Genomic DNA, 57,671 nt, shown 5'->3' on the forward strand with positions numbered 1-57,671 from the left:
GGCAGTCACTTTAATGTCTTTGAGATCAATCCCATTTACTATGCCTTTATCATCTTTAGCTTGATGACAACGGGGAGTCTGGCTGAAATTCTACGGTCAGCCATTCTGACGGTGGATAAGGGCCAGCTAGAAGCAGCGCAAGCCATTGGTTTGACCAATCGCCAAGCCTATATCCGCATTGTTTTTCCACAAGCGCTTCGTGCGGCCCTGCCCAATCTGTGTAACTTGGTTATCAACTTGGTCAAAGGAACTTCCCTTGTCTTTGTCATGACCATCAAGGATATCACTGCCATTGCCAAAGTCGAAGCCTCTTATGGCTATCAATATTTTGAATCCTATCTAGTGATTTTTATTCTTTATATTGTCATTTGTGGGGTGATTCAATGGGGATTCAATCTCTTAGAAAAACGCCTGACACTCGCATAGAAGAAGGAGAAATAAGAAGATGTTAGAAGTAGAACACGTATCGAAAAAATTTAAGGACCACCAGGTCTTGGTAGATGTTAATCTCAAGGTCAACCAAGGGGATGTGGTCGTTATTTTGGGGCCATCTGGATCAGGAAAAACAACCTTCCTTCGCTGCCTCAATCACTTGGAAAAGGCAGATACAGGTCACCTCACCCTAGGTGGAAAAGAGTATGACCTCTCAAAGCTCAGTAAAAAAGAAATTCTAGAAATCCGCCAAAAGACAGCCTTTGTCTTCCAGCATTACAATCTCTTTGCCAATAAAACAGCCCTTGAAAATATCTTGGAAGGCCTGATTGTAGCCCGCAAGATTCCAAAAGAAGAAGCTCTTCAACGGGCAGAATCCGCCCTTGAAAAGGTCGGTCTCCTCGCTTATAAGGATTACTATCCTTCGCAATTGTCAGGTGGCCAGCAGCAACGGATCGGAATCGCGCGTGCCATCGCAGTGAAACCAGACGTGATTTTGCTAGACGAGCCGACTTCAGCGCTAGACCCAGAGTTGGTCGGGGATGTACTAGCTGTTATGAAGCAACTAGCCCAAGAAGGAGTGACCATGGTTGTAGTGACACATGAGATGAGCTTTGCGCGTGATGTGGCTAATCATGTCATCTTTATGGATGGCGGTCACATCATCGAAGAAAATGAACCGCATGAATTCTTCAATAGTCCAAAGGAAGAGCGAACTAAACAATTCCTTTCACGGATTTTATCCGACGCCACCTACAGTGTCGAATACATGATTTAACAGGAGACACACCCAGTAAGGGTGTGTTTTTTAGAATCTGGAAAAAATTCTTAAAAATTGGGTCATTTTTTAAAAATCATTACGAATAATATAAGTGAGAGGGAACATATGACTGATAAAAAACAACGATTAATGCTACTATTCTTACTGACTTTGTTTCTAGGAGGCTGCAGTCTTTTTACAGATAAAGCTGCTGAGAGAAGGGAAATGATTCAGATAGCAGAAAGCACGAAAATGGAGCGAGCGATAAAACACTTGTTAATCAGTATCGATCCTAAAGCTTTCACTTCAGAAGGAGTCATTCACTCCTATACCTTGATAAAAGGTGAATTGGAATACAATCCAATGGGAGGCATGAATGTATCTCTCGTTATCAATGGCGATAAAAAGTTAACGATCGATACGACTGTTCAAATGGAGGATTCAGGACAGTTCGAAGCAGGTAGTTACGGTATTTCAGCAAGATTAGATGATCTGTTAAGTAAAGCAGAAGAGACTGGGAAATAAACTCATTTAGGTAAATACCCCTAATCTAATATAGTTAAATAGAAACATTTATGGATCAAAACCAATATGTTACATCAATAGCTAGTGCTTGTAACGATTTGGCAACATTTTTTAACAAAAGTAACATTTCAGGTATGAATAGAATTTTGTATAATAAATTCTAAGAAACCTGAAGAAAGAATGGGAAGAAGATGAAAAAAAGTAAATTAATTGTGTTGATAATGGTAGTATTTAGCTTGAGCTTAGGAGGCTGTAGCTTTTTAAATGGACAATCTGCCAAGAAACAAGAAATGATTCAAATCGCAGAGAGTAAGAAGATGAAAGTGGCGATTGAAAATATGTTGAAAAAATTAGACCCTAAAGCTCTTACTCCAGAAGGAAAAATAAAAACATATAAAATTTCTAAAGATGATTTAGATTATAATCCGATGGGAGGGCTTATGATCAAAATCATTATCAATGACAATGAAAATTTATTGTTAAGTACAACTATACAAGAAGATTCAGTTACTGGTAAGTATGAAGAGACATACTACGGTAAAACAAAGGAATTGAACGATCTTCTGAAGGGAAATTGAAATGGCTGAAAATTTAAATTTTAATGATCAACAAAATGTTAAAACTGCATTACTTGAGTATGAAAAGGATATAAAAGTTGGACGGGAATTCGATATTGGTCCCAAGAATGAAGAGTACATTGGTCACGTTTCTCATATATATGACAGTACCAATGGAAATGAAGAACAAGTTTTTGTATTAACAAATAATGGTATGGGAATTAATGAAGATCCAGTCCCCTATACTGCTTCTGATGAAGATCGTGCCCAAATCCATGATGTGACAGTTTTGATGAAGGGATCTGAAACTGAAACAAGTACACAAAAATTACTCCATGATACATATACGGATTGGGTAAAGACGGATTTGCCAGCAGCTTCTAACATTCTTGGTCCCAATGGAGCGGCGAACTATGCGACAGATTATGCGAAAAGATTCACTAGAGATAAGATTAAGGAGAATTTGAAAAAAAGGGATGAAACTGCCGATTATAATATTTCGGAGCTTATTAGTTATCCGTTTGGTTTACTCGATAAAAATGTTGGAAATAATGTAAAAAGCTTTGTCAAGAGTATTAGAAGTAATCCAATAACAAATGCTTATCGTGAGGCGAAAGCAAATCTATATGGTATGGGAACGGATATTCTAATTGATAGTCAAGCAAAGTTTCCAGTATTTATTGGGGCTACCATTTTAAAAGAGTACAACAAAGATAGAGGTACTTTCCCACCTCCGCAGTTTAAAGATGCTGCAGCTCATTTGAAAGAGGTGATCCGAAAATACCCCAATGCCAAGATCGATCTATACGGCCACTCTCTAGGGTCTATGAATATTCAGTATGCGCTTGCCTGTTTGACGGAAGAGGAAGCTTCTCATATTGGGACTGTCCATCTATATAATGGCCCTAATGCCTATCCCATCTTAACACCCGAGCAAAAAGCGCGTATAGATGCGCTGAAGTACAAAATCTACAACCACATTGACCATAAAGATTTGGTTAGCTTGGGCTATCAGGATTCTGGAAGCAAGGAATCCAGTGGGATTGTCAAGCACCTCAAAACTAAGGATTTGAAAAATACCGGCTTGCAGCACATGATGCATGGTTATATCTATGATAAGGATGGGAATTTGGTTCTTGAAAAGGGAACGGAAGCCATCACTCGCAAGGAAATCATTGAAGAGCGGATGAAGGTTTACTATCGCCTAAAAGATAAATTACAAAAAACAGGTGGTGGACTGAGCTCAAGTGAACGGATTTATCTTGATGCTTTGCAGGCGCGCTTGGCTTCTGATGAGCTGATTCGAGTAGTGGATGAAGGGCTGGAGCAAGCTCAGAAATCTAAGGCACAACTGGATACAGATTTAGAAGCTTTGGAGAAAGTATTACAGACCGTTCCGAAAGGCTTCATTCTCAATCTTTCCGAAGTAGAAGAGGCCTATGCACAGGCTGGTGCAACAAGGCAAACAGTTGTCACTGAAGTAAGAGAAAGATTCGACAACCGTTTGGCTGCATATCAGTCCTTATCGAATGAATTTCATGCTTTAAACGAGCAAGTGAATGCAGGAATTGAGCTCTTAAAAGCAAAAGATCAAGAAATAGCCGGAGAAATGAACCAGTGGGAACAACTAGCTTATTAATTTCATCTACTCTTTCAAAAAAGGAAAAGAAACTAGATCACTTGGAAAGAGAGTTCCAAAAAGCGCGCTTGGAGCTAGATGAAAAGCGTTGCCTAGTGGAAAGAAAACAGCAGCTCTTCACCCAGATGCTGGAAGAAGAATATGCGATGGCAGCTTCCTTTTTACAAAAGCAGGAGGTTGATGTCAGTTGTGGATGGGAGTCCCTCCATCGCTGTATCGAAGAGTATGATCTCGAAGCTAGAGAAGCTGCACAAGTAGCCTTAAAACAGATCGAAATCGAGGAAGAGAATTTATGGCAATCCTACCGGAAAGATAGACGCCAACTGGAAGAGGAGTTTGCACAAGATAAAGTTTCATAGTATAGAAGAGGAGGAAGTATGGGTGATAGTCCAGTCAAAGATTTCTTTGATTTAGATATGAAAGATAAGATGAGGATCATCGAAAGCCGAAAGAAACTTGAAAAAGATTTAATCCGGGTTGTCTATGCGCCCGTTTTATTGACCTGCAAGGCAGGAGTTGAGAAACGTTACAATGATGGCTTGACTGCGATTACAACAGTAGCCGAAGAAGACGTCCAGGTCGTTGGAAAGCAACTGGATCAATCCATGGTGGGTCAATTTGCTAAAAATGTACAGACGGTTATTCAAGAAAAAGCTGGTAAATTTAAATCTATCTAGCCAAGAACTTCTATTTAAATATGGAATCTGGAGTGACTCCAGATTTTTTTAATAAATTTAAAAAATTATGTAAAAAAGTGTTGACAAAGAATTCAGTCTGCGCTATAATAATTTATGTAAACAAAAAGAGGTTGAAAAAGCCTACTGGTTTACAAGATCAATAGTGGAAAGGAGATGGTGATATGCTATTTCCAGAATTAAGACAACTAATTGATAAAAGGAAAAATAGAAACTGTTAGCCTGTAGGGCTATTATTAAATAAATGAATTAAAATTATGTAAACAATCAAACAGCAGCCAATTGGTCTGCTAATTTTCAAGAATGAATTAAAATTATGTAAATTAGAGGTATACAATATGAACAACAACTTTAACAATATGGATGATCTTTTCAATCAACTAATGGGAAACATGGGTGGTTTTCGTTCTGAAAGCCGTCGCTACATGATCAACGGTCGTGAAGTGACACCAGAAGAATTCGCTATTTACCGCCAAACTGGTCAACTTCCAAATGAAGGAAGTGAGCAAGTGCAACACCATCAAGGTAAAGGAATGAAACAAGATGGGATCCTTGCAAAACTTGGTCGTAACTTGACCGAAGAAGCTCGTGAAGGAAAATTGGATCCGGTCATCGGACGTAATAAAGAAATTCAAGAAACTGCTGAAATCTTGTCTCGTCGTACCAAGAACAACCCTGTCCTTGTAGGGGATGCCGGTGTTGGTAAAACAGCAGTTGTAGAAGGTTTGGCACAAGCTATTGTGAACGGGGATGTTCCAGCGGCTATCAAAAACAAAGAAATCATCTCGATTGATATTTCTGGTCTAGAAGCTGGTACGCAATACCGTGGTAGCTTTGAAGAAAATATTCAAAATCTGATCCAAGAAGTCAAGGCTATGGGAAATGTCATTCTCTTCTTTGATGAAATCCATCAAATCCTTGGTGCAGGCAGCACAGGTGATGGTCAAGGATCTAAAGGTCTTGCGGATATCATCAAACCTGCTCTTTCACGTGGGGAATTGACTGTCATTGGTGCAACCACTCAAGATGAATATCGTAACACCATCTTGAAGAATGCGGCTCTTGCTCGTCGTTTCAACGAAGTGAAAGTCAATGCTCCATCAGCTGAAGATACTTTCAAGATTCTCCAAGGGATCCGTGATCTTTATGAAAAACACCACAATGTCATCTTGCCAGATGAAGTTTTGAAAGCAGCAGTTGATTATTCGATCCAATACATTCCACAACGTAGCTTGCCTGATAAGGCCATTGACTTGGTCGATGTGACAGCTGCTCACTTGGCAGCCCAACATCCTGTAACAGATGTTCATGCTGTGGAACATGAAATTGAAGAAGAAAAAACCAAACAAGAAGAAGCTGCGGCTAAAGAAGATTACGAAGCAGCTTTGAAAGCAAAAGTTCGTATCGAAGAACTTGAAAAGAAAATTGAAAACCATACGGAAGACCATAAAGTAACAGCAACAATCAACGATGTGGCTGAATCAGTAGAACGGATGACGGGTATTCCAGTGTCTCAAATGGGTGCAACTGATATCGAACGTTTGAAAGATATGGGTCACCGCTTGCAAACTAAGGTTATCGGTCAAGATAAAGCCGTTGAAGCAGTGGCACGTGCTATCCGTCGGAACCGTGCAGGATTTGACGAAGGGAACCGTCCAATCGGTAGCTTCCTCTTTGTAGGTCCTACTGGTGTCGGTAAGACTGAATTGGCTAAACAATTGGCGCTTGATATGTTCGGTACCAAAGATGCCATCATCCGTTTGGATATGTCAGAATACAGCGACCGCACAGCCGTTTCTAAATTGATTGGTACAACAGCTGGTTATGTTGGTTACGATGACAACAGCAATACCTTGACAGAACGTGTTCGCCGTAACCCTTACTCTATCGTCCTTCTTGACGAAATTGAAAAGGCGGATCCTCAAGTGATCACCCTTCTCCTTCAAGTTTTGGATGATGGTCGTTTGACAGATGGTCAAGGGAACACGGTAAACTTCAAGAATACTGTGATTATCGCCACTTCAAACGCTGGATTTGGTTACGAAGCTAACTTGACAGAAGATGCGGATAAACCAGAACTCATGGATCGTTTGAAACCTTACTTCCGTCCAGAATTCCTCAACCGTTTCAACGCTGTCATTGAATTCTCACACTTGAGCAAGGAAGACCTTTCTAAGATTGTTGATTTGATGTTGGTAGATGTCAATAAGACCCTTTCTAAGAAAGAAATCGACTTGGCAGTGAGCGATGCAGCTAAAGAATACATGACTGAAGAAGGTTATGATGAAGTGATGGGTGTTCGTCCACTCCGTCGGGTAGTTGAACAACAAATCCGTGACAAAGTCACAGACTTCCACTTGGATAACTTGGATGCCAAACATCTCGAAGCAGACATGGAAGATGGTGTCCTTGTGATCAGAGAAAAAGACACAAAGAAGGAAGAAAACGCTGATAAACAAGCAGATTAAGGCAAATTAGTTTGTGAAAAATAGAGACTGCTATCATATAGCAGTCTTTATTTTTTCTTCCCACCTGGGGGAAATTATTCGCCGTATAAGGCCAAAATCCTCCTATTTGGGGTAAAAAAACATCAATAATTAGTGAAATTAATCCAATTTGAGCAAAATTATTAATAAATAAAGAAAATAAGTATATAATCTATACAAGAATAAAATTTGAGGAATGGAAGTAAGATGAGCAATACAATTGATATCTACTCAACTCCCGAATACAGAAAAGTGGAAGCCGTTGTTCAACTGATGGTTGACGGTCGCTTGACGAGCTATCGTGTCGCAACTGAAACAAACATCAGCAAAATGAGCCTAGCGACTTTGACGAAGGGAACGAGTAAAATCAAAAATATTACCTATCAAACGGCTTTGGCCTTGATTGATTGGTATGATGAGAATCATGAAAAGTATGGCATTACGATTGACTAGTCAGTAGCCCACTTTTCGTGGTTTTTTTCTTTTTCATCAAAACTTGCCTCTTCTCTGAGACTGGAGTCTGATTTTACTTGAAGAGGATGGGAAAACTTGAAAAGACGGGCGAAATTTGATATAGTATAGCATATATGAAAATTAAAGGAGAAACATATGCAAGGCGGAAGTTTGCTAATTATGCTCGTTCTTATGGTCGGTTTGATGTACTTCATGAGCCGTAGCCAAAAGAAACAGTACCAAAAACGGATGGAAAGTTTGAATAAACTTCAAAAAGGAAATGAAGTCATCACGATTGGTGGCTTGTACGGAACCATCGATGAAGTCGATACAGATCGCAAGACCGTTGTCTTGGATGTTGATGGTGTCTACCTGACCTTTGAATTGGGAGCGATCAAAACAGTTCTTCCTGTATCAGAAGGAATCTCAGCTACTGCTACAGAAGGCGCTAGCTCAGATGCCGATTCAGCCATCGAAGAATAATCATCAAAGAAGAGGCAAAGGCCTCTTTTTTGGTGGGCAAATAGGACGACGTGATGAAGGAAAGTCCTGCTGGTTCAAAAAAGAGGCCAGAGTCCCTATTTTATGGGGATTTATGGTATAATGAAGCGATAAATATTGAAATAGGTAGAAAAACATGTTTCGTTTTAAGAAAAAAGAAAAAATCGAGATACCTTTAGATGTCCCGAAACACATTGGGATCATTATGGATGGTAATGGTCGCTGGGCGAAAAAGCGGATGCAACCGCGCGTCTTTGGTCATAAGGCAGGGATGGAAGCTCTCCAAGAAGTGACGATTGCAGCAAAAAATATGGGGGTTCAGGTCCTGACTGTCTATGCCTTTTCGACCGAAAACTGGACACGCCCTGAAGATGAAGTCAAGTTCATCATGCACTTGCCGGTTGAGTTTTATGGTCGTTTCGTCCCCGAATTGCATCGCAATAATGTCAAGATTCAAATGATCGGTGATACCAAGAAATTACCAAAAGAAACGCTGGAGGCTTTGGAAAGAGCAGAAGCGATGACCCATCTCAATACAGGCTTGATCCTGAATTTCGCGCTCAATTATGGTGGACGTGCTGAGATCACCCAGGCCGTGAAGCAGATCGCCCAAGAAGTCTTGGATGCGAAGTTTAGCCCAGAAGATATCACAGAAGAGATGATCGCTGATTCTCTCTATACCGAGAGTTTGCCACGTGTCCTAAGGGATCCGGATTTGATTATTCGTACCAGCGGAGAGATCCGTTTGAGTAATTTCCTTCCTTGGCAGGCTGCTTACAGTGAGTTGTATTTCACAGATGTGATGTGGCCAGATTTTGGAGAGGAAGCACTACGAAGTGCCATAGTAGAATATAGCCATCGCCATCGGAGATTTGGTGGTGTTTAGGAGAAGATGATGACGAAAGATTTACAAAAACGTGTGATTTTTGGAGGAATTGCCCTGCTCTTTTTCATTCCAACAGTAATGGTTGGAGGGGTGTTCTTCCAGATTGTGATTGGCTTGATCGCCATGCTAGGGGTTCATGAATTGCTCAAGATGAAGGGGCTTGAGACAGCGACCTTTGAAGGAGCGCTGGCCATGTTAGCGGCCTTCGTCCTGACGTTGCCGATCGAGGACTACCTCCCTTACCTTCCAGCAGATGGCAATATGATTGCTTATGGTTTGGTTGTCTTGATTCTCATGGGAACAACTGTTCTTGCTCAGAATTACAATTATGAAGATGTGGTCTATCCCATTGCGTCTAGCTTTTATGTTGGACTTGGTTTCCATTCCTTAGTAGATGCGCGAATCGCTGGTATTGATAAGGTCTTATTGGCCCTCTTTATTGTCTGGGCTACGGATTCAGGTGCTTATCTGGTAGGAAGTCGGTTTGGGAAACGCAAGCTCATGCCTGCGATTTCTCCTAATAAAACGATTGAAGGCAGTCTTGGGGGAATCTTGTCTGCAGTTGCGGTAACTGTGATCTATATGATCGTGGATCGCTCTGTGGCAGGTGGACATGGTTTTCTTGCTATGATCTTCTTTACCATCCTCTTTAGTATTGCAGGTCAGTTTGGAGATCTGGTAGAGAGCGCGATTAAACGCCATTTCGGTGTGAAAGATTCTGGGAAATTTATTCCGGGACATGGTGGTGTTCTAGACCGCTTTGATAGTTTGATTTTTGTCTTTCCCTTGATGCATTTCTTGGGCTTGTTCTAAGACAGAAGAGATAGAAAGGAAACCACGTATAGAACGATGCAATTTATTGCCTTTATTGTTATTTTTGGAGTGATCGTTCTCGTTCACGAGTTTGGTCATTTCTATTTTGCAAAAAAATCGGGCATCCTAGTGCGAGAATTCTCGATCGGGATGGGGCCAAAGATCTTTGCCCATATTGGTCAAGATGGAACAGCTTATACCATTCGCATTTTACCTTTAGGTGGTTATGTTCGTATGGCTGGCTGGGGTGAGGACACAACTGAGATTAAAACTGGAACGCCTGTCAGCTTGACGCTAAATGAGGCTGGTAAGGTCGTCCGGATCAATCTTTCAGGAAAGAATCTGGATCAGACAGCCCTTCCCATGAATGTTACCCAGTTTGACTTTGAAGATAAATTAGAAATCACGGGCTTGGTTCTCGATGAGACCAAGACTTATGATGTCGATCATGATGCGACCATTGTTGAGGAAGATGGGACAGAAGTGCGGATTGCGCCGAGAGATGTTCAGTATCAGAATGCCAGCATTTGGGGACGGTTGATCACCAACTTTGCGGGTCCTATGAACAACTTTATCCTCAGTATTGTCGTCTACTCACTTCTAGCCTTTATGCGTGGTGGTGCGATTGACTACTACAGCAACAATGTTCAGGTGGCACCCGATGGGGCGCTGGCTAAGGTCGGTGTCAAAAGCACTGTTCAGATCCTTCAAGTCAACAACGATACCGTTAGCAACTGGGATGAGCTGACAGATGCTGTCGAGAAGGCAACCAAAGACAGCAAGACGGCTCCTGAATTGACCCTGAAAGTCAAAACAGACGGCCAAGAAAAAGAAGTCAAAGTGAAGCCAACCAAGTCAGGGAATCGTTACTATTTGGGTGTGACAAATGGCCTCAAGACAGGATTTGTAGATAAACTCTTGTCTGGTTTTACAGATACCTGGAATACAGCGACACGGATTTTGGGAGCTTTGAAAGATATCATTTTCCACTTTAGTCTCAATAAACTGGGTGGTCCGGTTGCCATCTACAATGCCAGCTCACAAGCTGCTCAATTAGGAATTCCAGCAGTCTTGTCTCTTATGGCCATGCTCTCTATTAATATTGGGATCTTCAATCTAATCCCGATTCCCGCTTTGGATGGTGGGAAAATCTTGATCAATTTGATCGAGGTCGTCCGGAGAAAGCCACTGAAACAAGAAGTAGAAACCTATATGACGCTTGCAGGTGTAGCTGTAATGGTTATTTTGATGATTGCTGTCACCTGGAATGATATTATGAAATTATTTTTGAAATAGAAAAGGATATTGTCCATGAAACAAAGTAAAATGTTGATTCCAACGCTTCGCGAAATGCCAAGCGATGCCCAAGTCATTAGCCATGCTTTGATGTTGCGTGCAGGTTATGTTCGCCAAGTATCAGCTGGTGTCTATTCTTATCTGCCCTTAGCAAATCGAGTAATTGAAAAAGCAAAAGGCATCATGCGCCAAGAATTCGAAAAAATTGGAGCAGTTGAAATGCTTGCTCCAGCCCTTTTGAGTGCGGATCTCTGGCGTGAATCTGGTCGTTACGAAACTTACGGGGAAGACCTCTATAAGTTGAAAAACCGTGAAGGCTCTGACTTTATCTTAGGTCCAACTCACGAAGAAACCTTTACCGCTATTGTGCGCGACTCAGTAAAATCTTACAAACAATTGCCGTTGAATCTCTACCAAATTCAACCAAAATACCGCGATGAAAAACGCCCACGGAACGGTCTTCTGCGGACCCGTGAGTTCATCATGAAAGACGGTTATAGCTTCCATGCTAACTACGATAGCTTGGATGTCACTTATGATGAATACAAGGCAGCTTATGAGCGGATCTTCACCCGCAGTGGCATCGACTACAAAGCCATCATCGGTGATGGTGGTGCCATGGGCGGAAAAGATAGCCAAGAGTTTATGGCTGTTACACCTGCTCGTACAGACTTGGATCGTTGGGTTGTTTTAGATAAATCGGTTGCTTCCTTTGATGAAATTCCAGCAGAAGTCCAAGAAGAAATCAAAGCAGAATTGCTCAAATGGATGGTCTCTGGTGAAGATACCATTGCCTATTCAAGTGAATCCACCTATGCTGCGAATTTGGAAATGGCTACTAACGAATACAAGCCAAGTAACCGTGTCGTAGCGGAAGAAGAAGTGAAGCGCGTGGAAACACCAGGTGTCAAATCGATTGATGAAGTAGCTGCATTCTTGAATGTTCCAGAAGAAGCGACTATCAAGACTTTGGTTTACATTGCAGATGGTGAGCCTGTTGTTGCCCTTCTTGTAGGTAATGATCAGCTCAATGAAGTGAAGTTGAAAAACCATCTCGGCGCAGATTTCTTTGAACCTGCAACCGAAGTGGAAGTGAAAGAATTATTGGGAGCTGATTTTGGCTCTCTCGGTCCAGTTGATCTTCCTGAAAATGTTAAGATTATCGCAGACCGCAAGGTCCAAGATAGTCGCAATGCAGTCGTAGGTGCCAATGAAACAGGCTACCACTTGACTGGTGTCAACCCAGGCCGTGACTTTACCGCAGAATACGTCGATATCCGTGAAGTTCGGGAAGGCGAGATTTCACCAGATGGGAAAGGGGTCTTGAACTTTGCACGTGGGATCGAAATCGGTCATATTTTCAAACTCGGCACACGCTACTCAGCTAGCATGGGAGCAGATGTCTTGGACGAAAACGGTCGTGCGGTTCCAATCATCATGGGCTGCTACGGGATCGGTGTGAGCCGTCTTCTTTCAGCCGTTATGGAGCAACATGCACGCCTCTTTGTCAATAAGACTCCAAAAGGGGAATACCGTTACGCTTGGGGAATTAACTTCCCTAAAGAATTGGCGCCATTTGATGTGCATTTGATTCCAGTCAATGTCAAGGATGAAGCGAGTCTTGCTTTGACCAATCGGATCGAAGAAGCCTTGGTGAATAAAGGCTACGAAGTCTTGGTGGATGACCGAAATGAACGCGCTGGTGTCAAATTCAGCGATAGTGATTTGATTGGACTTCCAATCCGCGTAACAGTTGGTAAGAAAGCAGCTGAAGGCATCGTAGAAGTGAAAATCAAAGCAACAGGAGATACCATCGAAGTTCATGCGGACAATCTCCTTGAAACCCTTTCAATCTTGAACAAATAAGAAAAAGCTTTCTGAGCTCTCACCAGTGTGGTGATGAAACTCAGGAAGCTCTTTTTATTTTTCTTCTTTGAGGCCTTGATCTTTGAAATAGGTAAAGAGATCTTGAGGTTTGCCATTGAGGTATTTCTTGAACTCAGCTGTTTCTTCCTCCCCTTGATCCCCGTAGATGGAAGCAAACTCATCTTTCTTGATTTTTGAGAAGTCAGCTTGTAAGACCTTGGCATAGGATTGTTTATCTTTCGAAATTTGAATGCGGAAGCTAAGTCCAGGCTTACCATTTAAGGTTCTATAGATATCGCTATGTTCTAATTCTTCTTGGTAGATTTCCTTTAATTCAGGAAGATCCATGTCTTGCAAATCTGAGGAAATGGGTTCAAAACTAAGGAAAGTAAAAGAGACAATTTCCTCATTCTTGTAGCCAATTTGAATTTTGTTTTGGTGGTGATCGCCGAGGTCACTAACAAAGGTCTTGGTTTGGACTTGCTCCTTTTTGGTTTGAGTGGCTTCTTGCTTGGAAGAAGCGGCAGTAGTTCCTTTACCTTGTTGGCCTTGGCTACAAGCGGTAAGAGCTAGCAGACAGACAGAGGCAAGTAGAAATTTTTTCATATATACTCCTTATAGGTTAATGGTGTTCGATCTTGTATGAAACAAGCTTTGAACAGGTTTCATTATACCATAAAAGTTTTAAAAATGAAAAAATATACAAAAATCTTCAAAATTTGCTTTTAAAAACACCTAAAATCAACAATTTTTATCTATGTGTTGAGTTAATATAAAAGGACAGAGTGTCTTCTTTTCTTCTCAGAAATAATACTAGTTGGAGACTACTGGGGCAAGGAATTCAGAAAATATATTACAGATTTATGACAAAATGTTACACAATTGTAACAAAGTTACAATGTTTTATCAGTTAGCCCTCTAAACTTGACATTCTGGCAATATTTCATTAAGATATTTTTAAGTAAATAATACAAACAGGGAGCAAAAGGTAAAATATACAGTTATCTGGCATTTTACTAATTCGTACTAAAATGTATTGTTTATGAAAAAAATATAAGGGTATCAGCCCAAAAGGAGAAACATATGGCTCAAATTAAATTAACTCCAGAAGAACTACGTCAATCAGCACAACGCTATGCACAAGGTTCTCAAGAAATCGATCAAATCCTTAACACTTTGACTCATGAACAACAAGTCATCGACGCAAACTGGGATGGATCTGCATTTGATAGCTTTGAAGCACAATTCAACGAATTGTCTCCAAAAATCAAACAATTCGCTCAATTGTTGGAAGACATCAACGCTCAATTGATCAAAGTTGCTGATATCGTTGAACAAACTGACCAAGATATCGCTGCACAAATCCACTAAGATAGTCTTGGAGGTGATCTTACTTCTTGTAGGTAGATCACCCTTTTGTCTTTTGATATATAGAAAATAGGGGTTAGATTCTTAATTCCTAACCCCTATTTTGTATCTATGAATTAGAAAAAGGAAAAGGTATGGAAGTTAAAAATAAAAAATGGTTAAAATACATCGGTCAGAGTGCGGTTGTGCTCCTTTTGATGGGATCTGTCGTAGGTCTTTATACGACGGTTCAAAAGGACCAAAAGCAAAACGAAGCCAAGACCGTGCAAACGACAGAAAACACCAAGCTCAACATTGCGGTTGTCAATGAAGACAAGGCGGTCAAGCTGAATGATAAAGAATACAACCTTGGGGCTAGCTATGTAAAGAATATCGAGCGGGATAATTCGCAAAACTGGTCTGTACTCCCTCGTGGAGCTGCTGAGTCAGGGCTTGCAGATGGCAAGTACCAGTTGATGATTGTCATTCCAAGTGACTTCTCAGAAAAGGTCTTGGAAGTGAACGCGGTTAATGCAGAGAAGACCACGGTGACATATAAGGTCAATGCAGCTGGGAATTCTCAGGTTGAAAACGAGGCCAATAAAGTCGCTAAAGATATCGTTTCAGACTTGAATAGCCAATTGGTTGATATGTATATGGTCAGCATTTTGAGCAATCTTTATACAGCTCAGAAGAACGTGGAGACAAGTAATAAAATCCAATCGACCAACATTGGTTCATACCGAAGCAACTTGCTGGATTCGGCCTTGGATTCCAAGAATATCTTCCCAAGTCTCTATAGCTTGTCTACGTCTTCTGTCGAGTCGAACAATGCTTTGAAGACAGTCCTTGAGTCTTATACACAGGCTTTTGATCAATTGACCCAATCTCAGGATCAGTACGGTCAAAACTTCGACACATTGATCAAACAACGCTCTGAGGATAAAATTAGCCATGAAGAGTTCATGAATCAGCTGATGTCCATGAACCAGTCTGTTGTCAGTGAAAAGACCCAAGAGTTGTATAAGAATCTACAACAAAACCAAGAAGCAATTACCAAACAATTGAGTCAACCAACTGAAACAGAAGGAGATGCTTCAGGTACCAAGACCTATGCAGGCTTGACAAAAGATGTGAATGATCGTGTGGCAGACCTCGAAAAAGGGATCAAGGCAGAACGCGACAAATTAGATGAGCACGAAAAGAACATCGAGTCTTCTGTAAAAGAGAAGATCCTTGACTACTATGGTCTAAAAGAAGGAGACAAAGTTACTCTTCATACCTTGCTTGGAAAGCCAAAAATCGAAACTATCAGCAAGGCTCGAGATAAAGCGGATGATGACATTCGTCAAGCAATTGAAAAACTTCCGTCTTTAGATCCTGCTAGTCTGAATTTGAATAAGTATGGAAATCTCAACGCAGCGATTGATTTTGATAGTGCTTTTGCTGGAACGAAGGCGCAAGCAAAAGGAAATGCCGATGAATTAAAACGATTGGCTGCAGAAGTGGATGCCAAATTAACGGCAGTTGCGGATGTCCTTAATGCTAAATCTGGGAAACAGAAAGTTAGTATTCATGTCCCTGCAGGGGTCAAGGTTGATACTTGGACCTATGATGGACAGACTTATGCAGGCAGTGGTGAGCAGGAAGTCGAACTGAAAGATGGCAAACAAATTCAAATTCACCTTGTTGAAGATGGAGGAGCTATGCCAAGCGCGATTGATGTTGAAGTCCTTGTGAATGGGGTTTCTTCAACCAGTGTGACCGTATCTGCAGAAGATTTGAAAACAGCGGTTGCTAACTATGCATCGAAAGCTAGTGAAATCGCCTTGGATTATCAACGCGCAGGAGCATTGATCAATGCCTACTACCCAGAAGATGACAACCATGTTCGTCATTCACTCTATGATCCAATCGAAGATATGGATTTGACAAACGCTTTGGTCGACATCGTGAAGGCTGCTGTTTCAAGTAACATGAAGGACTACCGTAAGAGCATTGAAACGGATGAATCTGGGGATGCAACGAAGAGTGTGAAAGCCCAGTTAGATGGTACCCTTAAACAGTTGCAAGACTTGGGACCACAATTGCAGGCCAATCTTCAAGCAATCGAAAACACTAACAAAGATCTAACCCAAAATATCAATGATCAATTGACGCAATATGCAGATCTTCAAAAACGTTTAGAAGAGATCTCAAAAGCGCAAGAAACAGTGACACAGGCTCAAACCAAGACCGATGCAGATTTGTCAGCTCTTGGTTCTGAATACACGTCATTATTGAGCTCGACAGAAGGCGTTAAGAGCTCATCTCGTAGCAATGTAGAAGCTGCTAACTCTACCAATGAAATCTTTGGCCAATTGAACAAAGAATTGGAAAAAGCCCAAGGCAATACAGAGAAATTGTCTAGCAATGCAGAGAGCTTGATGGGTGAATTCGACAAGGAATTGTCTGAAAATGGGAACTTCGTCGAAGCCTTCCGTAAGGTCTTCAACAATGCCTATGAAAACGGAGTACCGAATGAAGTCTTGCTCGACTTCTTGTCAAATCCAGTTGCAGAGAAATCGTCTTCTGTGAAAGCGACCATCAACGTCTACCGTCCATTTATCTGGATCTTTATGTTGGAAGTCTTGAGCCTCTTTACAGCTTATCTCTTTGCGACGCAACCAATCATCCGTAAGGTTAAGGATCGTTTCAAACTCGATCGTTTGCAAGAATCAGATCTCTTGTCTGTCGGTGTTCTTGTGGGACTTTCTCTCATCCTTGGACTAGTGATTGGAATGATTTCAAGTATTCAACTCTCTGTTGGTCGTGAATATGTACCTTCATGGGTATTCTTAGCGGTTCTAGCAAGCTTTGTCTTGGTACAACTGCAATACCTCCTCTTGAAACACTTCCGTGTGATTGGAATGGGACTGGCCTTCTTCATGTTGATCAGCTATGTCTACCTATCAAGCGCGATCGGAACGACCGCGACCTTGTCAGGCCTTCCAGCACTGGTGAAAAATGTCAACCTCCTTTCTATTTTAGAAGGACAGTTTGCGGGTTACTTTGATGGACAAACAGCCGGTATCGGCGTCTTCTTCGGATTGTTGGTCTTCTTCGGACTTTTGGCGGTTGCCAATATCTTCATTCCTAAGAAGTTTACTCAAACAAAGGAAATTGAATCAAGCTTATGAAAAAAATGATGTATCTTCTCTTTGTCTTAAGTCTCTTGCCAGCGGTTGTTGTTTCTGCAGATGATTTTATTGATAATCGTCTGCAGGTCAACAACTCACGTCTTGAGACAGAGCAGGAAAAGACACTTGGGGGCCAATTGGATGCGACTGAGTCTCTTTTCAATGAGAAGGATCAGAAAAAATTAGCAGATGAAAAACGCAAGCAAGAGAAACAATTGACCGATTCTGACGGCCAGTTGTTTTCTGCTATAAAGGGAAAGAAAAAAACGGGGCCTGAAGCGGACCTGTTCCAGCCTGAAAATCAAAAATTATCTAAATTCGAGTCCAATGTGGAGGACAATTCGGCCAGCTTGTCGGATTTTATTCCAGCCTTGCAAATGCTGGCTTGGAGTGCCCTTCTCTTTGGGATTGCTGGCTATATTTCCTATCGAATCTATAGAAAAGAGGCCTAAATGGACCAACATATCAATGTCACCTTCCGTATGAATGGTGCAAGCCATGACCTCCGAATCCCAACGCGGATGGAGGTGCGACGCTTGATTCGGGAATTGGATCAGATCTTTGGGTCTGCCATGGAGCCTAGAAGCAAGTATCAGTTGCGCGTGGTAAATAAAGGCATCTTGCTAGATGAAGGCAAGGTGGTACAGGAGTATCCGATCACGAGTGGTGATCTGATCGAGATTGAGGAGTGGTAAGGTGAAAGAAGAACAATTTACACTGGAAGAACAAGTCTTCCGTTTTGAAAAAGAAGAAACGAGCTGGCGGCTGGACCTCAAGCGTTCAGAAGTGGATAGCCAGGATTTACGCAATTTATGGATTTTGGATCTCCATCATCCCTTGTTTTTAGAGCAAAGCATGACAGCGGATCAAGACCAGATTCATCTGACCTATCAGACAGATGCGCTAGGATTGAGTGCTGAAGAAATTCAAGAATTACCGGTTTCAGACCGTCTGCGTCTAGCTATCAATGTCTTAGATTTGGCGCCAGCCTTGGAGCTTCCGGTGACCTTTATGTTGCATCCCATCAATTTGTTTGTGACCAAGGATGCGCAGGTCAAGATCGCTTACCGCGGGGTTCCGGGAATGATGGTGCCACGCAAATGGGATCAGGTTGAATTCTTGCGTCAGGCCAAGTGCTATGCGGTCACTCTTTTTGGGGACTGGGATTTCATGGAGCTCTATCAAGGCACGCTCGAATTAGAAGATCTACCAGATTTCTTGGTGGAAATCCGTGATGCCGCTAGCTTAGAAGAGATGAAAGCTCTCTTAGAGAAAGCCTACCAAGAACGCAAGGAAGAGGAAGAAAAGACCTTGACCTTGGTTTCAAGTCGTCAACACCGAATCTTTAAGTTGGCAACAGTGTGGCTTTCAGCTGTAGTGGCCCTTTTACTCTTGCCTTTGATCTATTTAGTCTTTTTCCAAGCACCCTTTAAAGAAAAGTTGCTTCAAGCGGATACAGCCTATCTCAAGGTAGACTACACCGGTGTGATCGATGAGTTGGAAGGAGTGGCTCCAAGCAGTCTTCCAACGACACAGAAATATGAGTTGGCGACGTCTTACTTGCAAGGCTTGAATTTCTCAGAGGACCAAAAGAAGGTCATCCTCAATAACGTCACGCTCAAGTCAGACAGCCTCTATCTCCACTACTGGATCTATATCGGTCGTCATGACTTTACCCAAGCGCTGGATACAGCCAAGCGGATCGACGATTCAGACTTGATTATCTATGCCCTTCGTAAAGAAATCAAGGCGACACGTGATAGCGAAAAACTCTCTGGTGAACAGCGCGAGAAGAAACTCTCTGAGCTTGAGGGTGAATACAAGAAATACTGGGATGCCCGCTCTAAACTCTTGGAAGCAGAGACAGATGAAACCAAATCTTCCACTAGCAGCTCAACAACAGCTTCATCTACAGAAGGCTCCTCAACAGAAAGTTCGTCTTCTACAACTGCAAGCTCGACTGAGTCTAGCGACCACAAGGAGTAGTCTATGAAAAAACGTATCATACTCTATAAAAAAGGTTTTCGCTATGAGCTAGCGCTAGAAGAGGGAAAAACAGCGACCGTATCGAATCAAGAAACAGCTCAGTTGACCCTGGCTTCGCAAGAAAACCCCCTTCATTTCCAATGGAGTCAAGGAGAAATCTTCTACCAGTATGGTGAAGACAAGGGTGTGCTTGAAAATAGCAAGATTCTTGGAGATGTGGTCTGCTACTTGGCGACAGGAGAAGTCCATACCTATGAACTGTTAGACAAGGAAGAAATTCTCGTAGCAGATGAAAAGGGTGCAGATGTGCGCTTGCACTATCCAGTGCGCTTTCTCCTTGTAAAAAAAGAGCAGACATGGACTTGCCAGCTCTTATCTGGAAAACTCTACCATAACCACAAACTCGTCAGTGAAGCGACTTTTCCACTGGCCTTTGGGGATGAACTGGCTATTGGAGATGTGACCTTTAAGCTCTATCCGGAAGAATTTGGCGTGGAAGGGACAGTCGAAGTGAGTCCTTATCTAGTGCCGCGTTTGCGTTCACGCTATGACTTTTACAAGGACTATCCAGAGTACCACCGGTCTCCGCGGATCATCTACCGGAGTTCGGAAGACAAGATCTTGATCAATCCTCCGGGAGCGGAGCCTCAAAAGCCAACGGATGAACTCTTGAAGTTGATCATGCCACCCCTCATCATGGTTGGGGTGACCCTCTTGATCACCATTTTCCAACCGCGGGGGCTCTACATCATCGCGACAGTATCCATGTCTGTGGTCAGTGTGATCTTTTCGGTCCAAGGATTCTTCAAGAATCGTAAGAAATACAAAGAAGACAAGAAAGAGCGCGTGGAGCTCTACCATCTCTATCTCAAGGACAAGGCCAAGGACTTGGAACAGCTATCTCGGAAGCAACGAGAAGGCATGTTTTACCATTTCCCAGCGATTGAAGACTTGACCAAGATGGTTAAACGCTATGACTCACGGATCTACGAAAAAACACCGCTTCATTTTGACTTTTTGGCCTATCGCTTGGGCTTGGGCAAGGTTCCAACCAGCTATGAGCTCAAATATGGTCAGGAAGAGCGCAGTGGGAAGAAAGATGCCTTGGAAGAAGAAGGCTATGCCCTTTTCCAAGCTCACCAAAAGATCGACAATCTTCCGATTGTAGCCAGCCTTAATCGTGGTCCCGTAGGGTATGTCGGCCCTCGTCCTATTGTGCTCGAGCAGTTACAACTCCTCGTTGCCCAATTAGCTGTCTTTCACTCTTACCATGATCTGACTATTATTCCGATCATTCCAGAAGAGGAAAAAGAAAGCTGGGATTGGATGCGCTGGTTGCCTCATGCGACTCTGCAAGACATGAATGTCCGTAGCTTTGTCTACAATCAGCGGACACGCGATCAGGTCTTGAACAGTCTCAACCAAATCCTCAAGCTTCGCAAGGCGCAAAAAGAGGAAGAAAAAGCCAATGACACCAAGATCTTCCACCCTCACTATGTGGTGCTCATCACCGATGAAACCTTGATTTTAGATCATGTCATCATGGAATTCTTCCGTGAGGATCCGACAGAGCTCGGCTGCTCTATCATCTATGTGGCAGACGTGCTCTCATCTCTTTCTGAAAATATCCAAACGGTTATCTCTATCAAGGACCGCAACCAAGGGCAATTGCTCTTGCAAGAAGGGGTTCTTCGCGAGCTCGACTTCCAATTGGATCACTTTCCTGAAGGCTATGATAAGGAAGCTATCTCGCGTGGCCTTGCCCCTCTGAAGCATATCCAACAGCTTAAGAGCTCAATTCCAGACTCGGTGACCTTCCTTGAAATGTACCAGGCGGAAACTTTCAATGACCTCAAGGTTTTGGGCCGTTGGGAGAGCCATGCTCCTTACCAAAGTTTGGCTGTACCGATCGGTCTGCGCGGGAAGGACGATTTGGTTTACCTCAATCTCCATGAAAAAGCTCATGGACCACATGGTTTGATCGCAGGGACAACTGGTTCTGGTAAGTCTGAAACCATTCAGTCTTATATCCTGAGCCTTGCCGTCAACTTCCACCCACACGATGTGGCTTTCCTCCTCATCGACTACAAGGGTGGGGGAATGGCCAACCTCTTCAAGGATCTGCCTCACTTGCTTGGGACCATCACCAACTTGGATGGTGCCCAGTCTATGCGGGCCCTAGCCTCTATCAATGCGGAGATCCATCGTCGGGAGCGCCTCTTTGGTCAATATGGGGTCAACCATATCAACCAATACCAAAAGAAATTTAAACTCGGTGAAGCGACAGAACCGCTTCCTCACCTCTTCTTGATTAGTGATGAGTTCGCCGAACTCAAGGTCAACCAACCAGACTTCATCAAGGAGTTGGTCTCTATCGCGCGTGTCGGGCGTTCCCTCGGGGTGCACTTGATCCTTGCGACGCAAAAACCTTCTGGGGTCGTGGACGACCAGATCTGGTCTAACTCCCGCTTCAAGCTAGCCCTCAAGGTGGCAGACCGTGGAGACTCCATGGAGATGCTGCGGACGGCAGATGCGGCTGAAATCACCCAGACCGGTCGTGCCTACCTCCAAGTCGGAAATAACGAAGTCTATGAACTCTTCCAAACCGCTTGGTCAGGAGCAGACTACCAGCCTGAGAAGGACCAGCTAGGAATCGAAGACCATACCATCTACTTGATCAATGAACTGGGCCAATACGAAGTCCTCAACCAAGACCTATCCGGTCTGGATATGGCAGAAGAAATCAAGGAAGTGCCAACAGAGCTAGATGTCATCGTGCAAGAAATCAACCACTTGCATCAACAAGAAGGCATCGCAGCTGTGGCCCAACCATGGTTGCCACCGCTCAAAGAGCGGATCACGCTGGATGAACTGGACAAGGTCGTGCCGATCGAGGCTTGGCAAAAACGGACAGCTCCAAGCGTCCTAATCGGGGTCGCCGATATCCCGCAAGCGCAAAAACAAGAAGCTGTCGCTATCGATCTGTCAAAAGATGGGAATATCCTCCTTTACGGAAGTCCAGGTACAGGAAAGACGACTTTCCTTCAGACAGTCGCAATGGATCTGGCCCGCAAGCAGAGCCCAGAAAATCTGACCATGTACCTGCTGGATTTCGGAACCAATGGTCTGGCGCCCTTGACGCAACTGCCACATGTGGCAGATAGCCTCTTGCTCGATCAGACGGAGAAAATCCAGAAATTTATCCGGATCATCAACCGCGAGTTGGATCGTAGGAAGAAACTCCTTTCTGAGCATGGAGTCGGCACTATCGCTCTCTACCGTGAAGTGACAGGTAAGCAAGAGCCAACCATGGTCATTCTCATGGATAGCTATGAGTCCATGAAGGACGAGCCCTATGAGACAGACCTCTTCAAGCTCTTCATGCGGATCTCCCGTGAAGGTCTCAGCATTGGTGTGCACCTAATCATCACAGCTAGCCGTCAGAACAACCTACGGGCTCAGCTCTATTCCAACTTCAAGCACCAGCTGACCTTGCCACAAAATGATATCTCTGAAGTCCGCGGTATCGTGGGAGCAACCCCACTAGCATCTACCATGGAAGACATCAAGGGGCGGGCGCTCATGAAGCGTGACGAAGTCGATGTCGTCCAGTTCGCCCTACCAGTAGCAGGGGATAATGATATCCAAATCATCAACAACCTCCGCGACCAAGTGCAAAGCCTCAAAGAGATGTGGACAGGCCGCACCCCAGCAGGTATCCCAATGGTGCCAGATGAGTTGACAGAAGCAGCCTTCTATGGACGTGAGGATGTAGCAGCCTTGCTGGATGAAGGAAAAGTGCCACTCGGATTGGATCTGGAAACAGTTGAGCCTGTGACATGGGATCTCAAGAAAGGCAACCTTCTCTATCTGACAGACAAAGAAGAGCAAATGACACAATTCGTCAAACAAATCGCTCGTAGTAAGCAGAAGGTGATTGTGTTGGCGCCACAATTTTCTAAACTAAACTTAGAAGGATTTGAGCAGAAAGTTATCTGTGAGAATGTAATACAAGATATAGAAAATAGGTTGGAATTTCTTGAAAATGAGATAAATAAACGTATCCAAGAAGAATTGACGGAACAAGTAGCTACTATTGTTCTTTATAATGTAACGGAGATCATTGGAAATCTAACACCTATTGCACAGAAGAGACTAGAGTTTATCTTTAAACAAGGTCTATTTGCTGGCTATAAATCAATTGTAATAACGAACCAAAGTATTTCTCGTAATATCGAGGCACCGTTGCGCTTAGCAAAAGGTTTCAAACAAGCCTTGGTAAGCATGAGGCTTAATGATCAAACTGTTGTACCTGTTGCAAAGAAACCTCTACGAGAGTCTATATTAGAAAAACAAGTTCATTATTTTGTTTGTGAGAGTACATACATTAAGATCAAGTCATTGATGCGCTAAATGCTTGATTAAAGACGCAATCACAAATCAATAGTGAACATTATAATTGCGGAGTAAAGAAATATGAAAAAAATAAAAATAATTTTATGGTTACTGATAGGAGGAGCTATACTTATGACAGCAACAACATTGACTGGATGTAGTTTTGGGGGAGAAACTATTCCCAAAAACAGAACAAAGGAACAGTACGAATTTGAAAAAACGTTTGAACCTTTGTTTAAATTTTTGGAGCAAGATAAGAAGGAGTTTACAGGATTAAAGGCATACACTAGTAGAGTTTATATAAAAAATCAAGATGAAGTAAAAAAATACGAAGTAGATTTAGATATCACTCAATCTGATATTAAAGGTGATTATACAATAACACTTGGCGAGGATAACAAAACTGTTCCGGTTACATATTCTAATGGGAAGTTAAATTATGGGTCGGAGGTAACTCCTTTATATGATGAAGAAATTCTTAATTTAGTGGTACAAAGAGATTTCTTTACTTCTTTAGATGTAAAGGAGACCTTTAAGAGTGCAGAAACAGAACTTCGTGAGATTGTATATCAGCCAGAAAATAACTCTGACCTCTATAAACATCTAAAAAGCAAATATGATTTACCAGAGGAAACAACATGTATAGTATTAGTAAATCATTCTAGCTCAACTATATATAGAGTAACTATTCAACTAAAATCTAATCAAAAGATTGTGCAAATTAGTAGTGTTATTTTTGAAAAAGAATGAGGTTTCCATGAACGAAATTGAAAAGAGTAATCGCCGAGTTGAAATGTCAGCTGTTTTATCGGATGCAGTATATAATTATGAAAAAGCATATACCGGAGCAATTGAGGGCGATCCTGAAACAGTAACAAAAGATGTTTTGCGTGATGCTGGTATCAATACAAAGAGTTATGAAATCGTCGACTCCATGTACGATAAAGATTCTGGTGTTGCCGCAATTGCGGTTAAAGACAAACTGACTGAGGAAACCTATATTTCCTACGCAGGAACCAACTATAAAGCTGACGGTCATAAAGATATTATTGTAGATGCTGCAATTGGTATCAATGATTCATTATATCTTAAAAAAAAGAACAAACCTGCACTTGATTTTTATGATAGAGTAGAAGCAAAAGGAAACTATATCACAACAACAACAGGACATTCTTATGGAGAATTTCAGGCTGGAAGAGTAGCGTTAGAAAGACAAGTACCATACAATTACGGGTATCAGGGGGCTCCTCAGTCAGTAAATGGGAAAACAGCTCAGCAGATGATTAAGGACGGAGATTCTAAATTATTTAATGAGATTCTAGTAAATAAAGATTTTGATCATTTCAAAACCATGGTTGAAGTGAAAACTAATCAAACAGGGCTGAGTATGCCAAGTGATAAAGTGCTTAAGCAATACTGGACCTACTTTTCATCTTTAAAGAATATTTCTCCTGAAACGTTAAAATCCTCGGAAAAAGAAGCTAAGCGGATAGAAGAATTAAGGAAAAATTACAAGGGACAATCAATTACTTTTTCCTCAACTCGTGATGTATTGACTAATTTAGTATGGAATCAAAATAAATTAGAAATTCAATTTGAAGGACAGGCACTAGATGGAGCATTTTTGCAATGGTTGTTAGATGCTAATACTCCAGGAATACTAGATTTTGCTGGAATAAGCATGGAAACAAAATATCCAGGGAGAGTTGTTGCAATTGATTTACCAATTTACCATAATATGACAGCATATAGAAAAAGTGAAGAAGCTATGCAATATACAAAGCAAATAGTTCTAGAACAATTATTTACTGTTGATATAGAAGGAGATGGTATTCTTGATTTTGCGGTCACTCCTGAAAATACAACTACCAGAGATTTATTACCAAAAAGTGGAGATTCACTACAAGTTAAAATAGATACTACATCTATGACAATTTTGATTACTAATTTAAAAGTATGTTTAAAGCAGGCACAAAATTTAGCATCAGTTACTCAACAAACTCTTCAAGCAAATGAAAATGTTATGAATAATTTATCGAGTCGCACAAATAATCTTAAGGAGGTGGTCTTCCAACATTTACAATCGATAAGTTTAATTGAAGCTATCCAAAAGATAGACAAGGCTTATAGTCACTATAATAGTATTACAGGAACTTTTGATACACTTAGTAACTATGATTCATACGAGTTTTCAAGAAAATTTGATTGGAGAGGTTCCAGTATATTTTATGATTATTTAGATAGTGCTGGAAATGTATTTAATCATGGAGCAATTACTTCTAAGCTGAATGGCATGAATTCAAATGCTTTAAATATAGAGGCAGATATCAATATGCATAAAATAGCTTCTGAAGGAAAATACGGGAATATATGGCCTCAAGCAAACATGTATACGAAGTTTGGAACCAAAGGTGCAGAACTTGTGAATTCATTTGAAGATATGATTGAAAAAAGTACAAATGGATTGGCAAATCGCTCTCATTTTGGTGATGGAATTCCACAAGCTGTTGATGAAATTTTAAAAGTGTTAGCACAAAATATTCAAACAATTATCTCTTGCATTTCATATACTATTTCAGTAGCTGAGCTTATTAAATCAGCTTTAGAAGAAACTGATAGAGGATTGGCCAGAAATATTGACACTTTAAATTTCAGTTCGATTCCAGATGTAAATATTAGTGTTTCACAGGATTATAATGCTTACTTAGAGGAGAGTGGTATATTCGATGATCGTGATGTAATTAGTGCTTTTGACGATCAAATAGATGTTAAATCTGAGGCTTTAGCCAATCAAATGTCTCCAGCATTTAGTGATTATCTTGATAGTGTAAAAGCTGCTGTTGAACATACAAACAAGGTGATGACCACTGCTAAATATGATCTCCAAACAATTGTTAATGAATTTCCAACTAAAATATACTACAAGTTAAAATCTGATGATAAAAATAAGAAAAAACTTTATAGTACTGTAGAGCCACTTATTTCGGTATCAGGTGTAATTCGAACTGCTATTTCAGATATTGATTCTGTAGATTTAGATTTGACCACAGCATCGACAACAATTAATACGGTATTTACTATGTTAGGAGGTTTCAAACCAGTATTTAGAAATGGGATGGAGGATGCTTTTTATGGAGCTGCTCATTTACAAGGTATTGTTCGTGCTCAAAAAGCAGTTGCGACGGTTATTAAATCATTACAAATTCGCTTTGTTAACTTGAAAGGAGATTTGGAAAGTTTATCTTCAGGTGCCGCATCAGGTGCGCTAGGATACAAACTAGGAGATATGACGAATCTGATGGGGAATGTATCTCACGTTATTGACGATTGTTTTGGAAATTGATAATGATTAATATTTTTTAGAGAGAGCCCCTTTGAACTGTACCTCAAAAGTTAGATTTTTCTGTCTAACTTTTGAGGTGTTTTTATTATGTGACTTTCAGTCCGTCTCGCTCCGTTAGGTGCGAGACAAAAAAACCACCCGCTATGCGGGTGCGCATCGAAGGTTATACCAAAAAAACTCTAAACGCGATACAATTAAGGTGTTCAAGCCAATTGTAAAGCGAAAGGAGAAAAATATGGCTCAAAAAGCACATAGTTTATCACACACAAAATGGATGTGTAAATATCACATTGTGTTCACCCCTAAGTATAGACGAAAAGTGATCTATAATCAATATCGAAGTAGTTTGGGAGAAATATTCCATAAATTATGTAGTTATAAAGGTGTTGAGATTATCGAAGGTCATTTAATGCCAGATCATGTTCATATGTTGGTAAGCATTCCACCTAGAATTAGTGTTGCAAGTTTCATGGGTTATCTAAAAGGTAAAAGTGCTCTAATGATGTTCGATAAACACGCCAATCTGAAATATAAGTTTGGGAATCGACATTTTTGGGCAGAGGGATATTATGTAAGTACAGTTGGCCTCAATGAAGCCACAATAAAGAAATACATTCAGGAACAAGAGCGAAAAGATATTGCTTTAGATAAGTTGAGTGTAAAAGAATATGAAGATCCCTTTAGGGATAGTGGCAAGTAGTACATATGCCTCTTTGAGAGGCTTGTGACGAGTCAAATGCAATAAGGCTTGAACAAAGTGAAAGCCAGCGGCTTTAGGCGCTGGCTAGTTATCTGGGCTTATAGCCCTGGTACAAACCACCCGTTTGACGGGTGGTCATGATTATGACATTGATATTGAGAATAAAGTTCAGAACCTTGAACTTAGAAAACAAGAGGCCTTTAATTCTTACAGTACTTTTAACCACTACTGAAAGGAAAAACATCGGATTTGATGGAACTGGGGAAAAAGTTAGTTAAAGAACATCCGGAAGTTGGCGATCAAGGGGAGATCACTGTGTATTATACAGGGAACACCTATACTTTGAACCAACAAGAATATGTTGTATTTATGTTGGTCAACAAAACGACAACGAATATTGATCGTGATGCGACCTTTCAAATTAGCTGGAGTTATGATGGCCACTCGATTTATCAAGATCAAGTGGTCCAGTATAGTCTATCGAACAACCCTAAGTTACCAACCCAATCAGCGACTCTCTTGTTGCTTCCTTTGACAAGTGAACAAAGCTCGATCGTAGAGAAGATATCAGATGAAACGAAGATGAGTCTGAGTATCACAGATATCATGATGAAGTAGGTGATGAGTATGCCCGATATCAGAATACTTCTAGTCATTGCTGTGGCTGTTATTGGATTTCCTTTGTTTCCGTACTCTTTTTTGGACATTTTTATAGAAGAGAAGTTAGGATTAAGACCCTCTCGTCAAAGAGCGTTGAGGGAGTGGTAGTTGGCTATAAGAGGATACAGATTGTAGTGGCTCCTATTGTAGAATATAGAGTGGATAGTCAGACCTAGCGTAATAGCCTGAAATATTATCGGGTAGTGCGGGTAACCCTCCCTTGGAAAACGAATCAAGCGGCTAGTGACATTGATTTGATGGCGCAAAGGATAACTATCTACACCAATTCTACAGTCTCAAAGGGCAATCTTTTTCAAGATGCTTTTCCACTGGGATCGAGCATGACGGTTTGGTATAATCCAGCCTGTCCAAAAGAATCATACGTTGAACGCTATAGTGGGCTAGATAAATCTTATAAGAGGGAAATGTGGATTGGAATCTGGATGTTAATTTTATTTCCTATTTTAGCAGTTGTAGCCATCATCATGGGGATGAAGTATAAATGATGGATCAGCCCTAACTGAATATATGAAACATGAAAAGAAATCACCGTCCTATCGGTGATTTTTTTGTCTTCACTTCCCCCTCGAATTAATCCTTAAATTGTGATAAAATAAGGGTTACGAATGTTTTTGAATGGTCTGTTTTTGCTTAGAAAGTAGGCCACTCAAAAGCGAGCAAAAGAATCAAGATCAAGGGAGAAACAATGTCCAACACCTTTGAAATTTTAATGGATCAGCTGGATATGCCGCTGGAGATGCGATCTTCCAGTGCCTTTTTGCATGCGGAGATTCAAGAAGTCGTGGTGCATAAGGTTAGTCGGGTATGGGAGTTCCGCTTTGCCTTTGCGGAAGTCTTGCCGATTGCTTTGTTTAAGGAATTGCGCCAGCGCTTGAAGGAAGAATTTTCAAAGACGGGAAACCAGGCAACCTTTAGTATTCAAGTGGCCAATCAGGATTTTTCTGCTGATTTGTTGCAGGCCTACTATCGGGAGGTCTTTGAGGAAGGCCCTTGCGCTAGTCAAGGCTTTAAGGGGCTGTACCAAGACTTGCAGGTGCGCGCGGAAGGGCAGGAATTGATCATCTCAGGGCCTTCTTCGGTCGATACAGAGCATTTCCGTAAGAACCATTTGCCCAATCTTGCCAAGCAGTTGGAAGCCTTTGGTTTTCCGCATTTCACCTGTCGGGTGGAGTCTGATGATGCGCTGACAGAGCAAGAAGTGGCGCGTTTTGAGCAGGAAAATGAAAAGATCTTCCAAGTAGCCAATGAAGAGACCTTGCGAGCTATGGAATCCTTGGCCCAGATGGCTCCGCCACCTGCGATTGAAGAAAAGCCGGCCTTTGATTTCAAAGCTAAGAAGGCTGCGGCTAAACCTAAGCTAGACAAGGCCGAGATCACTCCGATGATCGAGATCACAACGGAAGAGAACCGGATTGTCTTTGAGGGTGTGGTATTTGACGTGGAGCACAAGGTAACACGGACCGGTCGGGTCTTGATCAGCTTTAAGATGACCGACTATACTTCTAGTTTTTCCCTTCAGAAATGGGTCAAAAATGAGGAAGAAGCCCAGAAGTTTGACATGATCAAGAAGAACAGCTGGCTACGGGTGCGGGGAAATATCGAAATGAACAATTTCACGCGCGATTTGACCATGAATGTCCAAGACATCCAGGAAGTCGTCCATTATGCCCGCAAGGACCTGATGCCAGAGGGCGAGCGCCGGGTAGAATTTCACGCGCATACCAATATGTCGACTATGGATGCCCTGCCGGAAGTCGAAGAGCTGATCGCCAAGGCAGCTGAGTGGGGGCATAAGGCGGTGGCTATCACTGACCATGGCAATGTGCAGAGTTTCCCGCATGGCTTTAAAGCAGCCAAGAAGGCTGGGATCCAGCTGATCTATGGGATGGAAGCCAATATCGTAGAAGATAAGGTGCCCATCACCTATAACGAGGTGGATCTGGACCTCAATGAAGCGACTTATGTGGTCTTTGACGTGGAAACGACGGGACTTTCAGCCATTTACAATGACTTGATCCAGGTCGCCGCTTCTAAGATGTACAAGGGCAATGTCATTGAGGAGTTTGATGAGTTTATCGATCCGGGGCATCCTCTGTCGGCCTATACGACCCAATTGACAGGGATCACCAACGAGCATGTCCGTGGGGCCAAACCCTTGGTGCAGGTCTTGGAGGAGTTTCAGGAATTCTGCAAGGATGCGGTTTTGGTTGCCCACAATGCCACTTTTGACATGGGCTTCATGAATGTCAACTACGAGCGTCATGGTCTTCCCAAGATCACCCAGCCGGTCATCGATACCCTGGAATTTGCCCGCAACCTCTATCCAGATTTTAAACGGCATGGTTTGGGGCCATTGACCAAGCGCTTTGGGGTCGCCTTGGAACATCACCATATGGCCAACTATGATGCGGAAGCGACGGGGCGCTTGCTTTTCATCTTTATCAAGGATGTAGCAGAAAAGCATGGCGTGACCAATCTAGCCAAGCTGAATTTGGATTTGATTAGTCCAGATTCCTACAAAAAGGCTCGGGTCAAACACGCAACCATCTATGTCAAGAACCAAACTGGCTTGAAAAACATGTTCAAACTGGTCTCCCTTTCCAATACTCAATATTTTGAGGGAGTTCCTCGGATTCCTCGGACCGTTTTAGATGCCCATCGGGAAGGCTTGATCCTTGGATCAGCTTGTTCTGAAGGAGAAGTCTTCGATGCGGTCGTCTCTCAAGGAGTTGACGTGGCAGTGAAAGTGGCCAAGTACTATGACTTTATCGAGGTCATGCCACCGGCTATCTATGCGCCCCTCATTGCTAAGGAGCAGGTCAAGGACATGGACGAGCTCCAGACCATTATCAAGAGCTTGATCGAAGTGGGAGATCGCCTTGGCAAGCCTGTTCTTGCGACAGGAAATGTCCACTATCTGGAACCGGAAGATGAGATCTATCGGGAGATCATTGTCCGTAGTCTCGGTCAAGGGGCTATGATTAACCGGACCATCGGGCACGGAGAAGATGCCCAGCCAGCGCCACTGCCAAAAGCGCATTTTAGAACTACCAATGAAATGCTGGATGAATTTGCCTTTTTGGGAGAAGACTTGGCGCGCAAGATTGTCATTGAAAACACCAATGCACTCGCAGAGACCTTTGAGCCGGTCGAAGTAGTCAAGGGTGACCTCTATACGCCATTTATCGACAAGGCCGAAGAAACAGTTGCAGAATTGACCTATCAGCGGGCCTTTGAGATCTATGGTAATCCGCTCCCTGATATTGTCGATTTGCGGATTGAAAAAGAATTGACCTCCATCTTGGGGAATGGCTTTGCCGTGATTTATCTGGCATCGCAAATGCTGGTGCACCGTTCCAATGAGCGGGGCTACCTGGTTGGATCGCGTGGATCCGTTGGATCCAGCTTTGTCGCGACCATGATTGGGATCACCGAGGTTAATCCGCTTTCGCCTCACTATGTTTGTAGCCAGTGCCAGTACAGTGAGTTCATCACAGACGGTTCTTATGGATCTGGTTTTGATATGCCAGACAAGGATTGTCCAAACTGTGGCCACAAGCTCAGCAAAAATGGGCAGGACATTCCCTTTGAAACCTTCCTTGGTTTCGATGGGGACAAGGTACCCGATATCGATTTGAACTTCTCTGGGGAAGACCAGCCGAGTGCCCACTTGGATGTCCGCGATATCTTTGGGGAAGAATATGCCTTTCGGGCAGGAACGGTAGGTACGGTCGCAGCTAAGACTGCCTACGGCTTTGTCAAGGGCTATGAGCGTGATTTTGGCAAGTACTACCGAGATGCCGAGGTCGAGCGCTTAGCTCTTGGTGCCGCTGGGGTCAAACGGACGACCGGTCAGCACCCGGGGGGAATCGTTGTTATTCCAAACTATATGGATGTCTATGACTTTACTCCGGTCCAATATCCGGCAGATGATGTGACAGCTGAATGGCAGACCACCCACTTTAACTTCCACGATATCGATGAGAACGTCCTCAAGCTCGATGTCCTGGGACATGATGATCCGACCATGATTCGGAAACTCCAAGACTTGTCAGGTATTGATCCGAACGATATCCCTATGGATGATCCAGGGGTCATGGCCCTCTTTTCTGGGACAGAAGTGCTAGGGGTGACAGCCGAGCAGATCGGAACGCCGACAGGGATGTTGGGGATTCCAGAGTTTGGGACCAACTTTGTTCGGGGCATGGTCGAAGAGACCCATCCGACGACCTTCGCGGAGTTACTTCAGCTCTCTGGTCTGTCTCACGGTACCGACGTGTGGTTGGGAAATGCCCAAGACTTGATCAAGGCGGGCATTGCCGATCTATCAACCGTTATCGGGTGTCGGGACGACATCATGGTTTACCTTATGCACGCGGGTCTCAAGCCTAAGATGGCCTTTACCATCATGGAGCGCGTGCGGAAAGGCATGTGGCTCAAAATCTCAGAAGAAGAGCGCAATGGCTACATCCAAGCCATGAAGGAAAACAATGTTCCTGAATGGTACATCGAGTCCTGTGGTAAGATCAAGTACATGTTCCCTAAAGCCCATGCGGCGGCCTATGTTATGATGGCCCTTCGTGTGGCCTACTTTAAGGTGCATCATCCACTTTATTACTACTGTGCTTACTTCTCGATTCGGGCCAAGGCCTTTGACGTCAAGACCATGGGGGCCGGCCTTGAGGCCGTGAAAGCGCGGATGAAGGAAATCGCTGAGAAACGCAAGAATAATGAAGCTTCCAACGTCGAGATCGATCTCTACACCACCCTTGAGATTGTCAATGAGATGTGGGAGCGGGGCTTCAAGTTTGGCAAGCTAGACCTCTATCGCAGTCAGGCGACAGAATTCTTGATCGATGGGGATACGCTGATTCCACCATTTGTCGCTATGGATGGTCTGGGAGAGAACGTTGCCAAGCAAATCGTGCGGGCGCGTGAAGAAGGAGAATTCCTCTCTAAGACCGAGCTCCGGAAACGAGGCGGTGTTTCGTCTACACTGGTTGAAAAGATGGATGAAATGGGCATTCTGGGCAATATGCCAGAGGATAATCAGTTGAGTTTGTTTGATGATTTGTTTTGATGGATTCAACGATCCTCGCTCGGTTTGAGGTTGGCTAATGATAGAAAAGAAAAAAAGAGCAATACCCTGGAAGTCAGGGAAAGTCATTTCCATTCGCCTACGAAACGGCGTCTATGTTTTAGCACAAATGGTGCGAGAGCCCTATCTGGTGTTTTTTAACCATTTCAAGCAGGAAAATAGCTGGAAGGGAGTGACCTTGCAAGAGGAGAATATTCTCTTTTGTAAAGCAGTCACTCGTCAGTTTCTACGCTCTAGTCCTGTAACGATTGTCAAAGACCTTGAGCCCCTGTTAGATTATCGGTTACCCAAAGAATGGATTTATAGCCATATGGGTGGGCACCCGATTACGGTTTCGGTGAAGGGACGGGAGCGCCAAGTAGCTGGTTTTGGCCAACGGCTTTCCTTGGTTCAGGCGGACAAGGAAAGTGGTCAACCAGAGGATAATCCTCTGCTGGGACTCTTCCAAGCCTATATCCTACCAGATATACAAGAACAGGATTGGGAGCGGGTAGGGCAGGCTGAGCTCATGTCTCTCGAAGTTTTTCCAACGCTCAATGAACGTCTCTATCTCTGCTTTCTTTTTGGGAAAAATGTGAATCCAGAGCTAGATATCTCATTAGGAAAGCCCCTGCCCGATGAGTATGAAACCTATCTCGATATTCTTAGCAACAGCCCAGAGGCGCGACGCCTCTATCTGGGTAAGGAGGATAACTAAGAAAGGAATGGAACATGAAGGTAGAAATTTTTGCAGAAGACAAACCAGCTGAAAAAGTCTTTGAGTACAAGCTAGAAGTGGCAGACAATGTGCTGCTCCTTTCCACTGCCATGCTCTCAGGAGCGATTGCTCTAGCCAGCTTATTTTCAGCCTTGAAAGATTAACTGACAGCCTCTATTTTCCTTTTGAAAATAGAGGTTTTTCAGTCCTTTCAGATCTGATAAGTGTTTTCTTTGGCACTGGATTGTGTTACAATTTTTAGTAACAAGTGTTTATAACAAGGAAACAGAAAAGATGAAACAGAGGAAAAGCGCGTGGCAAGATATTTAGTAGGGCCTTACAATAATAGTTGGAACTTTATGGATGCGCTTGAAAAAGCGCAGGATGGTGATACCATCGAGTTTGAAAATGGGTATGTCTTTCAATGGCCGACAAATAAAGTGATCGAGATCGACAAGAACCTTCATTTTGTGGGGCATGTGGTCCCAAATCCAAATGGCAATGGGCGCATGTTTAACAACACGATTGAGGCTTCCTTCCGATTTGTAGAGGGAGCTCAGGTGACATTTGAAGATCTGTGGTTTAAAGTTGGTGGGAATTACACTACCTTGCTCTTATGGAATAGCTCAGATATCACCTGTAAACAGGTCTATTTTGAAGCAACCACTCCAACAAATAATGAATTTTTTATCTATATGGATACGCATTCGAAGTTGACACTGGAAGGAGTCGGGATGAAGGTTCCGGAAAAACACCAAAGTGCCATCGGTATGTCCGCTTCGGAATTGACTATTCGCAATTCAACGATTTTTTCTAAGATTGATCTGTCAGAAGGATCTAAATTGGCCTTAGAAAATGTCCATATTGAAATATTTGGGAATAATACGATCCATGCCAAGGACTCAGAAGTGATCGCAAAAAATTCAACGATTACAGGCGGGGATCTGGAAAAGGACTTTCCACCAGTTTGGTTGAGGAATGTCATCTGGGAGTCTGAAAACTGTAAAATTGAGTTGCCTACTGGTACTGGGGTCTGTCTTGATAATAATGTTCAATTCAATTCGGATTCGGATCATATGACCTCCATCAATTCATACAATAGTATGATCCGAGCTCATCAAGCTACATTTTCAGAATTTTTATGCGTCTATGAAGAATCCTTTGCTTCCCTGACTGGAGAAACAACCTTCTTGAATGAGAATGCCGAAACCATTTCATTTGGAGTTTTTGATGATGGTGTGCTGATGGCTGAGCATATGATTTGTCATAAGATTGCGGATCCCAATATACGGCTTCAAGGTGGAGCCTTTGCGAAGGTGGGCACCATGACCTATAAGCAAGGGGATGCGCGTGATCTGACCAAGGAAATTGAGGATGACTGTGATTATCTTGTTGGTAGAGAAGTGGCCAAGGGCAATGCGCAAGTCGTTCCTACGGGACAAGCGACGGATGCAACGGTGGCTCCAACTACCGCAAGAGACTCTGGACCAGAGAAGAAACAAGATGCTCTTCAAGAACTCAATAGCCTGATTGGTCTTGAAAAAGTCAAACATGAGATCAAGAAAATGATCAACATGGTGGAATTTAACAAGAAACGAATCGCCAGTGGCAAGGCTCCTGAAAAACAAACCCTTCATGCTGCCTTTATGGGAAATCCTGGTACAGGGAAAACCACTGTGGCCCGTCTATTGGGACAAGTGCTCTTTGATGCAGGTGTCCTCTCAGGGGAAGAATTCCGTTTCGTGGAAGCAACGGAGTCCGATCTGATCTCTTCGAATATTGGAGGAACAGCTGAACAGACCCAAGCCCTGCTTGAAAAAGCGCGAGGAGGCATCCTCTTTATTGATGAAGCCTATAGCTTGGATAAAAAGGACAGCGGTGCGGACTTTGGGATCGAGGCGATCAATACCATCCTCAAATTTATGGAGGACAATCGTGACGACATCATGATTATCTTTGCCGGCTATACCAAGGAAATGGAGGAGTTCTTAAAAACCAATCCAGGCCTTCGTTCTCGGGTGCCAAATAATTTCATCTTTGAAGATTTCACAGGAGATGAGATTGTCCAACTAGGTGAAATGATCCTAAGCAAAGGAGACTACAAACTAGAAGACCGGGATTACTATGCGCGGCATGTTAAGCGGGCTTATGATGGCTCACTAGATAAGAGCAATGGTCGCTGGATCCGTAACTTGGATGAGCAATTGACCAAGACCATGGCGGATCGGGTGGTGGCCCAAGGTTCTGACGATATTGAGACCATCCTCAATAGCGATATCGATGTTGTCCTTAACCAAGGTAAGTATCAAGCAGGAGCCGACAAGGAAGAAGATGGGATGGCTGCCCTCAACCGATTGGTTGGAATTGCTAAGGTGAAAGAGCAAGTTGAACAATTCGTGGCCATGGCTGAGTTCAACCAAAAACGGGCTGAACAAGGTGGCATCGTTGAAGATACGACCTTGCACTCCCTCTTTCTTGGAAATCCCGGTACAGGGAAAACGACTGTGGCCCGCATTTTGGGTAATATCCTCTTCCAAAAGGGGGTTATCAAGCAGAAGAAGTTCATCGAAGTATCCCGGAGCAATCTGGTTGGAGGCTACCAAGGTCAAACAGCCTTGAAGACGCGCGAAGTCCTAGAAAGTGCACTGGGTGGGGTCCTCTTTATCGATGAGGCCTATACCCTCTTTACCGGTTCAAATGATGATTTTGGGAAGGAAGCTTTGGATGAAGTCCTCAAATTTATGGAGGACCACCGTCGCGATATCGTTATAATCTTTGCCGGTTACACGAAAGAGATGCACGACTTCTTGCAGGTCAATTCAGGTCTGCAAAGCCGGATCCCGACTACATTTGATTTTGAAGACTACAGCCCAGATGAGATCGTGGAGATCGGTCTGTTAGGTTTGCGTAAGCAAGGTTACCAGGTCAATGAAGCCCTTTATGGAGAGATTGTGAAAGGGAATTATATGCGTGCCAATGACCATAGTAATGGTCGCTGGGTTCGCAATCTCAATGAAAAACTCTTGCGCCAAGTATCAACTCGGGTAACCCGTGAAGGTAGTACAGACTACAATTCCATTTTGGATCAAGATTTGGAAGCTTTGAGAGAGAATAGCAGTTCTGAACAACCCCATACCGTGGATGATCAAGGTTATGTTCTTCCTTAAGTTAGAAGGATCAATAAAAAGGAGGCTGGGACAAAAGTCCTAGCCTCTCAATTATTTTTGGATTGTCGAGCAAGACGCAGTGGTTGAGTGGGCTCTACTACGCTGATTTCATCAGCTTTTACAGCCCTACTCAACTGTGCGGAGGTGGGACGACGAAATCGAATTCTAACGAATTACCGATTTCTGTCCCACTCTCTTTTTGAATGGACTTATGGTATACTAGGAGGAGATCATTCACTTATGAAGGAGAAAACAATGGTTTTACCAAATTTTAAAGAAAACCTCGAAAAATACGCTAAATTGTTAGTGGCGAACGGCATCAACGTGCAACCTGGCCATACCTTGGTCTTGAACATCGATGTGGAGCAAAGAGAATTGGCTCACTTGATTGTGAAGGAAGCCTATGCTTTGGGTGCGCACGAAGTTATTGTCCAATGGGCAGATGATTTCACTACCCGGGAGAAATTCCTCCATGCACCGATGGATCGCTTGGACAATGTACCGGACTACAAGATTGCGGAAATGAACTACCTCTTGGAACACAAGGCCAGTCGCTTGGGTGTGCGTTCATCTGATCCAGGTGCCTTAAATGGTGTCGATGCAGAGAAGCTTTCTGCCTCTGCCAAGGCTTTGGGCATTGCCATGAAACCAATGCGCATCGCCACTCAGTCTAACAAGGTCAGCTGGACTGTTGCTGCAGCAGCAGGTTTAGAATGGGCGAAAAAAGTCTTCCCAAATGCGGCGAGCGATGAAGAAGCAGTGGATCTCCTGTGGGATCAAATCTTCAAGACTTGCCGAGTCTATGAGGAAGATCCAGTCAAGGCTTGGGAAGAGCATGCTGCTATTCTCAAGAGCAAGGCAGATACACTGAATAAGGAACAATTCTCAGCCCTTCACTACACTGCGCCAGGAACTGACTTGACTCTTGGCTTGCCGAAAAACCACGTCTGGGAATCTGCCGGAGCCATCAATGCCCAAGGCGAAAGCTTCTTGCCAAACATGCCGACAGAAGAGGTCTTCACAGCTCCTGACTTCCGTCGCGCAGAAGGCTATGTAACGTCTACAAAACCGCTTAGCTACAATGGAAACATCATCGAAGGCATCAAAGTGACCTTTGAAAATGGAGAAATCGTAGATATCACCGCAGAAAAAGGCGATCAAGTCATGAAAGATTTGGTCTTCAAAAACAAGGGAGCGCGTGCCTTAGGTGAATGTGCTCTCGTACCAGATCCAAGCCCAATTTCCCAATCAGGCATTACCTTCTTCAATACGCTCTTCGATGAAAATGCCTCTAACCACTTGGCCATCGGAGCAGCCTATGCAACCAGTGTAGAAGGTGGCGCAGAGTTCACAGAAGAAGAACTCGAAGCAGCCGGCCTCAACCGCTCAGACGTCCACGTTGACTTCATGATCGGCTCAAGCCAAATGGATATCGACGGTATCCGTGAGGATGGAACACGCGTACCACTCTTCCGTAATGGAGATTGGGCAATTTAAGGAGAAACTATGATTGGAAGTATGTTTGTCGGTCTTTTGATCGGACTTCTAGCTGGAGCTATCACCAATCGTGGCGAACGCATGGGATGTTTTGGGAAAATGTTCCTGGGCTGGATTGGTGCCTTTTTAGGACAATTACTCTTTGGTGCTTGGGGACCAAACCTAAACGGTACAGCGATTATCCCATCGATTCTTGGTGCCATGATTTTATTAGCCATCTTCTGGGAAAGAGGAAGCTAGGTTTAACTTGCTAAAACAGATAGAGTGGTTGGAAATCTTCCAACCTCTTTTTTGGTCAAAACTTGATCATCAAAGTAAAATCAGGTATGATGGATGGTATGTTCTTTCGTGAATAAGTAAGATAATTTTGACTGTATAAGAATAAAATAGTATAGAAAGTAAGATCAATCTATGTTTAAACCCGCAAAAATCGAGTATTTACCGAAAATGAATTTTCGCTATCGTTTGTTAAAAGTAGAGAATAAGTGGTATTTAATGGAAGTCGATCGGCCAATTATAACAAGTTATTTTCTCTCATGGTTTACCTATTTTGTCCCTCATAAAGCTTATCAGCTGACAGAGGATGAAGTAGAAGCAATTGCTCCGAAAGTGCTTGAAAGAGATAAGAACATATTTTCTACTCAGACTAAAGCAGGGATTTCAGCTCTTGGTGCTGGTTCCTTAGCAGTTTTACTAGGCAGAGCTTTTCCGATAGAGGATTATTTATATTTTAGTTCCCATCTACTCAATCTAGTGTTAATGATCCTTGTTCTATGTATTGTTATTGGGCTTCGTATTTGGCTGAGTACTAGGAAAATAGAGACGGTGATGATAGCTTCTAAGAAAGCTAAAAGAATCTATTGTCGCCCAGTAAAATTTAGGATAGTACTAAGAAATCTTTTATTTTTGATAGTTCCTTTGTTTTTGTCAAGTGCAATGATTTACTCAGTTTTGAGTAAAATTAAACCAAATCTAATTGTTCATATGGGCCTATTTGTTACTTCATTTATGTATTTAGCATCAGCTATTTTAGGCTTATATGCTCCAGGCGATGATTTCAAAGCTAAAGTCAAGTAGATCCAGTCGAGTGAAACTCAGAAGTAAGATCAGCCTCTATCTGCTTTTGGATCTTAAAACAATTTTTTAGAAAGGAGCATGTCATGAAAAACGAAAAGAAAGTCGATATTGGGCAGGCGAACAAAGTCTATTTTAAAAGTTTAGCCAATACACGCGCTTCATCGGCTATGATGATCAATTCGTGGACAGGCGTATTTCTGTTCGCATTTGAAATCCTTTGTTTTTATTCGTATGATGTATCGAAAGGTATAAAACCATTTAGTCATTGGTTTTTTGATATCCTCGTCATCTATTGTCTTTACCATATTATTGCATTTTTCTTGCCGTTAATGGGGGCATTTATATATAGAAGACAAGTATTGTCAACGACTCTACTCTTATTCACCTATGCAGGAATGTTTTTATCGCTCCAAGTCATGGGCTTGCTCATCATTGTTTCTGCTCTTGCAAATAAGGAATTTGAAGTAGGTTTCCCGAAATATGGCTTCCTCGTCATTCCTTTTCTTGTGATTTGTACCTTATTGGGCTTTATTTATCATTATTTTTGGCTTAAGAAGCAGTTAAAGATTGGCTTTTCGCCAACTAGAACCCTGGGAAATTATTTCGCAAAATCAAGTAGTTACAGTAGCAATGCCCTAACGATCATCTTCGTCTGCTCCATGATAGGAGCGGTCCTTACTGGCTATTTTGGAGTGGTGCTAGGAGTATCCGTAAGCATATTATTCAGTTACGCCTTTACTCAGTTGCTGACAGAAGTGGGTTACCTCTTGTATTTGAAAACAAAAAGCAAGGAATACTGGGAGGATGAACCTGAGGATAATCCGACGTTGTGGGATTTACTATGGGATTGGTTGAAAGGCTTCAGTTTGAAGAAAGCCAAAATTCGCATACCACTAGAAATATTATTTTTTGTATTAATAATTGAATTACTTGATCATTTAGGATATAATGGCTCGAGTCTAGCACGACCAATTTTATTAGTGTGGATTGTCAGAATGCTTACCTTGGGGCTCGTCTTGGATTTCTTCATTAGCGTAGCACGTGCCATCATGCGCAAATTTTCAAAGAAAAGGCAAGGCAAAAAATAACAAAAAATACCTAACCGAGAGCTTTCTCAGTTAGGTATTTTTGACAGTTACGCTATTCTAAAATCAAAAGGCCTTCCTTGATTTCAAATGGGTTGTTTGGATTGATGCGGTCATAGAACATGATGCCGTTGGTGTGGTCGATTTCATGTTGGACGACGATGGAGTTGTAGCCTTTGAGTTTGATGCGTTTCTTTTCACCGTCTTTTGTGAAATACTCCACCGTCACGCGCGCGTGGCGGACCACATAGCCTGGGACATTGCGGTCTACTGAGAGACAGCCTTCCCCATCTCCAAGAGCCGCGTCTTGCACAGAATGGGCGACAACCTTTGGATTGTACATGACTTCTTGAAGGCTATAAGCTTCTTTTGGTGGGTTGCCATCGGCATCTTCTGGATTGGGCACCAAAACAGCGATAATGCGTTTCGAGATGTCCAGCTGAGGAGCAGCGAGTCCCACTCCTCCACGGAGTCCAAGTTTTTCAGCCATAACAGGGTCTTGAGAATGGTGCAAGAATTGCATCATTTTTTCACCCAGGATAATTTCCTGGTCAGACAAAGGGAAGGTCACATCTTCCGCAACAGCTCGAAGTGTTGGATTTCCTTCGCGGATAATGTCATCCATATCAATCAAATGGGACGCTCTTGTAACTTTTTCAATTGCTTTCATCGTTTTACTCTCACTTTCTTTCTACCCTCCATGATAACACAAAAGAGCCTAAAATTAAAGTTATCTGTCGATGGTTTCCGCATGTTTGATGGACAAATCACTCATCATTTTGGGATCTAAAATCGTATAGACTCGCCCTTCTCTTTGGACTAACCCCTCTTCGATCATCTGCTTGATGACGCGGTTAAGGTGGCGGTAGCTGATCCCAAAACGCAGGGCCAGCTGATTCATCTTGGGTTTGAGGGTCCCATTTTCATCGCAATGTTCCAGAAAATGCGTAGCGAGGCGTTCCTTGACCGAATAATGAAAGTTGGCAGGAGCCAAATAGTTGATCTGGTGCAATTTCTCAGCAAGGTCTTGGCCGTAGAGCGCAAAAAGGTTGGATCAAGCAGGAGGCGTTTCTTAAAGTGCTGGGCTGGGAGCTGGACGACTAGCGAGTCCTGGTCTGCAATGACCGATGTAATACAGACCCGATCGAGCAGGAGCTCAATCTCTCCTAAGAGTCCAGGTTTTTCTTGGATTTCAAGGATGGTGTCACTGCCGTTTTCAAGACTGTGAACGATCTTGAGCCGGCCTTTGAGAAAATAAGGAATGACATCTTGCTCAGAACCCTGGCGGCAGATATAATCTCCAGCCTGGTAGAGAACGAGGTCCAGCTGGCTGAGGCAGTCGCCCGGAAAGATCTGGTCCAATTGGTAGTCTGTGATGATTTCCTTGAGTCTGGTAGATGGGGAAATTTTTTTCATCTCAATCTCCTAAAATAGGACAAATGTCCTGTTTTTCTATTTCTAAATTGATTATACTAGGATTCTATTAAAAATACTAGTTTGAATCTTTTCTGAAAAAACCAGTAAAATCAAATGTTACCAGTAAAGTGTAGGAAATAAACAATGAAAAAAACAATGGAAAGAATCAGTCTCTTGAGCTTGTCGCTCATGTTGATCTCATCTTTTTCAATAACAGCCGGTTTGCCGGCTATGAAGGCCTATTTTAGCCACTTCGGCTATTCAGCAGGCCAGGTAGAACTCTTGGTTTCCCTGCCAGCCTTTGCGGTCGTGGCCATGCTCTTTTTAAATAGCGTGATCGAGCGGTGGATGAGTGAGCGTCAGATGATTGTCGCAGGGCTTTTACTCTTTTCAACTAGCGGGCTCTTGCCTTTGGTCGTACAGGACTATCCTCTCATCTTTCTAAGTCGTTTGCTCTTTGGTTTGGGGACAGGAATGATCAATGCCAAGGCTATTTCGATTATCAGTGAGCGCTACTCGGGCAATGACAAGACTCGGATGCTGGGCTATCGGGGATCTGCTGAAGTGGTGGGCTCTGCCATCTTGACCTTTATGGTGGGACAACTCTTACCCCTAGGCTGGCCAGCGATCTTTGCCGTATATGGTGGTGGTTACTTGATTTTACTCCTCTATATCCTTTTTGTCCCTTATCCTAAGGAGAAAAAACAGGCTAGCTTGAAGGTGAAAAAGTCAGGATCCGTCCGCCTTCGCTCTCCTCAATGGCGTTTTAGTCTAATGCTAGCCGTGATTGCTGGTATCATCATTTGCTTCAATTCCATCATTAGCCTGCGCGTGCCGGATATCATTGTTGACGCTCGTATGGGAACGGCGACAACAGCTGGAACGGTCCTAAGTCTGATGCAATTGACAGGGATTGTAGCAGGAGTGGGATTTGCTAGTTTGACACATGTTTTCAAAAAGAACTTGCTCATGATCATGTGCTTTGGTTTCGGTCTAGCGTTAGCCTTGATTGGCTTGTCCGGACAGCTGTGGAGCCTGGTTCTAGGAACCCTCTTGGCAGGATTTACCTACAGTACGGGGGTCACCAGTATCTTTTATCACTTATCTGAAAAAATCCCGACCAATCTCCTGAACCTTGCGACCTCGCTTGTCTTGATTGGCTGCAATCTTGGATCAGCCGTCTCTTCTTTCTTCATCCAGTTGGTGACGCCACTAGCTCCTTCCAATCATCTGCTCTTTGTCTTGATTGGTGTTTTGATGGTTGGAACAGGAGTCTTCGCCTCACAATTACTAGCACGAACGAAATGATTGAGAAATCATTTCGTTTTTTTAATTCAATCTATTGCGTCCTGTCACTAGCTCGTGTTATTATAGGAGGAGTGTGAAAAAAAGATTAGTTTAAAGGAAAAAATAATGAAAAGAATCATGGAGAAAGTGAGTATTCTCGCGCTTTCATTTATATTGACGACTTCGTTTTCGATTTCGAGTGCGCAGTCGGCCATGTTTGCCTATTACAAGGGAATTCCTCACAGCATGATTGAGCTCTTGGTCTCGCTTCCTTCTGCAGGGATCATGGTTTCACTCATCTTCAATAAATGGATTGGGCGACTATTTTCAGAGCGTCAGATGATTGTGACAGGCCTAGTCGCTTACGCTCTATGTGGCTTTATTCCCTTAATCAGTCCAGCCTATCCAGTTGTCTTTTTGTCTCGGATTATTTTCGGGATGGCGGTTGGCTTGCTCAATGTTTCTGCCATTGCCATTATCAGTGAGCGCTATAAAGGAAAAGAACGTGTCCAAACCCTTGGCATTCGGGGTTCTGCAGAGGTTGTTGGGACAGCTGTTTTGACCTTTGGAGTGAGTCTCTTGATTCGCTTTGGCTGGCAGGCTGCCTTTCTCGTCTACGGTATCAGTATTCCAATCTTACTTTTATATCTCTTATTTGTGCCATATGGATCTATGACGGAAGCAGTGGAGGAAAAACACCGGGATGTCAAGATGACGGGGGAACAATGGCGGACAGCGCTCGGCTTAGCAGTCGTTGCGGCGTCGATCGTCTTGTCCAATGTCATGATCACCGTTCGGATTCCAAGTGTGGTCGAGCAAGTAGGGCATGGTACTGCCCAAACTGCTGGGATTATTTTAGCAGCCATGCAATTTGTTGGGATCTTGGCAGGTTTGGCCTTCTCGCCCTTGACCCAGCTGTTTCGCGATCGCTTGTTGGTAGTTTCGGGAGTGGCCTATGGTTTGACCCAACTGTTGATCGGGGTTTCTACCAATCTCTGGATGCTCGCCATTGTGACCATCCTTGCAGGTTTTGCCTACAGTGTAGCTCTTACAACAGTTTACAATGTCTTGTCAGATAAGATGCCAGCAGGGGTCTTGAGCCAGGCAACGTCCATGGCGGTTTTGGGATGTAGTACAGGTTCGATCGCAACGACCTTTGTCCTTAGTCTATTAGGGACGATCTCATCTACTCCAGCCTTCATTTTTGGATTTTCTGGTATCCTCATGATCCTGATTTCCTTTTTTGGCCTTTGGATTGTGCGAAAGAGCGGGAAGTAATCATGCGGCTAGATAAATTTTTAGTGGATTGTGGCGTGGGGAGTAGGACCGAGGCCAAGCAGCTTCTCAAGCAAAAGAAAATCACAGTGAATGGGAAAAAAGAGACAGCAGGGAAGCTACAGATTGATCCAGACAAGGATCAGGTGACCTTTATGGGGGAAAATCTGGTCCATGAAACCTTTGTGTATTATCTGCTCAATAAACCAGCTGGGGTCATCTCCGCTACAGAGGATGACCATCACCTAACTGTGCTGGATCTATTGGATGAGACAGCTCGTCATAAGGAAGTCTTTCCTGTCGGACGGCTAGATATCGATACCCGTGGCTTGCTACTTTTGACCAACAATGGGAAGTTGGCTCATGCTATGCTTTCACCGAAGAAGCATGTGTCGAAGGTCTACCGTGCCCAGGTGGCTGGGATCATGGCTGAGGCAGATGTGGCCCGTTTTGAATCAGGCATTGCCCTCAAAGACTTCACGACTTTGCCTGCGAGATTGCAGATCTTAGAGGTGGATGAGGCAAGCGCCAGTTCCTATGTCGAAATTGAAATTGCAGAAGGAAAATTCCATCAGGTCAAGCGCATGGTCGCTGCCTGTGGCAAGGAAGTAGTGGATTTAGAGCGGATCTCTATGGGTCCTCTAACACTAGATCCCACTCTTCAATTGGGAGAATGGCGGAGACTCCAACCTTCTGAACTCAAGTCCCTAGAGGTGTTTGGAGTTCCCTTATAAGCAAAAAACCAAGAGGCTGGGACAAAAGTCCTAGCCTCTCAATTGTCTTTGGATTGTCGAGCAAGACGCAGTGGTTGAGTGGCCTCTACTACGCTGATTTCATCAGCTTTTATAGCCCTACTCAACTGTGCGGAGGTGGGACGACGAAATCGAATTCTAACGAATGACCGATTTCTGTCCCACTCTCTATTTTTCTTTGTATCAAAAAAATGTACTTAAAATACAAAAAAGCATATATAATAGCTTGTCTTCTCAAAGTAAATCGATTATAATGAAAAAAGATGGGTTGTGTATAAAATCACAATATGTAGTGATAATTTTTCGACTCACATACCTTATCTAGTAAACGTAGAAAAAGGAGAAAAATCGTTTATGAAAAAGAGGCTTTATTCTGTTGTGATAGCAGTTGCCCTATTTTTACTAGCGGCTTTAGGATTTGCCAAACCCAATAGTCCAGCTAAAGTCCATGCAGATACGATCAATGATGTTGTGACATCTGTAAACATATCGAAATCAACTGGTGGAGCGATTACAGATCCACTCGGTGTTTGGGAGAGTTTTCAAGTTGAAGCAAACTTTGTGTTGCCGAATGGACGTGTAAAAAAGGGAGATCAGACCGTTATCCAACTTGGAGATGACTTTAAGGTCTTTGAAACGGACACCATCGATCTGCTGGATCCAAGTGGTCAAAAAGTTGCGACAGCAACGGTAGATGATCAAAGAAAAGTCATCACTGTAACCTATACGGATTATCCTGAAAGAATGGCCAATGTGACAGGAAAACTGCGTTTCTTTGCGCGTGTAGACCACCAAGTCGTCAAAGGTCAAAAGACACTTGATTTTACTCTCACGATCGATAAGAAAGTGATTTCAGGTGGGAATATCGATTACAAAGGGGTGAATCCGGGTGAAAATCCTCCTACTCCAGAAGTCTTTAGCAAATGGGGTTGGACCAACTCAGATAATAAATTAAAATTGACCTATACCTTGAACATCAATCAAGGTCACACTGCCCTTCATAATATTGATATTAAGGACCAATTGGCCTTTACAGATGGAAAAATCAAAGCAGATTCTGTCAACATCCATACAGGAACTTGGCAGGTCGATAACGAAGATGGTGCCTATCATCTGCGGAATACTACAAATGTAACCAAGAATTATTCCCCTGTTGTCAGTGCTGACGGTCGTTCTCTGACGGTTCATATCGGAGATCTAGCTCCAGAACAAGGGATGACTGTTCGCTATGATGTTTATTTGGACAAGGTCCCAGCCATCAATACATCCTACAAAAACAATGCGACGATGACCGCGACAGAAATCAAGGAGCAAAATAAGGTTGCAGATATTCTGTATCAATTCCTTGATGGAGACTTCAATGGTGAGAAATACTCCTTCACCATTCATAAAAAAGGTGAAAATGGTCAGGCTCTTGCAGGTGCTGTTTTTGCTGTGACAGCAGATGATACTGGTGAGCAAGTTGGAACCATTACGACAGATGAGAATGGTGTTGGCACCATTACTGGTTTGATCAAACAAGCTTATACGGTTCAAGAAATTCAAGCTCCAACAGGCTATGTTCTCTCGAAAGAACCTATCAAGATCAGCAAGGATGATTTTGGAAATGACCTTGCGATTACTCGTGATGTTGTGAACCAAAAAGAAAAAACAAGCGTTGCTGGCCAAAAGACATGGAATGATAATGACAACCAAGATGGCAAGCGTCCATCAAAAATCACCGTCAACCTCCTAGCAAATGGTGTCAAAGTCGCTTCTAAAGAAGTGAAACCAGATGCTACAGGAACTTGGGCTTATCATTTTGATAATCTCGATGTGGTCGATGATGCTGGCAATGTCATTGCCTACACTGTTTCAGAAGAACCTGTTGAAGGCTATGAAGCGACTATTGAAGGAACCAATATTACCAACAGTCGGACACCAGAAGTTGTTGAGATTCCAGTAACGAAAGTTTGGAAAGACAATGATAACCAAGATGGCGTTCGTCCTGACAAGGTCACTGTTCGTCTCCTTGCAGATGGTACAGAAGTAGCTAGCCAAGAGCTAAGTGCAGCGACTGATTGGAAGACAGTCTTTACCAATCTTCCAAAATACAATCACGGCAAACAAATTGTCTACACAGTCACAGAAGACACAGTAGCCAATTACTCTGCTGCGATTGATGGAACAACCATTACCAATAGCTACAAGCCAGGTAAAACCAGCGTTACTGTTACAAAACGTTGGGAAGACAACAATGACCAAGATGGCAAACGTCCAAGCGCCATTAAGGTACAGCTCTATGCAGATGGCAAAGCTCAAGGAAAAGAAGTGGAACTTTCTGCTAAAAATAACTGGACCCATACCTTTAGCAATTTGCCTCTAAAAGCGAAAGGCAAAGAGATTCAGTACCAAGTGAAAGAAGTTGGGACAGTCAAAGGCTATACTAGTACGGTCGATGACAGTAACAAGGGAAATGTAGTGATCACCAATAGCCGCACACCAGAAGTAACAGAAGTAGCGGTCAAGAAGATCTGGGATGATGCAGACAATAAAGATGATCTTCGTCCTGAAAAAATCACAGTTCGTCTCCTTGCGGATGGTCAAGAAGTAGCTGTAAAAGAAATCACAGCTACTGATAATTGGCAGGCAAGCTTCACGGATCTACCCGTATACAAGGAAGGTAAGAAGATTGCCTACACGATTACAGAGGATCCAGTAGCAGGTTATACAAGCAACATTGATGGTTTCACGGTAACCAACCGTCATACGCCACCAACAACACCTCCTACCACACCACCAAGCACACCGCCAACGACACCGCCTACAACCCCACCAACGACACCGCCAACGACACCGCCAACGACACCGCCTACAACCCCACCAACGACACCGCCAACAACACCTCCTACAACGCCACCGACGACACCACCAACAACGCCGCCAAGCACACCGGAAAAACCAGAAACTCCAACCACACCAAAAGAAGGAAAGAAAAAAATTCTTCCATCAACTGGTGAAGTTGTTGCTTACGGGTTGACCATACTCGGTGCACTCTTAGCAATTTTTGCTTTGGCTTTGCTCTTGCGTGGTAAACGGAAAGAGAAATAAGCTTCATACCGATAAAAGGCAAATATCCCAAAAGATATTTGTCTTTTTGAATAAGTTGCTTGAAGAATGATCCATCAAACTGTCCAAATTCCCAAGGTTCTTTTTAGAAAAGTGAAAAGCTCCTCTCAAAGGAAACATAAGTGTTTGACAGAAAGATGAAATCTTGATAGAATAAGAAGGTCGAATAGACAACTAACTCTTTCTTGGTAGCAGGATATGCCAAACCTGCCACTCGGATAGAGCATAAAGAAAAGGAGCTTATCATGGCAATCTCAAAAGAGAAAAAAAATGAAATCATTGCACAATACGCACGTCACGAAGGTGACACTGGTTCAGTAGAAGTACAAGTTGCTGTCCTTACTTGGGAAATCAACCACTTGAACGAACACATCAAACAACACAAAAAAGACCACGCTACTTACCGTGGTTTGATGAAGAAAATCGGTCGCCGTCGTAACTTGTTGGCTTACCTTCGTACAAACGACGTTAACCGTTACCGTGAGTTGATCAACTCTCTTGGACTTCGTCGTTAATCTGCTCTATTTTCCACTTACGCTGCGTTGTCACCTTGCCTCGATATACTCGAGTATAATCTTCGGCTACGGTTCCTAGCATCGTAAGGTAAAATAGACCAGATCTATCTCCCTTCGGGGAGATTTTTTGTTTTCACCAAGATTTTAGCCCGAGCTCAAAACAGCTCTCTGGATTCAGAGGGCTTTTTTGTTATCTTTTTTCGGACAAGATTCATGATTCTGAGTAAGTCGTTTTATTTGACAGATGTAATTGACAGAGTTACAATAGACACATCTTAAGAAATAGAGGTTATCGATATGATTGATATTACATATCTAGATGGTGCAAAACAAGAAAGAGTCATGCATTTTGATTCCTACGATGAGTTTGAACGCTCCCAACAAGCTTGCTTGATTGGGGTAGCAGATTTTTATCCTGTTGTGAAACTGACCTATAATGGGCATGAATTGGATTACCAAGGGACTTACGGAGATGTCTTCTTCTATTTGATGAAGCAAGATTTGACGCAGTACCAAAACTAAAGGAGAAAGAAAATGGCAAAAGCAATTACAGACGCAACATTTGAAGCAGAAACAAAAGAAGGCTTGGTCTTGGTAGACTTTTGGGCAACCTGGTGTGGTCCATGTCGCATGCAAGCTCCTATTTTAGAAAAATTATCGGAAGAACTTTCGGAAGATGAGTTAAAAATCCTAAAAATGGATGTGGATGAAAATCCAGAAACAGCGCGTGCTTTCGGCATTATGTCCATTCCAACCTTGCTCTTTAAAAAAGATGGGCAGGTTGTTAAACAAGTAGCAGGAGTGCATACCGCAGCACAAATTAAGGCCATTGTGGCAGAGTTGAGTTAAAAAGCAAAAAAGCTAAAGAGGAATGAACCTTCTTTAGCTTTTTTTGAATCTTATTCTCCCAATTCTGCACTGTAAGCAATAATTTGATCGACAGTGTCTGAAAGGAATTGGATGGTATCACGAAGTGGTTTGTCAGTTGAGATATCTGCTCCGATAATCATGGCTGACTCAAGTGGTGTCTTGCTACCGCCTGATTTGAGGAGGTCCAGCCAATCTTTAGCTCCGTTTTCAGAGTTTTTCAAATGCAAGTAACCCGCTGTTGAGATTACTAATCCAGCTGAGTAGGTGTAGCTGTAAAGTCCCATGTAGTAGTGGCTTTGGCGCATCCAGGTCAAAGCCGCATCGTCATCTGTTTCAACAGCGTCTCCCCAGAATTCGGTCAAGACTTCCTTCATGATGCTATTGAGCTTGCTAGCGCCGAAGGTTCCACCTTCTTCAATCAGGGTGTAGACCTTGCGTTGGAAGGCTGCTTCCAGCAAGTGGGTGATGAAGTTGTGGAAGTAGGTGTCTGTCAAACGGTGAGCTAGGGCAAAGCGTTTTTGACGAGGATCGTCAAACTGGTGTTCCAAGTAGTCGCTGAGGAGGAGCTCGTTAAAAGTAGAAGGAGCTTCCACATAGTAGGTCGACATGTGGGCGTTGAAGTAGCTTTGGTTGTTGTCTGAGAAGATGAATTGACCAGAATGTCCGATCTCATGGATCAGGGTATAAACATCGCTCATCCGTCCTGTCCAACTCATCAGGACATAAGGATGGACACGGTATGGATCGGCTGCATAACCACCGGAATCCTTGCCTTCATTGGCAGCAAAGTCGACCCAACGTTCGGTTTGGTAGCGGGCAATTTCGCGGGAATATTCTTCGCCAAGAGGTTCCACAGATTTCATGACCAAATCATAAGCATCATCAATGGTAACATCTGGGTTGAGCGCACTGTCCAAGTCCAACTTCCAATCAGCAAAGGTCATTTTCTCAAGGCCGTTGACCTTGGCCACGTGTTTGAGGAATTTTTGAGCTACTGGAGCGAAGTCCTTCATGATCAGGTCAATCTGACGATCAAACATGGCACGATCCACTTCCTGCTCAGCTAAGAGATAGTCAAATACGGAATCGTAGCCTCGCATATCTGCGATTAGTTTTTCAGATTTGACTTGGGCTAGATAGGTAGCAGCAGCCGTGTTTTGGTGCTTGCGGAGACCTTCTGAGAAGGAACGAAAGGCTTTTTCACGGACTTCCGCATTCTCATGGTTTTGGTAGAAGTTTTCATAGGTGACAAAGCTATTCTTGTAAACTTCTCCATCTACTTCAAAATCAGCCATTTCAAAGTCACCTGCCCGCATCTTGGTATAGATGTCTTGCGGTCCGTAGAAGACTTCACCAAGGTTGGTCAGAGTTTTTTCCACATCAGCTCCCAAGTAGTGAGCTTTTTTGATTTTAGCCTGACGAATGGCAAAAGTGAGGTGAGGGAGTTGTCCCAGACGTTCAAGGACTTCTTCATCCGCTTCTACCAAAGCATCATCAAAGAAGGAAAGTTCAACGCTGGCCCAAGTTTCGAAATCCATCCCTGCTTGGGCAATTTCCGCAAAAGCTTCATCGCTAAAGTCCGTCGTTTGGGGCATAAAGCTGTAGTTGCCAATGTGGCTGAGTTGGATCTGAATTTGTTCAAAGACTGCAAAGGCAGCTTCAAAGTCTTCAAAGGTGTGGAGGTTGCCTTTGTAGTTACGGACAAATTCATTGATTTCTTCACGTGTTTTTTCAATGGCACGCAAGAAGTCTTCCTGGTCTTGGTAGAGGGCTGTGAGGTCCCAGAGTTCGTTCTCAGGAAATTCAGAACGTTTTTTTAATTCCATAGTGTTCTCCTTTTGATCAAATAACTATACTAAGTATAGCAGAAAAAAGGGCAGAAACATAGAGGAAGAGGGGAAAATGCTTGTGTAAAAATCTTGAAAAGAGGTGGAAAAATCAACCATTTTTGATATACTAGGATAGATATGAGGAGGTTTTTATGAAAAAGGTTATGATTTCACTACTGGCGGGTGCGTCCGTTTTATCTTTGGTGGCTTGCACGCCTAAACGCTACGAGCGCCAAAGTAAACCAAAGACAGCAACGTCATCAACTGTTAAAAAAGAAAAGAAGGATACCGGTCAAAAGAACTATCAAGAAGTATTAGATCGCTACAAGGCTTATGCAACCGCAATTAATGCCAAAGACCAAACGGCTTTACAAAATGAACTGAAGAAGATTGAAGCAACTTCAGAAGAATATGCGTATGTCTTTAACCTTCAAACACTTGGAAGCACCAATGAGTGGCACTATGCTTTTGAGGATCTTAATCGTGATGGTAATGATGAACTGCTGATTGGGGATGGCAAAACGATTGCTGCTGTGTATTATTTGAAAGATAAGCAGCCAACCTTGCTCCATGTAGCCTATGTGGCTTCTGCAGGTGGCTATCGCTCCAGTTTAGATCTTTTCGATAATGGACAAATCGTCTACGCCACTTGGCAATCCCTTAATCCAGAAATGGAATTGACCCTTTATTCGCTAGGAAAAGGGGAGGCCAAGGAAGAAAAGAAAGCAACCATTCAAATTGGTGGCAAGGAAACGGCAGAGCAAGCTCTTGGGATTTCAGCCAAGAAGTTAGACCTCACTAAGCTCGATTGGAAAAATTTTGACGGTACAGGGGATTCCAAATCAACAGCGAAAGCAGAAGAGAAAAAATCGGGAAGCTTCCAAGTACAAGTCAGTGTAGCCGATCTTCGTATTCGGAAAGAACCGTCTACCTCCGCCCCATCTGCAGGGATGATCTCAAAAGGAACTCACACCATTACGGAAACCGTAGATGCCGATGGTCATACCTGGGGCAAGCTTGAATCTGGACAAGGCTGGATCGCCCTTGACTTCACAACGCGTGTGGATGGTTCTAAATCAGCAAGCACAAGTAAGAAAAGCAGTGGAATGAATATTCAAGAAATTCAGAACGGTGATTTTTCAAGTATTGCAGGGACCTGGAGAAATGGGAAAGGAATGAGTGTAACATTTGATGATAACGGTATATCAAAGATAAATGGTGCACCAACAGATCAGGTTGTAGACCGCTTTAATCATGAATTTGGATACTTAAGTAGTAGTGTTCATTCAACTGCCCCAGCTGGTGCTTCAGCAATGAGTTTTTTCCCAGCAGGTCAAGAGTTTCCTGCATCATTAAAATATGGAAATTTTTCTGTTGATAATAGTAAGGATATTATTTATTGGGGTCAGAATGTTATTTCAGATCAAAGCGACTTGTTCTATAAGGAAGACTAAAAAAGGTTAGAAAAACAAAAAATTATATTTGCTAGTGGTCTCTTCATTGATACTGAGTAAATAGATTTCCTTTGATAGACTAGGATAAAAAAATAGGAGATATTGTGAAAAAATTTATTATTTTATTCTTAACAGTTGGTTCGGTAATTTCCCTAGCAGCCTGCGCCCCAAAACGCTATGAGCGTAAGCACAGTCCAGTAGGAGCTTCATCGGTCAAAAAATCATCTGACAAGGCGCAAGAAAAAGAACAGTCAGAAGAAGCTAAGTCAGATGAGCATGATAAAGAAGCCATTGGGACCTTGTCAAAAGCGGACCAAGCGGATATCTACTCGATCATTGAAAACAGTGCGTCTTTGACCTATTCACTTCAGGTGCAACCGACTCGCTTGCTAGAGTTGAACAATGATCACGGTGCGGTTGATGGTTACCCGCAAGACATGTTCATTGATTACTACAATACCTACACGCCGGGAACCTATAATCTGCAAGATGTCATTGATAAATTGAATGCAGAAGAGACATCGGACTCTATCCGCAGTCTGTCACAAGACAAGCTGATCCAACTGACAAACGAAAAGAAGGACGGCTGGCTCTATTCGACAAAAGACAAGGCCTTCTACGAAATTGTACCTGGTGGTCGTGGAGGAGCGATGCCACCGATGGAAATCCCTTCGCCTGATGAATGGGTGGTCAATGAAGATTCAGTTGAAGTGACAACGACTATCCAAGGTACTTCCGATCCATACAGACGTTTTGTCTTGAAACGTAACAATAAGAACTACAAGGGTGGAAGCCATAAAACACGCTTTTATGTCGACAGTACAGAATTCGCGAAATCTTAAAAATAAATAGAAGCTATACCTGGATCTAAAATTTTTATATAGGTCTCTTAGAAGATTCGCAGAAAAAGGCCCTTAAAGCCTTTTTCTTTTGGGCTTGAATATGTTAAAATAAAAGGTATACGTGCTTGGATACAAAGATGAGGATATAACAAATAGATGGGCTCTTGAAATTCCTATCTCGTTGAGTTGGGTAGCCTTAGTATCTTGAGTAATTGAATTTTGGCCTCATTTCTTAGGAAAAAAGATAAGCTTCCTAGCACTCATCGAGTGCGGCGTCACCTTCCTATTTTTCTACAGAAATGTTCGGCAAGCCGAACCGTCCAAAATATCTTGATAGTTGAACACGGGCTAAATCCCTAGTGAAAAAGATAGATTTCCTAGTGTGCGTGGCACACTGCGTCAATCTCCTATTTTCATACGGGATTCTTCACGCCCTTTGTATCCTGATTTTTGTAGGCAAGTCGTATAATTTTATCAATCCAAAGGGGATTACAATGACAAAACAAGTGTTTCAAACGACTTTTGCGGGTCGTGAGTTAATCGTAGAAACTGGTCAGGTTGCCAAGCAAGCAAATGGCTCTGTTGTCGTGCGTTATGGGGAGTCGACTGTCTTGACGGCAGCTGTCATGTCTAAGAAGATGGCAACTGGGGATTTCTTCCCACTTCAAGTCAACTACGAAGAAAAAATGTATGCGGCTGGGAAATTTCCTGGTGGCTTTATGAAACGGGAAGGTCGTCCTTCTACAGATGCGACTCTGACAGCGCGTTTGATTGACCGTCCAATCCGTCCAATGTTTGCGGAAGGTTTCCGTAACGAAGTGCAAGTTATCAACACAGTCCTTTCTTACGATGAAAATGCATCTGCCCCAATGGCAGCTATGTTTGGTTCATCCTTGGCTCTTTCTATCTCAGATATTCCGTTTGACGGACCTATCGCTGGGGTCCAAGTAGGCTATGTTGACGGGGAAATCATCATCAACCCAACGCAAGAACAAGCTGAGCGCTCTCTTCTTGAATTGACAGTAGCTGGTACCAAACACGCTATCAACATGGTAGAGTCTGGTGCCAAAGAATTGTCAGAAGAAATCATGTTGGAAGCTCTTCTCAAAGGGCACGAAGCCGTTAAAGAATTGATTGCCTTCCAAGAAGAAATCGTTGCGGCAGTTGGGAAAGAAAAAGCAGAAGTGGAATTGCTTCGTGTGGATGCTGACTTGCAGGCTGAAATCATCACAGCCTACAACAGCGACCTTCAAAAAGCGGTCCAAGTAGAAGAAAAATTGGCGCGTGAAGCTGCGACTCAAGCAGTCAAAGATCAAGTCACAGCAGTTTACGAAGAAAAATATGCCGACCACGAAGAGTTTGATCGCATCATGCGGGACGTGGCTGAAATCTTGGAACAAATGGAACATGCAGAAGTGCGCCGTCTAATTACAGAAGACAAGGTTCGTCCGGATGGTCGTAAGGTCGATGAAATCCGTCCTTTGGATGCACAAGTCGACTACCTTCCTCGTGTGCACGGTTCAGGTCTCTTTACTCGTGGACAAACGCAAGCCCTTTCTGTCTTGACATTGGCACCAATGGGTGAAACGCAAATCATCGATGGTTTGGATCCAGAGTACAAGAAACGCTTTATGCACCACTATAACTTCCCACAATACTCGGTTGGTGAAACAGGTCGTTACGGTGCGCCTGGTCGTCGTGAAATTGGTCACGGTGCTCTTGGTGAGCGTGCCCTTGCTCAAGTATTGCCAAGCTTGGAAGAATTCCCATATGCCATCCGTTTGGTAGCAGAAGTATTGGAATCAAATGGTTCTTCATCTCAAGCCTCTATCTGTGCGGGAACACTTGCCCTTATGGCTGGTGGTGTGCCAATCAAGGCCCCAGTAGCTGGTATTGCCATGGGTCTCATTTCAGATGGAAACAACTACACCGTATTGACAGATATCCAAGGTTTGGAAGACCACTTTGGAGACATGGACTTCAAGGTAGCTGGTACGCGTGACGGAATTACTGCCCTTCAAATGGATATCAAGATCCAAGGGATTACTGCAGAAATCTTGACAGAAGCGCTTGCTCAAGCCAAGAAAGCTCGTTTTGAAATCCTTGATGTGATTGAAGCAACGATTCCAGAAGTGCGTCCAGAATTGGCACCAACTGCTCCGAAAATTGATACCATCAAGATTGATGTGGACAAAATCAAGATTGTCATCGGTAAGGGTGGAGAAACCATCGATAAGATCATCGCAGAAACAGGCGTTAAGATTGATATCGACGAAGAAGGTAACGTATCGATCTACTCGAGCGACCAAGATGCGATTAACCGTGCCAAAGAGATCATTGCTGGTTTGGTGCGTGAAGCCAAAGTGGATGAAGTCTACCATGCCAAAGTGGTTCGGATTGAGAAATTCGGTGCCTTTGTCAACCTCTTTGATAAGACAGATGCCCTCGTTCATATCTCTGAAATGGCTTGGACGCGCACCAACCGTGTCGAAGACTTGGTAGCGATTGGCGATGAAGTGGATGTCAAGATTATCAAGATTGACGAAAAAGGTCGTGTCGATGCTTCTATGAAGGCACTATTGCCACGTCCGCCAAAACCTGAACATTCAGAAGAAAAAGGTGAAAAGGGTCCTCGTCATGGCGATCGTCCTCGTCACCACAACAAAGACCACAAACCTAAAAAAGACTTTATCATTACACAAAAAGATTCAGAATAATCATTAGAAAAGGAGGAGCACGGTATGGGATGGTGGCGTGAAACCATCAATATTGTAAAAGAAAATGACCCAGCAGCGCGTACCTCGCTGGAGGTCCTTTTGACCTATCCGGGCGTCAAAGCACTGGCAGCTCACCGTGTTTCCCACTTTTTGTGGAACCATGGTTTTAAGCTCTTGGCGCGGATGCATAGCCAATTCTGGCGTTTTTGGACCCAGATCGAAATCCATCCAGGTGCGACCATTGCTTCGGGTGTCTTTATCGACCATGGAGCGGGTCTCGTTATCGGGGAAACAGCCATTGTTGAAAAAGGTGTCATGCTCTACCATGGGGTGACCCTTGGGGGAACAGGAAAGGATGTCGGCAAACGCCATCCGACGGTACGTGAGGGAGCCTTGGTTTCCGCCCATGCTCAAGTCATCGGCCCGGTGGAAATCGGAGCCAAGG

Annotated in this window: 49 protein-coding genes (2 of these 49 running past the window's edge); 44 read left to right on the forward strand and 5 right to left on the reverse strand. The window is 43.2% G+C overall.

Features of this window, described 5'->3' with window-relative positions:
• From O3646_RS04755 to O3646_RS04820, 14 genes are all read left to right on the forward strand, one after another.
• A protein-coding gene (locus tag O3646_RS04755; protein ID WP_023919541.1) for an amino acid ABC transporter permease crosses the window boundary here: on the forward strand, positions 1 to 426 show its 3' portion. The gene continues 261 nt to the left of window position 1, outside the view; only the last 426 of its 687 coding nucleotides appear in the window; the start codon falls outside the window, past its left edge; its stop codon occupies positions 424 to 426.
• 19 nt (positions 427 to 445) lie between these two features.
• Positions 446 to 1,210 (forward strand): amino acid ABC transporter ATP-binding protein, encoded by a 765-nt coding sequence (locus O3646_RS04760; RefSeq protein ID WP_371610608.1) that lies wholly within the window; start codon positions 446 to 448, stop codon positions 1,208 to 1,210.
• Positions 1,211 to 1,342: 132 nt separating this feature from the next.
• A complete protein-coding gene (locus O3646_RS04765; protein ID WP_371610647.1) occupies positions 1,343 to 1,717 on the forward strand; it encodes a DUF1310 family protein in 375 nt (124 codons plus the stop codon).
• Positions 1,718 to 1,908: 191 nt separating this feature from the next.
• A complete protein-coding gene (locus tag O3646_RS04770; protein WP_371610609.1) occupies positions 1,909 to 2,295 on the forward strand; it encodes a DUF1310 family protein in 387 nt (128 codons plus the stop codon).
• Between the two features lies 1 nt (position 2,296).
• Positions 2,297 to 3,913, forward strand: a complete 1,617-nt coding sequence (locus tag O3646_RS04775) for a hypothetical protein (RefSeq protein ID WP_371610610.1) — start codon at positions 2,297 to 2,299, stop codon at positions 3,911 to 3,913.
• Positions 3,892 to 4,272, forward strand: coding sequence for a hypothetical protein (locus O3646_RS04780; RefSeq protein WP_049474433.1), 381 nt, complete (start codon positions 3,892 to 3,894; stop codon positions 4,270 to 4,272). The genes O3646_RS04775 and O3646_RS04780 overlap by 22 nt, the downstream gene beginning before the upstream one ends.
• A gap of 18 nt (positions 4,273 to 4,290) precedes the next feature.
• Positions 4,291 to 4,590, forward strand: coding sequence for a hypothetical protein (locus tag O3646_RS04785; RefSeq protein WP_049523162.1), 300 nt, complete (start codon positions 4,291 to 4,293; stop codon positions 4,588 to 4,590).
• A gap of 356 nt (positions 4,591 to 4,946) precedes the next feature.
• Complete coding sequence (locus O3646_RS04790) at positions 4,947 to 7,076, forward strand: AAA family ATPase (RefSeq protein ID WP_021154368.1); 2,130 nt, start codon at positions 4,947 to 4,949, stop codon at positions 7,074 to 7,076.
• Between the two features lie 225 nt (positions 7,077 to 7,301).
• Positions 7,302 to 7,547 carry a hypothetical protein gene (locus O3646_RS04795; protein ID WP_003009969.1) on the forward strand — a complete coding sequence of 82 codons (246 nt, stop codon included), beginning with the start codon at positions 7,302 to 7,304 and terminating at the stop codon, positions 7,545 to 7,547.
• Between the two features lie 156 nt (positions 7,548 to 7,703).
• Positions 7,704 to 8,030 (forward strand): preprotein translocase subunit YajC, encoded by a 327-nt coding sequence (yajC, locus tag O3646_RS04800; protein WP_003004444.1) that lies wholly within the window; start codon positions 7,704 to 7,706, stop codon positions 8,028 to 8,030.
• A gap of 154 nt (positions 8,031 to 8,184) precedes the next feature.
• A complete protein-coding gene (locus tag O3646_RS04805; RefSeq protein WP_371610611.1) occupies positions 8,185 to 8,934 on the forward strand; it encodes an isoprenyl transferase in 750 nt (249 codons plus the stop codon).
• Between the two features lie 9 nt (positions 8,935 to 8,943).
• Entirely contained in the window at positions 8,944 to 9,747 is an 804-nt protein-coding gene (locus tag O3646_RS04810) for a phosphatidate cytidylyltransferase (RefSeq protein ID WP_371610612.1), read from the forward strand.
• A 36-nt stretch (positions 9,748 to 9,783) separates the two neighbouring features.
• Entirely contained in the window at positions 9,784 to 11,043 is a 1,260-nt protein-coding gene (gene rseP / locus O3646_RS04815) for an RIP metalloprotease RseP (protein WP_070590414.1), read from the forward strand.
• A gap of 15 nt (positions 11,044 to 11,058) precedes the next feature.
• Positions 11,059 to 12,909, forward strand: coding sequence for a proline--tRNA ligase (locus tag O3646_RS04820; protein ID WP_371610613.1), 1,851 nt, complete (start codon positions 11,059 to 11,061; stop codon positions 12,907 to 12,909).
• Between the two features lie 54 nt (positions 12,910 to 12,963).
• On the opposite strand, the gene O3646_RS04825 is transcribed toward O3646_RS04820, so the two are convergent.
• A complete protein-coding gene (locus O3646_RS04825; protein ID WP_155125065.1) occupies positions 12,964 to 13,515 on the reverse strand; it encodes a hypothetical protein in 552 nt (183 codons plus the stop codon).
• A gap of 477 nt (positions 13,516 to 13,992) precedes the next feature.
• Between O3646_RS04825 and O3646_RS04830 the strand changes: the two genes are divergently transcribed.
• The 19 genes from O3646_RS04830 (at position 13,993) to O3646_RS04920 (ending at position 41,164) form a co-directional block, all read left to right on the forward strand.
• Positions 13,993 to 14,280 (forward strand): WXG100 family type VII secretion target, encoded by a 288-nt coding sequence (locus O3646_RS04830; RefSeq protein ID WP_031576577.1) that lies wholly within the window; start codon positions 13,993 to 13,995, stop codon positions 14,278 to 14,280.
• Between the two features lie 131 nt (positions 14,281 to 14,411).
• The gene (esaA, locus tag O3646_RS04835) at positions 14,412 to 17,435 is read left to right on the forward strand and encodes a type VII secretion protein EsaA (RefSeq protein ID WP_371610614.1); all 3,024 of its coding nucleotides are present in this window, start codon (positions 14,412 to 14,414) and stop codon (positions 17,433 to 17,435) included.
• Positions 17,432 to 17,887 (forward strand): type VII secretion protein EssA, encoded by a 456-nt coding sequence (gene essA / locus O3646_RS04840; RefSeq protein ID WP_024054630.1) that lies wholly within the window; start codon positions 17,432 to 17,434, stop codon positions 17,885 to 17,887. Before esaA ends, essA begins: the two co-directional genes overlap by 4 nt.
• A complete protein-coding gene (locus tag O3646_RS04845; protein WP_003013697.1) occupies positions 17,888 to 18,130 on the forward strand; it encodes an EsaB/YukD family protein in 243 nt (80 codons plus the stop codon).
• A 1-nt stretch (position 18,131) separates the two neighbouring features.
• Positions 18,132 to 19,421, forward strand: a complete 1,290-nt coding sequence (essB, locus tag O3646_RS04850; RefSeq protein WP_070594774.1) for a type VII secretion protein EssB — start codon at positions 18,132 to 18,134, stop codon at positions 19,419 to 19,421.
• Positions 19,422 to 19,424: 3 nt separating this feature from the next.
• Positions 19,425 to 23,834 carry a type VII secretion protein EssC gene (gene essC, locus O3646_RS04855; RefSeq protein WP_371610615.1) on the forward strand — a complete coding sequence of 1,470 codons (4,410 nt, stop codon included), beginning with the start codon at positions 19,425 to 19,427 and terminating at the stop codon, positions 23,832 to 23,834.
• A 63-nt stretch (positions 23,835 to 23,897) separates the two neighbouring features.
• A complete protein-coding gene (locus O3646_RS04860) occupies positions 23,898 to 24,566 on the forward strand; it encodes a hypothetical protein (RefSeq protein WP_371610616.1) in 669 nt (222 codons plus the stop codon).
• A gap of 7 nt (positions 24,567 to 24,573) precedes the next feature.
• Positions 24,574 to 27,159: an SA1320 family protein gene (locus O3646_RS04865; protein WP_371610617.1), complete on the forward strand. Its 2,586-nt coding sequence runs from the start codon at positions 24,574 to 24,576 to the stop codon at positions 27,157 to 27,159.
• Positions 27,160 to 27,394: 235 nt separating this feature from the next.
• Positions 27,395 to 27,859, forward strand: coding sequence for an IS200/IS605 family transposase (gene tnpA / locus O3646_RS04870; RefSeq protein ID WP_195487541.1), 465 nt, complete (start codon positions 27,395 to 27,397; stop codon positions 27,857 to 27,859).
• A gap of 252 nt (positions 27,860 to 28,111) precedes the next feature.
• Positions 28,112 to 28,477, forward strand: a complete 366-nt coding sequence (locus tag O3646_RS04875) for a hypothetical protein (RefSeq protein ID WP_371610618.1) — start codon at positions 28,112 to 28,114, stop codon at positions 28,475 to 28,477.
• 299 nt (positions 28,478 to 28,776) lie between these two features.
• Positions 28,777 to 29,025, forward strand: a complete 249-nt coding sequence (locus O3646_RS04880; RefSeq protein ID WP_371610619.1) for a DUF3592 domain-containing protein — start codon at positions 28,777 to 28,779, stop codon at positions 29,023 to 29,025.
• A 200-nt stretch (positions 29,026 to 29,225) separates the two neighbouring features.
• Complete coding sequence (locus O3646_RS04885) at positions 29,226 to 33,620, forward strand: PolC-type DNA polymerase III (RefSeq protein ID WP_371610620.1); 4,395 nt, start codon at positions 29,226 to 29,228, stop codon at positions 33,618 to 33,620.
• 37 nt (positions 33,621 to 33,657) lie between these two features.
• Entirely contained in the window at positions 33,658 to 34,335 is a 678-nt protein-coding gene (locus tag O3646_RS04890) for a hypothetical protein (RefSeq protein WP_049491003.1), read from the forward strand.
• 14 nt (positions 34,336 to 34,349) lie between these two features.
• Complete coding sequence (locus O3646_RS04895) at positions 34,350 to 34,499, forward strand: hypothetical protein (RefSeq protein ID WP_049491002.1); 150 nt, start codon at positions 34,350 to 34,352, stop codon at positions 34,497 to 34,499.
• 150 nt (positions 34,500 to 34,649) lie between these two features.
• Complete coding sequence (locus O3646_RS04900; RefSeq protein WP_371610621.1) at positions 34,650 to 37,502, forward strand: AAA family ATPase; 2,853 nt, start codon at positions 34,650 to 34,652, stop codon at positions 37,500 to 37,502.
• 255 nt (positions 37,503 to 37,757) lie between these two features.
• Positions 37,758 to 38,999 carry an aminopeptidase gene (locus tag O3646_RS04905; RefSeq protein ID WP_371610622.1) on the forward strand — a complete coding sequence of 414 codons (1,242 nt, stop codon included), beginning with the start codon at positions 37,758 to 37,760 and terminating at the stop codon, positions 38,997 to 38,999.
• A gap of 9 nt (positions 39,000 to 39,008) precedes the next feature.
• Positions 39,009 to 39,239: a GlsB/YeaQ/YmgE family stress response membrane protein gene (locus O3646_RS04910; RefSeq protein WP_371610623.1), complete on the forward strand. Its 231-nt coding sequence runs from the start codon at positions 39,009 to 39,011 to the stop codon at positions 39,237 to 39,239.
• A 171-nt stretch (positions 39,240 to 39,410) separates the two neighbouring features.
• Positions 39,411 to 40,076: a DUF443 family protein gene (locus O3646_RS04915; RefSeq protein WP_150905268.1), complete on the forward strand. Its 666-nt coding sequence runs from the start codon at positions 39,411 to 39,413 to the stop codon at positions 40,074 to 40,076.
• Positions 40,077 to 40,159: 83 nt separating this feature from the next.
• On the forward strand, positions 40,160 to 41,164 hold the full coding sequence (locus O3646_RS04920) for a hypothetical protein (protein ID WP_195529609.1): 1,005 nt from the start codon (positions 40,160 to 40,162) through the stop codon (positions 41,162 to 41,164).
• A 52-nt stretch (positions 41,165 to 41,216) separates the two neighbouring features.
• Here the strand turns inward: O3646_RS04920 and def are convergent, their stop codons facing one another.
• From def to O3646_RS04935, 3 genes are read right to left on the reverse strand one after another with little or no spacing between them, the layout of a single operon-like run.
• Positions 41,217 to 41,831, reverse strand: coding sequence for a peptide deformylase (gene def / locus O3646_RS04925; protein WP_003004253.1), 615 nt, complete (start codon positions 41,829 to 41,831; stop codon positions 41,217 to 41,219).
• 60 nt (positions 41,832 to 41,891) lie between these two features.
• On the reverse strand, positions 41,892 to 42,062 hold the full coding sequence (locus O3646_RS04930; RefSeq protein ID WP_371610624.1) for a helix-turn-helix domain-containing protein: 171 nt from the start codon (positions 42,060 to 42,062) through the stop codon (positions 41,892 to 41,894).
• Entirely contained in the window at positions 42,059 to 42,577 is a 519-nt protein-coding gene (locus tag O3646_RS04935) for a cyclic nucleotide-binding domain-containing protein (protein ID WP_371610625.1), read from the reverse strand. The genes O3646_RS04930 and O3646_RS04935 overlap by 4 nt, the downstream gene beginning before the upstream one ends.
• A 144-nt stretch (positions 42,578 to 42,721) precedes the next feature.
• Here O3646_RS04935 and O3646_RS04940 point away from each other — a divergent pair, with 144 nt between their 5' ends.
• The 7 genes from O3646_RS04940 to trxA all read left to right on the forward strand — a co-directional run bounded on the left by O3646_RS04940 (position 42,722) and on the right by trxA (position 50,363).
• A complete protein-coding gene (locus tag O3646_RS04940; RefSeq protein ID WP_371610626.1) occupies positions 42,722 to 43,885 on the forward strand; it encodes an MFS transporter in 1,164 nt (387 codons plus the stop codon).
• 105 nt (positions 43,886 to 43,990) lie between these two features.
• A complete protein-coding gene (locus O3646_RS04945) occupies positions 43,991 to 45,142 on the forward strand; it encodes an MFS transporter (RefSeq protein ID WP_070594794.1) in 1,152 nt (383 codons plus the stop codon).
• Positions 45,143 to 45,144: 2 nt separating this feature from the next.
• Entirely contained in the window at positions 45,145 to 45,873 is a 729-nt protein-coding gene (locus O3646_RS04950; protein WP_070594795.1) for a pseudouridine synthase, read from the forward strand.
• 372 nt (positions 45,874 to 46,245) lie between these two features.
• Positions 46,246 to 48,981, forward strand: a complete 2,736-nt coding sequence (locus tag O3646_RS04955; protein WP_371610627.1) for a Cna B-type domain-containing protein — start codon at positions 46,246 to 46,248, stop codon at positions 48,979 to 48,981.
• A 263-nt stretch (positions 48,982 to 49,244) separates the two neighbouring features.
• Complete coding sequence (rpsO, locus tag O3646_RS04960; protein WP_003004251.1) at positions 49,245 to 49,514, forward strand: 30S ribosomal protein S15; 270 nt, start codon at positions 49,245 to 49,247, stop codon at positions 49,512 to 49,514.
• 297 nt (positions 49,515 to 49,811) lie between these two features.
• Entirely contained in the window at positions 49,812 to 50,036 is a 225-nt protein-coding gene (locus tag O3646_RS04965; protein WP_024054957.1) for a DUF4649 family protein, read from the forward strand.
• Between the two features lie 12 nt (positions 50,037 to 50,048).
• Positions 50,049 to 50,363 (forward strand): thioredoxin, encoded by a 315-nt coding sequence (trxA, locus tag O3646_RS04970; protein WP_003013593.1) that lies wholly within the window; start codon positions 50,049 to 50,051, stop codon positions 50,361 to 50,363.
• Positions 50,364 to 50,413: 50 nt separating this feature from the next.
• Here trxA and pepF read toward each other — a convergent pair whose 3' ends face one another.
• Complete coding sequence (pepF, locus tag O3646_RS04975; RefSeq protein WP_070594797.1) at positions 50,414 to 52,210, reverse strand: oligoendopeptidase F; 1,797 nt, start codon at positions 52,208 to 52,210, stop codon at positions 50,414 to 50,416.
• Positions 52,211 to 52,365: 155 nt separating this feature from the next.
• Between pepF and O3646_RS04980 the strand changes: the two genes are divergently transcribed.
• From O3646_RS04980 to cysE, 4 genes are all read left to right on the forward strand, one after another.
• Complete coding sequence (locus O3646_RS04980) at positions 52,366 to 53,667, forward strand: DUF6287 domain-containing protein (RefSeq protein ID WP_070594798.1); 1,302 nt, start codon at positions 52,366 to 52,368, stop codon at positions 53,665 to 53,667.
• A gap of 104 nt (positions 53,668 to 53,771) precedes the next feature.
• Positions 53,772 to 54,509, forward strand: a complete 738-nt coding sequence (locus O3646_RS04985) for a hypothetical protein (protein ID WP_021154407.1) — start codon at positions 53,772 to 53,774, stop codon at positions 54,507 to 54,509.
• A gap of 494 nt (positions 54,510 to 55,003) precedes the next feature.
• On the forward strand, positions 55,004 to 57,226 hold the full coding sequence (gene pnp / locus O3646_RS04990) for a polyribonucleotide nucleotidyltransferase (RefSeq protein ID WP_049491648.1): 2,223 nt from the start codon (positions 55,004 to 55,006) through the stop codon (positions 57,224 to 57,226).
• A gap of 24 nt (positions 57,227 to 57,250) precedes the next feature.
• Positions 57,251 to 57,671 carry the 5' portion of a serine O-acetyltransferase gene (gene cysE, locus O3646_RS04995; RefSeq protein ID WP_003018264.1) on the forward strand. Its footprint extends 197 nt past the window's final position, so 421 of the gene's 618 nt are visible here — the first part of the coding sequence; it begins with the start codon at positions 57,251 to 57,253; its stop codon lies beyond the right edge, outside the window.

Source organism: Streptococcus sp. 27098_8_148, assembly GCF_041432105.1.
Lineage (GTDB): Bacteria > Bacillota > Bacilli > Lactobacillales > Streptococcaceae > Streptococcus > Streptococcus parasanguinis_AE.

What these genes read in the sequence shown, in the direction of transcription:
- O3646_RS04760 (WP_371610608.1), top strand. Translation starts at nt 446, where the DNA reads ATGTTAGAAGTAGAACACGTATCGAAAAAATTTAAGGACCACCAGGTC.
- O3646_RS04765 (WP_371610647.1), top strand. Translation starts at nt 1,343, where the DNA reads ATGCTACTATTCTTACTGACTTTGTTTCTAGGAGGCTGCAGTCTTTTT.
- O3646_RS04770 (WP_371610609.1), top strand. Translation starts at nt 1,909, where the DNA reads ATGAAAAAAAGTAAATTAATTGTGTTGATAATGGTAGTATTTAGCTTG.
- O3646_RS04775 (WP_371610610.1), top strand. Translation starts at nt 2,297, where the DNA reads ATGGCTGAAAATTTAAATTTTAATGATCAACAAAATGTTAAAACTGCA.
- O3646_RS04785 (WP_049523162.1), top strand. Translation starts at nt 4,291, where the DNA reads ATGGGTGATAGTCCAGTCAAAGATTTCTTTGATTTAGATATGAAAGAT.
- O3646_RS04790 (WP_021154368.1), top strand. Translation starts at nt 4,947, where the DNA reads ATGAACAACAACTTTAACAATATGGATGATCTTTTCAATCAACTAATG.
- O3646_RS04795 (WP_003009969.1), top strand. Translation starts at nt 7,302, where the DNA reads ATGAGCAATACAATTGATATCTACTCAACTCCCGAATACAGAAAAGTG.
- yajC (WP_003004444.1), top strand. Translation starts at nt 7,704, where the DNA reads ATGCAAGGCGGAAGTTTGCTAATTATGCTCGTTCTTATGGTCGGTTTG.
- O3646_RS04805 (WP_371610611.1), top strand. Translation starts at nt 8,185, where the DNA reads ATGTTTCGTTTTAAGAAAAAAGAAAAAATCGAGATACCTTTAGATGTC.
- O3646_RS04810 (WP_371610612.1), top strand. Translation starts at nt 8,944, where the DNA reads ATGACGAAAGATTTACAAAAACGTGTGATTTTTGGAGGAATTGCCCTG.
- rseP (WP_070590414.1), top strand. Translation starts at nt 9,784, where the DNA reads ATGCAATTTATTGCCTTTATTGTTATTTTTGGAGTGATCGTTCTCGTT.
- O3646_RS04820 (WP_371610613.1), top strand. Translation starts at nt 11,059, where the DNA reads ATGAAACAAAGTAAAATGTTGATTCCAACGCTTCGCGAAATGCCAAGC.
- O3646_RS04825 (WP_155125065.1), bottom strand. Translation starts at nt 13,515, where the DNA reads ATGAAAAAATTTCTACTTGCCTCTGTCTGTCTGCTAGCTCTTACCGCT.
- O3646_RS04830 (WP_031576577.1), top strand. Translation starts at nt 13,993, where the DNA reads ATGGCTCAAATTAAATTAACTCCAGAAGAACTACGTCAATCAGCACAA.
- esaA (WP_371610614.1), top strand. Translation starts at nt 14,412, where the DNA reads ATGGAAGTTAAAAATAAAAAATGGTTAAAATACATCGGTCAGAGTGCG.
- essA (WP_024054630.1), top strand. Translation starts at nt 17,432, where the DNA reads ATGAAAAAAATGATGTATCTTCTCTTTGTCTTAAGTCTCTTGCCAGCG.
- O3646_RS04845 (WP_003013697.1), top strand. Translation starts at nt 17,888, where the DNA reads ATGGACCAACATATCAATGTCACCTTCCGTATGAATGGTGCAAGCCAT.
- essC (WP_371610615.1), top strand. Translation starts at nt 19,425, where the DNA reads ATGAAAAAACGTATCATACTCTATAAAAAAGGTTTTCGCTATGAGCTA.
- O3646_RS04860 (WP_371610616.1), top strand. Translation starts at nt 23,898, where the DNA reads ATGAAAAAAATAAAAATAATTTTATGGTTACTGATAGGAGGAGCTATA.
- O3646_RS04865 (WP_371610617.1), top strand. Translation starts at nt 24,574, where the DNA reads ATGAACGAAATTGAAAAGAGTAATCGCCGAGTTGAAATGTCAGCTGTT.
- tnpA (WP_195487541.1), top strand. Translation starts at nt 27,395, where the DNA reads ATGGCTCAAAAAGCACATAGTTTATCACACACAAAATGGATGTGTAAA.
- O3646_RS04875 (WP_371610618.1), top strand. Translation starts at nt 28,112, where the DNA reads ATGGAACTGGGGAAAAAGTTAGTTAAAGAACATCCGGAAGTTGGCGAT.
- O3646_RS04880 (WP_371610619.1), top strand. Translation starts at nt 28,777, where the DNA reads ATGGCGCAAAGGATAACTATCTACACCAATTCTACAGTCTCAAAGGGC.
- O3646_RS04885 (WP_371610620.1), top strand. Translation starts at nt 29,226, where the DNA reads ATGTCCAACACCTTTGAAATTTTAATGGATCAGCTGGATATGCCGCTG.
- O3646_RS04890 (WP_049491003.1), top strand. Translation starts at nt 33,658, where the DNA reads ATGATAGAAAAGAAAAAAAGAGCAATACCCTGGAAGTCAGGGAAAGTC.
- O3646_RS04895 (WP_049491002.1), top strand. Translation starts at nt 34,350, where the DNA reads ATGAAGGTAGAAATTTTTGCAGAAGACAAACCAGCTGAAAAAGTCTTT.
- O3646_RS04905 (WP_371610622.1), top strand. Translation starts at nt 37,758, where the DNA reads ATGGTTTTACCAAATTTTAAAGAAAACCTCGAAAAATACGCTAAATTG.
- O3646_RS04910 (WP_371610623.1), top strand. Translation starts at nt 39,009, where the DNA reads ATGATTGGAAGTATGTTTGTCGGTCTTTTGATCGGACTTCTAGCTGGA.
- O3646_RS04915 (WP_150905268.1), top strand. Translation starts at nt 39,411, where the DNA reads ATGTTTAAACCCGCAAAAATCGAGTATTTACCGAAAATGAATTTTCGC.
- O3646_RS04920 (WP_195529609.1), top strand. Translation starts at nt 40,160, where the DNA reads ATGAAAAACGAAAAGAAAGTCGATATTGGGCAGGCGAACAAAGTCTAT.
- def (WP_003004253.1), bottom strand. Translation starts at nt 41,831, where the DNA reads ATGAAAGCAATTGAAAAAGTTACAAGAGCGTCCCATTTGATTGATATG.
- O3646_RS04930 (WP_371610624.1), bottom strand. Translation starts at nt 42,062, where the DNA reads ATGAATCAGCTGGCCCTGCGTTTTGGGATCAGCTACCGCCACCTTAAC.
- O3646_RS04935 (WP_371610625.1), bottom strand. Translation starts at nt 42,577, where the DNA reads ATGAAAAAAATTTCCCCATCTACCAGACTCAAGGAAATCATCACAGAC.
- O3646_RS04940 (WP_371610626.1), top strand. Translation starts at nt 42,722, where the DNA reads ATGAAAAAAACAATGGAAAGAATCAGTCTCTTGAGCTTGTCGCTCATG.
- O3646_RS04945 (WP_070594794.1), top strand. Translation starts at nt 43,991, where the DNA reads ATGAAAAGAATCATGGAGAAAGTGAGTATTCTCGCGCTTTCATTTATA.
- O3646_RS04950 (WP_070594795.1), top strand. Translation starts at nt 45,145, where the DNA reads ATGCGGCTAGATAAATTTTTAGTGGATTGTGGCGTGGGGAGTAGGACC.
- O3646_RS04955 (WP_371610627.1), top strand. Translation starts at nt 46,246, where the DNA reads ATGAAAAAGAGGCTTTATTCTGTTGTGATAGCAGTTGCCCTATTTTTA.
- rpsO (WP_003004251.1), top strand. Translation starts at nt 49,245, where the DNA reads ATGGCAATCTCAAAAGAGAAAAAAAATGAAATCATTGCACAATACGCA.
- O3646_RS04965 (WP_024054957.1), top strand. Translation starts at nt 49,812, where the DNA reads ATGATTGATATTACATATCTAGATGGTGCAAAACAAGAAAGAGTCATG.
- trxA (WP_003013593.1), top strand. Translation starts at nt 50,049, where the DNA reads ATGGCAAAAGCAATTACAGACGCAACATTTGAAGCAGAAACAAAAGAA.
- pepF (WP_070594797.1), bottom strand. Translation starts at nt 52,210, where the DNA reads ATGGAATTAAAAAAACGTTCTGAATTTCCTGAGAACGAACTCTGGGAC.
- O3646_RS04980 (WP_070594798.1), top strand. Translation starts at nt 52,366, where the DNA reads ATGAAAAAGGTTATGATTTCACTACTGGCGGGTGCGTCCGTTTTATCT.
- pnp (WP_049491648.1), top strand. Translation starts at nt 55,004, where the DNA reads ATGACAAAACAAGTGTTTCAAACGACTTTTGCGGGTCGTGAGTTAATC.